Origin of the sequence: Streptosporangium fragile (assembly GCF_039534445.1) — a bacterium.
In the GTDB taxonomy this organism is placed as follows: domain Bacteria; phylum Actinomycetota; class Actinomycetes; order Streptosporangiales; family Streptosporangiaceae; genus Streptosporangium; species Streptosporangium fragile.
In genome coordinates, this window is the sequence record NZ_BAAAVI010000002.1 from 1 (window position 1) to 53,837 (window position 53,837).

A 53,837-nucleotide genomic window follows, 5' to 3' on the forward strand; every position below is an offset into this window, starting at 1 on the left:
CGCTGCTCGTGGCGGGGGCGTCCGCGGCCGCCGGGGCGGGCACGGGGGCGGGCACGGAGCCCACCGCCGGCGCGGGGCCCGCACCGGGGGCCACGCTCACCCGGGCCCCGGGGGCCGGTGCCCGCAGGTCGATCGGCATGGTCGGCGCCGGCGACGTGCCGTTCACGAGGGAGGCCAGGTGCACCTGCAGGTCCTGCGCGGACATGCGCTTCGCCGGGTCCTTGCGGAGCAGGCCGAAGATCACTGGGCCGAGCGCGCCGGCGAACCGCACCGGGGGCGGGTCCTCATGCGTGACGGCGCTGAGCGTCGCCAGCGGGTGGGCCCGCTCGAAGGGGGAGCGGCCCTCGACCGCCATGTAGAGCGTCACGCCCAGCGACCACAGGTCGGAGGCGAACTGCGCGGGCCCGCCCTTGGCCCGCTCCGGCGCGATGAACGCCGGGGTGCCGATGAGCGCACCGGTCCTGGTGACCGAGGCGTCGCCCTCCAGCACGGCGATGCCGAAGTCGGTGAGCACGGCCCGCCCGTCCCTGGCGAGCAGCACGTTGTCCGGCTTCACGTCCCGGTGCAGCACGCCGACCCGGTGCGCGGCGAGCAGCGCGCCGAGCACCTCCAGCCCGATCCGCGCCACCCGCGCCGGTGGCAGCGGCCCCTCTTCCCGGATCACGGCGCCGAGCGTGCGGGACTCGACCAGTTGCATGACGATCCAGGGGCGCCCGCGCTCCTCGACGACGTCGTAGACCGTGGCGACCCCCGGGTGCCCGACCCGCCCGGCGGCGCGCGCCTCCCTGAGCGTCCGGAGGGTGAAGACCTCGCGCTCCGGACCGGTCAGGTCCGGGGACGGGATGACCTCCTTGACCGCCACGTCCCGTCCCAGCACCTCGTCGCGCGCCCGCCAGACCGTTCCCATGCCTCCCCGGCCGATGCGGTCCAGCAGGCGGTAGCGGGCTCCGATCATCCCCTGAGAATCGGTCATGGGCTGCCGAGTACCCAGGATCCGCGCGGGCATTCGGACAGATTACGCAGACCGCCGTAATTGATCACGTTCAGCCATGAACTCATCCACGAATCGGGTGCTGTGCGCACCGGCGGCGAACTCCGGCCGGGCCAGCAGATCACGCAGCAGCGGGATCGTGGTGGCCACGCCCGGCCCCGCCACGGCGAACTCGGCGAGCGCACGGTCGGCCCTGGCGACGGCCTCCTCCCGGGTGGGCGCCCAGACGACCAGTTTCGCGATCATCGAATCGTAGTCCGGTGGTATCACGTCGCCCTGGGCGAACCCGGAGTCCACCCGCACACCGGGTCCGCCGGGCGGGCGGAAGACCGTCAGGCGGCCGGGGGCGGGACGGAACCCCGCGTCGGGGTCCTCGGCGTTCACCCGGCACTCGATGGCCGCGCCGGTGGAGCGGATCTGCTCCTGGGTGAACGGCAGGCGCTCGCCCATGGCCACGCGGATCTGCTCCCGGACCAGATCGACGCCGGTGAGCATCTCGGTCACCGGGTGCTCGACCTGGATGCGGGCGTTGATCTCCATGAAGGTCGCCTCCCCGGCCGGGTCGACCAGGAACTCCATCGTTCCCGCGCCGGTGTAGCCGACGTGCCGCGCGCCCGCCACGGCGTACTCGCCGAGACGTCTGCGCACCTCCGCGGAGAGCGCGGGGGAGGGAGCCTCCTCGACGAGCTTCTGGTTGCGCCGCTGCAGCGAGCAGTCCCGTTCTCCCAGGTGCACGACGGTCCCCGCGGAGTCCCCCAGCAGTTGCACCTCCACGTGGCGGGCCACGGGCACGAACCGCTCCAGGTAGACGTCGCCGTTGCCGAACATGCGGCGGGCGGACGCGGTGGTGCGCCGGTAGACCTCGCGCAGCTCCGCCCGGTCGCGTGCCACCTCGATGCCCCGCCCGCCGCCGCCGGCGGCGGCCTTCACGATGACCGGGTAGCCGATCTCGGCGGCGATCCGCTCGGCCTCGGCGGCCGAGGGGACGGCGCCGTCGCTGCCGGGCAGGACGGGCAGCCCGGCCTCGGCCATCAGGGAGCGCACCCGCGCCTTGTCGCCGACGCACTCCATGACCTCCGGGCGGGGGCCGATGAAGGTGATTCCGTGGTCCGCGCAGATCCTGGCGAAGTCGGCGTCCTCCGACAGGAAACCGTAACCGGGATGGATCGCCTCCGCCCCGGTCTGCAGGGCCGCCTCGATGACGGCGGGCACGTAGAGATAGCTGCGCCGAGCCGGAGCCGGGCCGATGTGGACGGCGTCGTCGGCGTAGGCCACGAAGCGGGCGTCCCGGTCGGCGGTGGAGTACACCGCGACGGTCCGGATGCCCATCTCGCGGCAGGTCCTGGCCACGCGCAGCGCGATCTCGCCCCGGTTGGCGATGAGTATCCTGCCGAAGCTCATGCGGCGTCCGTCCGTATCCGTACCAGAACCTGCCCGTACTCCACCGGCTCGCCGTTCCCGGCGATCACCTCGACGACCTCGCCCGCCCGTTCGGCGGTCACCGGGTTCATCAGTTTCATGGCCTCGACGATGCCGATCGTCTGCCCGGCGTCCACCCGGTCGCCCGGCTGCACGAACGGCGGGGCTCCCGGCTCGGGGGCGACGTAGAAGGTGCCCACCAGGGGAGCGGTCACCGCGTATGACGCCGGGTGCTCCCACGCCGCCGCGGACGGCCCGGGCTCCGCCGGCCCGGGATCGGGCGGTACGGCCCGTCCGGCCTGCGCCTCGGCGGGGGGCCGCGGGACCGGCACGGAGGGCTGGGGGGGAGCCCAGGTCACCTCCAGGGAGCACTCTCCCAGGCGCAGGGAGATGCCCGCGACCGGGCCGGGGATGGTCTTGACGAGGTTGCCTGCCTCCTCGCGCAGCAGCCTTATCGTCGCGTGCGCGTCCTCGGCGGGACTCTGCCTCTCGGTGATCCGCTCACTCACTGTCGACCACTCCCAGTCCGCGGAACCTCTCGTAGCGGTGTTTGCGCAACTCGTCGCCGCTGAGCCCGGACAGCTCGCGCAGCGACTCCAGCACGGCGGCCCTGAGCAGCTCCATCGCCGCCCGGGGGTCCTCCTGCGCGCCGCCGCGGGGTTCGGGCACGACGCCGTCGACGACGCCGAGCCGCAGCAGCTCCGGCGCGGTGATCCGCAGGGACTCCGCCAGCGCGGGACCGTGTGACGGATCGCCGTACAGGATCGTCGAGCAGCTCTCCGGACTGATCACCGAGTAGACGGCGTGGCGCAGCATCAGCACCCGGTTGGCCACCGCCAGGGCCAGCGCGCCACCGCTGCCGCCCTCGCCGACCACGGTGGCGACCACCGGGACCGACAGTTCCGACATCCCGGCCAGGCACTCGGCGATCGCCCAGGACTGCCCGCGTTCCTCGGCGCCGACGCCCGGAGCCGCGCCCTGGGTGTCGACGAGGGTCACCACCGGCAGGCCGAGCCGGTCGGCCAGCCGCATCAGCCGCAGCGCCTTGCGGTAGCCCTCGGGATGGGCGAGACCGAAGTTCCTGGCGACGAGCTCCTTGGTGTCGTGGCCCTTCTGATGGCCGATGATCATTACGGGCATCCCGCCCAGCAGGCCGGTACCGCCGACGATCGCCGGGTCGTCACCGTGCGTGCGGTCCCCGTGGAGCTCCACGAAATCCGAGCACAGGTGCCAGATGTAGTCCAGGGCGGTCGGGCGCCGGGTGTCGCGGGCCAGCCGGACGGTCTCCTGGGCGGTCGGCCCGCCGGACAGCTCGCCCGGATCGCGGATCACCACCGCGGGCCCGCCCGGGACCGGCGGCCCCGGAACGCGCCCGCCGCCGGCCGGGCCGGTCGTGGCACCGGTCATGGCCAGGAGCCGGGCGAGCAGGGGGCGCAGGCCGTCGCGGGGTTCGACCCGGTCGAGCATGCCACGGGCGGCGAGATACTCGGCGCTCTGGAATCCCGGGGGGAGCTTCTCCCGGGTCGCCGAGGCGATGACGCGCGGCCCGGCGAAGCCGACGAGCGCGCCGCGCTCGGCGATCAGCACGTCCCCGAGGGTGGCGAAGGAGGCGGTCACCCCGCCGAAGGTGGGGTCGGTCAGCACGCAGACGCTGAACACGCCCGCCCGGCGCAGCCGCCGCATCGCCTGGGCGGTCTTGCCCATCTGCATCAGCGACAGGCCGCCCTCCTGCATGCGTGCGCCACCGGAGGCGATGGCCAGGACCAGCGGGACACGCTCGCGCAGCGCCTGCTCGCAGGCGCGGGTGACGGCCTCGCCGACCGCCGAACCCATGCTGCCGCCGAGGAAGGAGAAGTCCATGACGGCGACGATCACGCGGTGGCCGCCGACCGTGGCGGTGCCGTGGAGGACGGCGTCGTCGAGGCCGGTGCGCGCGCGTGCCCGTGCCAGGCGCTCGGCATAGGGCAGGGAGTCGGCGAAGCCCAGCGGGTCGCCGCCGCGCACCTGCGGGACGGCGGCGCGGAAGGAGCCGTCGTCCACCAGGGTGCGCAGCCGCTCGCCGGCGTTCAGCCGGTGATGGTGGCCGCACTCGGGGCAGACACGCTGCGCGCGGGCCAGGCGGGGGACGTACACGATGGCCGAGCAGCCCGGGCAGCGGCTCCACTCGCCGGTCGCGGTGGCCGGTGCCGGAGGGGAGATCGTCACAGGACACGCTCCCCGGGGGTCCAGTGGTAGAACCGCTGGGCCATCGCGTCGGCGGGGCTGCGCCAGGTGTCCGGGTCGTACGGCGTGACGTACGGGGCGAGCTCCCGGCTCAGCCGCCGGAAGTCCTCCCGCTCGCGGGCGACGGCCATCGCCTCGGTGGCGGAGCCCTCGAACTCCACGTGATGGACGTAGAGGTCCCGGTAGCGGAACAGGTCGCGGCGCGTCACCCCGAGCACGCGGGGAAGCTCGCCGGCGTCGGACTCCCCGAAGAGACGGGAGACCTCGCCGGAACCGCCGGGGCTGAGGCGGGCGACGATCAGGATCTGGTCGGGCACGGGCACTCCTCGGGGTCGAGCGGTCGGTCCGTCTCACCGTAGGAACCCGGTCCGGCCGGTGTCGCCCGCCGCCGGCGTGAATCCGCGGCTCCTCCGGGAAGGGGATGACCTCCTTCCCGGAGGGGGCCGGGTCAGCCCCGGGGAGTGGAGGCGACCAGTCCGTTCTCGTACGCGAAGATCACGATCTGGACCCGGTCGCGCACCCCGAGCTTCTGGTAGAGGTGCTGGACGTGCGATTTGACCGTGCTGTCGCCGAGCACGAGCGCGCGCGCGATCTCGTCGTTGCTGTAACCCCGTACGAGCAGGCGGAACACCTCGCGCTCCCGCTCGGTGAGCTGGTCCAGCGCGGGGGTGGGCGCGGCCGAGAGCACCGGGCGCCGGGCGAACTCGTCGATGAGTTTGCGCGTCACCGAGGGCGACAGCAGGGCGTCGCCCTCGGCGACCTCGCGCACGGCGTCCACCAGGCGGTCGGTGGGGGTGTGCTTGAGGATGAAACCGCTGGCCCCGCTGCGCAGCGCCTCGAAGACATGCTCGTCCTGGTCGTAGATGGTCAGGATGACGACCTTCGCGGGGTAGCCGGCGCCCAGCCGGCAGATCTCCCTGGTGGCGGTGATGCCGTCCATGCGCGGCATGTTGATGTCCATCAGCACGACGTCGGGGCGGAGCGTCTTGACCGCCTGCACCGCCTGTATCCCGTTCCTGGCCTCCCCGGCCACGACGATGTCCGGCACTCCGTCGAAGGTGGCGTGCAGACCGCTGCGGATCAGTGGCTGGTCGTCGACGATCAGGACGCGGATCTTCCGCATGGCTCGTCCTCTCTGAAGACGGGAAGGGTCACGGGAATGACGGCCCGGGTGACGAACCCACCCCCGGCCAGCGGTTCCGACTCCAGGTGGCCGCCCTGCTCCGCGACGCGCTCGGACAGGCCCGGCAACCCCGTCCCGCCCTGCCTGCCGGGGAAGGGCGCCGGCACGGCCACGGTCATCACGCCGGACGAACGCGTCTCGTTGACCACCGAGACACTCAGCTCGTCGCCGAAGCAGACTTCCAGGTGGACCGGTCCGGTGTTGTGCTTGAGCGCGTTCGTCAGGGCCTCCTGGGCGACGCGGAACGCCGTCCGGGCGATCTCGGGCGGGACCTGGTGTTCGGCGGCGATGTTGCGCAGCCGCAGCACCAGGTCGGGAAGGGGAAGGCGCCCGGCGAGCTCGGTCAGCTTGGCCGAGAGCGGTACGCCGTCGTCGCGCTGCGGCTCCTCCCACCGGGGGAGTTCGGGCCGGCCCCGCGGGGGAGACGACTCGTGCCGCAGGGTGGCCAGGGTTTCTCGCAGGTCGGCCAGGGTCGCCTGGGCCGTCTCCTCGATGATCTCGGCCACGTGGTGCGCCGTCGCCGGGGAGTCGGGCAGCCGCCGGGCCTGGAGGGCGATGACGGTCAGGCCGTGGCCCACGCCGTCGTGCAGGTTGCGGGCGATCCTGCGCCGTTCGCGGAGCACCGCGGCGATCTCGCTCCTGACCAGCCTGGTCCGGATGCGGCGGCGGGTGCCGAGCGCGAACGACACGGTGGACAGGGTCGCCGCCACCGCGGAGCACAGCAGGTCGGTCCAGCCCAGCTCGGAGACGAGATAGCCGAAGAAGGCGCTCACCGGACCCACCCCGTCAGGGACCGCTGAGACCGGCTAATCGAGAAACGTGAGAGGTGCTTACCTTTTTGGGTTATTTTGCCCCGTAGTTCCCCCATGAAAGATAATCGTAGTCAGAAAAGGTGGCTATATCAAGAAAATTATATGGGGCGTCACAGGTTTCATTAAGGTGTCATTCTTTGGCCGGGCGGAGCGCCCGCCGACCCCGGGGGCCTCCCTCCATGCGGGGAGTCAGGGAATCCGACATCTTCGTGTCAGCCAGTACAGCGCGGATGTGCGCCGGTCAAGCGATCTATGGGTTTTCACAGGGAAAGCTAAGGGGTCCCTAAGGCGTGCGGCCGGAATCGCATTATCCATGGCGGGCCGATATCTGCGCGGAATGTTTTTGAATCATGACATACGAAATTCATTTAATAGGGTTTTCAATCAAAAAATAGAGCAAATGGTTGCTTGGTGCGGTGGGTGTTTCCCGGTGTTTCCCGGTGTTTCCCGGTGTTCTCCAGTACGGGGTCCGGCGGGCGCGGCTCCTCCGCTGAGGAACCGCCGGCCCCCACCGGCGGCGGAGACGGCCCCACCGCCGGGGGAGCGGCAGATTCGGCCGCGTGGCGGAAGACAGCCCGGTCCTTCGCGAACAGGCTGATCCCAGCAGGCGGCGGACGGCCGCCCCGGACCGAAGGGAGTCCGATGCAGCGCTACGCGATCACCTTCCAGATCAAGCCCGGCACGGAGACGGCGGTGAGGGAACTGCTGTCGAGCTACGCGCCCCCCGAGTGGGAGACCCCCGACGGGACGCGGCTGCTGAGCACGTCGATCTTCATGAAGGGCACCACGGTCATCCGCGTCATCGAGATCGACGGCAGCCTGCCGAGCGTGATGGCGCACCTGTCCGGGCAGCCGAGCATCCGGAAACTGGAACGCGAGCTGGACGCCTACCTCACGGTCCCGCGTGACATGAGCGACCCGGAGGGCGCACGGGCCTTCTTCCTGTCGGCGCTGATGGACCACGTGACCACCCGCGTCGCGGAGCCGGTCCAATGAGCGCCCCCGTCTTCCTGATCACCGGAGCCACCGGCCGGCTCGCCGAACCCGTGATCGGACTGCTCGGCGGCCGGGGCGACCGGCTGCTGCTCACCGGCCGCGACAAGGGCCGCCTCGCCGAGCTGGAACGGCGGCACGGCGCCGCCGGGCGGATCGAGGCACTGGTCACGGACGTCTCCGACCCCGAGGGAGCCCGGCTGGCCGCCGAGGAGGCGGTCAGGCGCTTCGGCCGGCTCGACGGGCTCGTCCACCTGGTCGGCGGCTTCCGGGCCGGACCGCTGTTCCTGATGGACACCGGGGCCTACGAGCAGATGCTGCGCGACAACTTCCTGTCGGCCGTCACCGCCACCCAGGCGGTCCTGCCGCACCTGACCGAAGGCGCGCGGCTGGTCTACTTCAGCACCCCGCTCGCCGACGAGCCGCTGCCCGCGCTGTCGGCCTACGCCGCCGCGAAGGCGGCCCTGGTCGCCTGGGTCCGCTCCATCGCGCACGAGGTGAAGCGGAGCGGCATCCACGCCAACACGGTCGTCATGACCATGGCGGACACGCCGGACAAGCGCCGGGAACGCCCGCAGATGAACTTCGACCACACCGTCACCCCGGAACTGGTCGCCAGGGTCGTGGGGTTCCTGACCAGCGAGGCCGCGGACGGCCTGTACGGCAGTTGCGTGCCGGTGCTGGGCCGGTTCGAGTTCACGTCCGAGCTCGGCGGGCCCCCGCCCGGTGTGGGAGGCCCCCGATGAGGGCACGGATCGTCTTCCTGATCAGGGTGCCCGCCGAGCGGCGGGAAGACTTCCTGGCGGCCTACGAGAAGATCCGGTACCAGGTGTCCGGAGGCGTCCCCGGGCACCTGAAGGACCAGGTCTGCCAGTCGGCCACCGACCCCGAGCAGTGGCTGATCACCAGCGAGTGGCGCCGACTGGCCGACTTCCTCGCGTGGGAGGCGACCGAGGAGCATCGCGAACTCGTCAGGCCGATGCGCGAGTGCGTGACCGAGGCCCGCTCGCTGCGCTTCCTGATCCACCGGGAGACGGAGGCGGAGAGGGGGCGGGGAACGGAGGCGGAGACGGTCGCGGCCGGCGCCCGCGCGCGGAGGCCCGGGTGAGGGTGATCGTCGTCGGGGGCGGCATCGGCGGGTTGAGCGCGGCGCTGGCGCTGCGGGCCGCGGGGGCCGAGGTCACCGTGTACGAGCGCGCCCCCGGGCCGCACGCCGCCCAGGCCGGACACGGGCTGGTGCTCTGGCACAACGCCGTGCTGGCACTGCGCGCGCTCGGGCTGGAGCCCGAGGTCCGGAAGATCGGTCACGAGCTCCACCGGCACCTGTTCCGGGACATGCGCGGCCGCCGGATCGCGGAGTGGTCCATGGCGCGCATGGCGGGGCGGTTCGACGCGCCGGTCTACAGCGTCAGCCGCCCCGCGCTGCACGCCCTCCTCGCCGGCCGGGTGGGGGACGACCTGGTACTCGACTCCCGGTGCACCGGCTTCACCGCGACCGGCGACGGGGTCGTCGTCCGGTTCGCCGGGGGCCGCGAGGAACGGGCGGACCTGCTCGTCGGGGCGGACGGGCTGCGCTCGACCGTGCGGGCCGCGCTGCTCCCCGGGGACCCGCCGCCCCGCTACGCCGGGTTCACCGCCTTCCAGGGGGTGATCCGGCTGCCGGGCTCCGGGGTACCGGAGCACACCTTCCTCAGCACCTGGGGCCGGGGCCGGTGGTTCGTCTGCTACCGGCTCGCCGACGACCACGTCTACTGGGACGGGGTGCTCGGCGACCGGGTCGCCCCGCGGCTCGGCGCGACCCCTCTCGGCCTGCTGGCCGCGGAGTTCGGCGGCTGGCCCGACCCGGTTCCCGATCTCATCGCGGCCACCGGGGCGGACGACGTCACCCCGGTGCACGTCTTCGACCGCCCCCCGCTGCGGCGCTGGGGCCACGGCCCGGTGACGCTGCTGGGGGACGCGGCCCACCCCATGACGTTCAACCTCGGCCAGGGCGCGGGGCAGGCGATCGAGGACGCCCTCGTGCTGGGCGAGGAACTCGCCGGCGGCGACGTGCCGGCGGCCCTGACCGCCTACGAGGCCCGGCGGGTGACCCGCACCGCCCGGATGGTCCGGCGGTCACGGGCCAACGGCGAGCTCACCCGCTGGCGGCACCCGATCGCCTGCGCGGCGCGTGACGCGTTCATGCGCCTGACCTTCGACCGGCTGGTCTACCGCAAGACCTACCAGCTCACCATGGCCATCGATTTCGCCCGTGAAACCGGTGAGAGGAGTGAGACGTGACCAGAGCCACGGGAGGCCCCGGCCTCCCCACCGGCGTGAGCCGTACCGCGGTGGTGATCGCCCAGGCCCGGGAGGCCGAGAGCGCACGGCCCGACCGGCTCTTCGACGACCCGCTGGCGGGTCCGCTCGCCGACGCCGCCGGGCGGATCACCGGGATCAGCGAGGCGGGCCGCCGGGCCGGCGAGCACTTCGTCCTGCGCACCCGCTTCTTCGACGACCGGCTGCGCGAGGCCGCCGGGGCCGGCCTGCGGCAGGTGGTCCTGCTCGCCGCGGGCCTGGACACCCGGGCGTTCCGGCTGGAGTGGCCCGAGGGCACCCGCCTGTTCGAGGTCGACCTGCCGGACCTGATCTCCTTCAAGGAGAAGGCACTGGCCGACCAGGGCGCCCGGGCCGCCTGCGACCGCGTGGCCGTCCCCGCCGACCTGCGCGAGGACTGGCCGTCGGCGCTGCTGGCCGCGGGACTCGACCCGGGCGAGCCGATCGCCTGGCTGATCGAGGGCGTCCTGATGTACCTCACGCCCGAGGACGGCGGGCGCATCCTCAGCCGGGTCTCCGAACTGTCGCCCCCCGGAAGCAGGCTCGCCGTCGAGCACGTCAACCGGGCCTACGTCGAGCTGCCGCAACTGCGGCCCGCCATGAACAAGCTCGCCTCCACCCGGGCCGCCTGGCGGTCCGTCGTGGAGGACCCGGTGGCCTGGCTCGCCGGGTACGGCTGGCGGGCCGGGGTGACCCACCAGGCCGAGCTCGCCCGGGGACTGGGCCGTCCCGTCCCCGCCATGGCGGACCCGCAGGCGGTCGGCTCGGCCCGGATCTGGCTGGTCGACGCCCGCCGGGACACCGGCCGACCGGCGCCCGCCGAGACCTCCCGGCCGGCGCGCATCGAGACACCGACCGACGACAGGAGCCGATGACGATGGCATTCACCGACGAGACCGTGCGCGAACTGCTGCTCTCCGTGGGCCTGGACCCCGCGGCCGGAGACGACGTCCTGGAGCGCAGCTTCGCCGAACTGGACCTCGACTCGCTGGCCCGGGTGGAGATCGCCACCCGCATCCAGGACCGGTTCGGCGTGGACGTGGAGGAGCGGCTGACGGCCGACGCCACGCCGTCCCTGATGAAGAAGCTCGTGACCGAGCGGCTGCCGGCGACCGGCGCCTGAGGAGGCGAACGCACACCATGATCGGACACACCGACAACACGATCGAGATCGACGCGCCCATCGGATTCGTCTGGGACCAGACGAACGACGTCCGGGCCTGGCCGGAGCTGTTCTCCGAGTACGCCAAGGTGGAGGTCCTCACCGAGTCGGACGACTCGGTGACCTTCCGGCTCACCATGCACCCCGACGAGCAGGACCGCGTCTGGTCCTGGGTGTCGGAGCGCACCTGGGACCGCGACACCTGGACGGTCCGGGCCCGCCGGGTGGAGACCGGGCCGTTCGAGTTCATGAACATCACCTGGGTCTACGAGGAGCTCGGGCCCGACCGCACCCGCATGCGCTGGGTGCAGGACTTCCACATGAAGCCCGGCGCCCCGGTCGACACCCCCGGGATGACCGACCGGATCAACGCCAACTCCGCGATCCAGATGTCACTGATCAAGGAGAAGGTGGAGCGGCGCCGCCGCCGCGCCGTGGGCTTCCACGACGTGCCGTCCAACACCAGGCGCGGCGGTGACCTGCGCACCCTGGTCTCCCCGGCGACCTGCGGTTCCTCGTCGGGCTTCTGCGGAGCCGTGCGGCTGGCGCCCGGCGAGGGCGTCTCGGAGCACTACCACCCCTACTCCGAGGAGTACCTGTTCGTCGCGACCGGGACGCTCAGGGTGGACCTCGACGGGGAGCCCCTCACCGTCGGCGCCGAGCACGCGCTGCTGATCCCCCGCAACGTCAGGCACCGCCTCACCAACATCGGCGGGGACGACGCGCTGGCGGTCTTCCAGCTCAGCCCGCTCGCCCCGCGGCCCGAACTCGGGCACGTGGACACCGAGCCCTACCCGGAGAAGGTGGGCACGTGAGACGCGTCGTCGTCACCGGCATCGGAGTGATCGCCCCGGGCGGGGTGGGTCGCGAGGAGTTCTGGAACCGGATCGTGGACGGCAAACCGGCCGTCCGCCGGATCACCGCCTTCGACCCCTCCCCGTTCCGCTCCCAGATCGCGGCCGAGGTCGATTTCGACCCGGCCGCCCACGGGCTCACCCCGCGCGAGGTCCGGCGCATGGACCGCTTCACGCAGCTGGCCGTCGCCTGTGCCGACGAGGCCCTGGCCGACTCCGGCCTGGACCTCGGCGCGGCCGACCCCGAGCGGGCCGGGGTCAGCCTCGGCTCGGCGGTGGGGGCCACCATCACCCTGGAGGAGGAGTACGTGGTCGCCAGCGACCGCGGCAGGGACTGGGCGGTGGACCACCGCCATCTCAAGCCCTTCCTCTACCAGGCGCTGGTGCCCTCCAGCGCGGCAGCTGAGCTGGCGGTCCGGTTCGGCGTCAACGGCCCGGCCGCCGTCGTCTCGACGGGCTGCACCTCCGGCATCGACGCGATCGGCCGGGCCTACCGGCTCATCCAGGACGGCGAGGCGGACATGATGATCGCGGGGGCGTCGGACGCGCCGATCTCCCCGATCACCGTGGCGTGCTTCGACGCCATCCGCGCGACCAGCCCGAGCAACGACGAGCCCGAGACGGCCTCGCGGCCCTTCGACGCGGGCCGCAAGGGCTTCGTCCTCGGCGAGGGCGCGGCGGTGCTGGTGGTGGAGGAGCTGGAGCACGCCCGCAGGCGCGGCGCCCGCGTCTACTGCGAGGTCACCGGCTACGCCGCGCGGGCCAACGGCTTCCACATGACCGGGCTGCGGCCCGACGGGTTCGAGCTGGGCGAGGCCATCGGCCGCGCGCTGGAGGAGGCCGCGCTCAACCCCCAGGACATCGGGTACATCAGCGCCCACGGGTCGGGGACCAAACAGAACGACCGGCACGAGACGGCCGCCTACAAACGGAGTCTGGGCGACCACGCCCACCGGGTGCCGATCAGCTCGATCAAGTCGGTGATCGGCCACTCGCTCGGCGCGATCGGCTCGATCGAGATGGCGGCCTGCGCCATGGTCCTGCAGCGGGGCGTGGTCCCGCCCACGGCCAACCTGACCGTCCCCGACCCCGACTGCGACCTGGACTACACGCCCCTGGTCGCACGCGAGGTGACCGCCGGGCACGCGCTCTCGGCGGGCAGCGGCTTCGGCGGGTTCCAGTCCGCGATGATCTTCTCCGCGCTCGGGGCGGACCGATGAGCGACCGCAGAGCAGTGATCACCGGGATCGGCGTGGTCGCCCCGACGGGGATCGGCGTGGTCGAGCACTGGGCGGGATCCCTGTCCGGGCGGGGCCGGATCGGCCCGGTGACGTCGTTCGACGCCACCGGGGCGCCGATCAGGCTGGCGGGGGAGGTCACCGGCTTCGACGAGCACGAGTTCGTGGACAGCAAACTGCTGGTGCAGACCGACCGGTGGACCTGGTTCGCCCTCGCCGCCACCCGGCTCGCCCTGGCCGACGCCGCGCTGGACCCCGCCAGGGAGGACCCGTTCGACCTGTCGGTGGTGACCGCCGGCGCCTCCGGCGGGAACGCGTTCGGGCAGCGGGAGATCCAGGCGCTGTGGAGCAAGGGCCCCCGGGCGGTGAGCGCCTACCAGTCCATCGGCTGGTTCTACGCCGCGAGCAGCGGCCAGCTGTCCATCAAGCACCAGCTCAAGGGCGCCTGCGGGGTGCTGGTGGCGGACGCCGCCGGGGCGATCGACGCGCTGGCCGAGGCGAGCCGGTTGGTCCGCCGGGGCACCGAGGTCGTCGTGACCGGGGGCACCGAGGCACCGCTCTCGCCGTACGCGCTGGCGTGCCAGGCCGCTGAGGCGACGGTCAGCCGCGAGACCGACCCGGACCGGGCCTACCGGCCCTTCGCCCCCGACGCGGGCGGTTACGTCCCCGGTGAGGGGGGTGCGATCCTCATCGTGGAGGACCGGCACAGCGCCCTCGGCCGGTGTGCTCCGACGGTCTACGCCGAGATCGCCGGGACCGCCTCCACCCACGACGCCCACCACGTGACCGACCCGGCGCCCGGCCACCGCCAGTACGCCCGGGCCATGCGCGAGGCGATCGCCCGCGCCGGGCTCGGCCCGGACGACATCGGCGTGGTCTTCGCCGACGGCGCCGGAGACCCGGTCCGGGACGCCCAGGAGGTGGCGGCGCTGCGGGAGGTGTTCGGGGGCCGCCCGGTGCCGGTGACGGTGCCCAAGACGATGACCGGCCGCCTGTGCTCCGGCGGCGCGGCCCTCGACCTCGCGTGGGCGGCCCTGTCCCTGACCGGCGGGGTGATCCCGCCGACCGTCAACACCGTCGCCCCCCGGGGCATGGACCTGGTCACCGAGCCCAGGGCCGTGGCCGGGCTCTCGGCCGCCCTGGTCGTGGCCCGCGGCTCCGGCGGTTTCAACTCCGCGGCGGTGCTGACCGCCGTCTGACGGATCCCGGAAACACACGGATCCCGGAAACACACGAGAAGGCCACCGCCTCCCGGGGAGGCGGTGGCCTTCGCACTGCCGGGCGGACCCTAGACCGGTTCGGGCACCCGGACGGGGTCGGGGTCGTCCCTCCTCAGCGGCGAGGGCTCGACCCGCAGGAGCCGCGCGGCCCAGGCCGGCAGCCACCAGTTCCACCGGCCCATCATCGCGACCACGGCCGGGACCAGGACGCCCCGGATGAGGGTGGCGTCCAGGAAGATGCCCAGGGCGAGGCCGCTGGCGAACACCTTCACGTCCAGTTCCGGGGTCATGGCCAGCGCCGCGAAGGAGATGAACAGGATCAGCGCCGCCGAGGTGACCAGCCGCCCGGTACGGCCCACGCCCTCGATCACCGCGTGGTCGGTGTTGCCGGACCTGTCGTACTCCTCGCGCATCCTGGCCAGGATGAACACCTCGTAGTCCATGCTCAGGCCGTACAGGAAGGCGAAGATGGTGAGCGGCACGAACTCGCCGATCGAGCCGGTCGGCTGGATGTCCAGCAGTTCCCTGGTGCCCCAGCCGAACTGCCACAGCACCACCATCGCGCCGATCACCGCGCCCAGCGAGAGCAGGTTGAGGACGATCGCCTTCAGCGGCAGCAGCAGCGAGCGGAACGCCCGCGCCAGCATGACGAACGTGACCAGGGCGATCAGGCCGAGCATCCAGGGGAACGCCGCGTAGGTGTGCTCCTGGAAGTCCATGCTCTGCGCCGCGTTGCCGCCGACCCGCGCGGTGGCCGGTGCCGCCTCGCGCACCCGGGCGATGGTCGCCTCGCCCGCCGCGGTGCCGTTCTCCGCGGTCGGGAGCACGGTGACGACGGCGGTGCCCTGGCGCCGCCAGGACGGCTCGTCCGGGGCGAGCACGGCGGACACGCCTGCCACGGACCTCAGCCGCTCGGCGGTCCGGTCGGGGTCGCCGGTCACCAGGACGTCGAACGGGGTGATCGAACCGGCCGGGATGCCCGCCCGGTGCAGCGCGGCCAGCCCTTCGTGGCCGGGACCGGTGGTCAGCAGGTTCCTGCTCTCCGGCAGGCCGAGGTTGACGCCCAGGGCGGTCACCGTCAGCGTCACCAGCAGCCCGCCGGTGAGCAGGGCGGCGGGCCAGCGCAGCCGTACCACGCCGCGGGCCCACGCCGACCAGGCCCGCCCGGCCCGCGCCTCGCGCTGGAAGGGCGGCTCGTCCCCGCCTTTGCGGGCGCGCTTGCGGTCGAGCCGCTGCCCCGTCAGGGCGAGCAGCACCGGCAGCACGGTCAGCGTCGTGGTCACGCTCACCGCCGCGATGATCATTCCGGCGAGACCGAGGCTGCGCAGGAACGGCACCGGCAGCACCACCATGGTCACCAGGCCGATCGCGACCGCCACGCCGCTGAACAGCACCGCCCGTCCGGCGCCCGCCATGGCCCGGTGCACGGCCTCGTCGCCGCGGTGCCCGCCCGCCTGCTCCTCCCGCCAGCGGGCCACCAGCAGCAGCGAGTAGTCGACCGCGATGCCCAGGCCCAGCAGGGGCATCGTGGTGAGGGCCACGTCGTGCACGGTCATCACCAGCGTCAGCAGCAGGATCACGATGAACGCCAGGAAGATGGACAGGACCGAGATGAGGATCGGCACGAAGGCCAGCGCCGAGCGGAACACCAGCAGCAGGACGAGCACCGCGGCGACCACGCCGATGCCGATCTTGGTGGGGACGTCCACGCCGCCCGCGTCCACGCTCGGCGCGAGTGTGTCCAGCCCGGTGACGTGAACGCTCGTGCCCGGCGGCAGCGCCGGGGCCATCGCCGCGGTGATGATCGGGCTCTCGTTCGGCGTCTCCCCGAGGCCGCCGCCGGGCGGGCTGCCGTCGGAGTAGGTGCCGGGGAAGACCAGCCCGAACGTGGTCCGGCCGTCGGCGCCGATCAGCCGGGGGTCGCCGGTGCTCGCGTAGGAGACCACGCGGGCCTCGGGCAGCTTGGCGGAGACGGCGGCGAAGGCGCGGCCGACGGCCTCTTTCTGGTCCTCGGCCCGCATTCCCTCAGGAAATACGACGACCGGGACGAACGGCCGCTGATAGCCGCCATTCCCGTAAATCCTGACGATCTCCTGGTTAGCGTCGAAAGCGGGCATTCCCGGGTGGGCGTACACCTCGGAGAGCCGCTGAATCGCGATCGGCGTCGCGCCCATGCCCACCAGGAATCCCAGCACGGCCAGCAGGGCGACCAGCCCCTTGCGTCGCAGTACGAAAACCGAAATTCTCTCCATGCCCTTCAGTGCAGCAAAGCGATCTTCGGTGGCTGTGTGTCCGCTCTTAGAGCGGTATGTGAATCGTTCTTCACAGAGTTTTCTATGGTCTTTTCAAGATCTTCTGAGCGAGACTTGTCGCGTGATCCGCATACTGGTCGTAGATGATGAGCCCTATCTCGCCGATCTCGTCGCAACCGCCCTGCGCTACGAGGGTTTCGAGACGGCGATCGCCGGAACGGGGGCCGCGGCGGTGTCGCTGGCCGAGACCTTCGGCCCCGACCTGATCGTGCTGGACGTGATGCTGCCCGACGTGCTCGGCACGGAGGTCTGCCACCGGATCAGGGCGACGGGGTCGGAGGTGCCGGTGGTCTTCCTCACCGCGCTCGACGCCACCGAGGACAAGATCGGCGGACTGACCGTGGGAGGCGACGACTACGTCACCAAGCCGTTCAGCCTGGAGGAGCTGATCGCCCGGATCCGGGCCGTGCTGCGGCGCACCCAGCGGGCGAGCACGGAGAGCGGCAGGGTGACCTTCGCCGACCTGGTCATCGAGGAGGACGCCTACGAGGTGTGGCGGGGCGGCCGGCGCGTGGACCTCACCCCGACGGAGTTCAAGCTGCTGCGCTTCCTGGCGGCCAACGCGGGCAAGGTCGTCTCCAAACGGCAGATCCTCGACTACGTGTGGGAGTACGACTTCGGCGGCAACGACGGGGTCGTGCAGACCTACATCAGCTACCTGCGCCGCAAGGTCGACGCGTTCCCCCCACCGCTCATCCACACCGTGCCCCGGGTGGGATACGTCCTGCGCCTGCCGAGGGAAGACTGATGTCGCTGCGGACCCGCCTCGTGCTGACCGTCGTGGGCCTGGTCGCCCTGGCACTCGGGGTGGCGGCGGGGGCGACGTTCGGCGCGCTGCAAGACTGGCGCGGGCACGGCAGCGCCCGGCTGCTCGCCCTGACCACGCCGCAGCAACTGGTGGCCGCCTCCGACGAGCTGACCGAGCGCGTCGCCTGGGTCATGATCGGCTCTTCGGCGGCCGCGCTCGTCTGCCTGACCCTGCTCGCCGCCCACCTGATCCGCCGCGGGCTGCGCCCGCTGGACCGGATCGTCGAGACCGCCGCGGCCATCGGCGAGGGCAACCTCGACCGCCGCATCGAGGCGGCGCCGGCCACCAGCGAGGTGGGCCGCCTCGGCCACGCGCTCAACCAGATGCTCGCCCAGATCGAGGAGGCGTTCCGGGAGCGGGAGGCGTCGGAAGACCGGCTGCGCCGTTTCGTCGCCGACGCGTCCCACGAACTGCGCACCCCGATCGCCTCCATCCGCGGCTACGCCGAGCTGTTCCGGCGCGGCGCGGCCACCCGGCCCGAGGACCTGGCCAAGGCCATGAGCAGGATCGAGGCCGAGGCCACCCGGATGGGCTCCCTGGTCGACGAGATGCTGCTGCTGGCCCGCCTGGACACGGGCCGCCCCCTGGAGCGCGCCCCGGTGGAGCTGACCGCGCTCGCCGCCGACGCGGTGGCCGACATCCTCGCCATCGAGCCGCTCCGGCCGCTCTCGCTGGAGTACGACGGCCCGGTGGAGGTGTCGGGCGACGCCGCCCGGATCCGCCAGGTCGTCGGCAACCTGCTGGCCAACGTGCTCAGCCACACCCCGGAGGGGACCCCGGCGGTCGTCCGGATCCGGGCGGACGGCGAGCACGCCGTGATCGAGGTCGCCGACGAGGGGCCGGGCCTCACCGACGAGCAGAGCGCCCTGGTCTTCGAGCGTTTCTACCGGGCCGACCACACCCACAACGGCGTGCGGCGCCAGGCGGGCGCGGGCCTCGGGCTGTCCATCGTCGCCGCCGTCGCCGCCGCGCACGGCGGCGACGCCGCGGTGACCTCCCGTCCCGGCGCCGGCGCCACCTTCCGGGTACGGCTCCCACGGCGGCGACCGGCGGCCCCGGCCCGGGAGGTGGCGTAACGCGGCGGTGCCGGTGTCCCGGCCGAGGACGCGGCGGCGACCGGCGGCCTCAGCCCAGGAGGTGACGCAGCGCGGCGGTGACGACCGCCGCCACCGCCAGGACCACCAGGAACGGGGCGCGCAGCAGCAGCGCCACGACGGCCGCGCCCAGCCCCGCGGTCCGCGGCCAGTCGACGTGGAGCGCCTGCCCGTGCGCGAACGACTGCACCGCGATCAGCGCCGCGAGCAGGGCCACCGGCACCAGCGCCGCGAAGCGCTGCACCCCCGGGTGGTCGAGGATCCGGCGCGGCGCCGAGAGCCCGGCCAGCTTCAGGACGTAGCACGCCGCGCAGGTGACGGCGACGGCCCACCAGATCGTCACCGGGGCCTCCTCAGGAGCACGGCGAGCACGGCCACGGCCGCCAGCAGCACGGGCACGCCCGGCGGGGTGAACGGGGTCGCGGCCAGCGCGATCACCGCGCCGCCGCCCGCGATCAGCCGCAGCGTCCGTGTCTCCGGGTCGCCGCCGGTGAGCCGGGGCCACAGGATGGCCAGGAAGGTCGCGGGGCCGACCGCGTCCAGCCCGAACACGGCGGGGTCGGCCACCCGGGAGGTGCCCAGCGCCCCGAGCAGCGTGGTGGCGTTCCAGGTCAGATAGAGGCTGGCGAACGTGACGAAGAACCCGGTCCTGGCCGACCGCTCGTCCGGCTGGGCCAGGGCGACCGCGGCCGTCTCGTCGATCACACCGTGCGCGACCGGCAGCCTGGACCAGCCCCGCACGCCCAGCAGCCCGGCCAGGCGCAGGCCGTACAGGCCGTTGCGGGCGCCCAGCAGTATCGCGCCCGCGGTGCCCGCGACCAGGTTGCCGCCGCCCGCGACGACGCCGACCAGGGCGAACTGGGAGGCGCCGGTGAAGGCGAACAGGCTCAGCGCGCACGCCTGCGCGACGGTCAGCCCGGCGGTGACCGCCGCCGCGCCGAAGGCCAGCCCGGCCAGGCCCACCGCGATCCCCACGCCCAATCCGTCCCTGATCGCTGAGGAACGAGTGGTTGTTTCCATGGGCAACGAGCTTATGTTCGGCTTTCCCACCCCGGTGCTGCGCGTTCGTCTCCACCGGTACGCGAAGAAGGGCACGCCCTTCGCGTGACACGCCCGATCGGCGGGTCCCGCATGGCGCGGGCCGCCCCGGTCAGAACCGGAAGGTCCTGACGAACCTGTCGAAGAACGAGCGGTCCCACTCGGAGTCGGGGCTCTCCCAGTAGATCGCGTACGGCTTGTCCGCGCGGGTGCGGAAGCCGCGGTCCAGCACGTGCGTGCGGACCCCGTTCTTGAGGTAGGTGAACTCCCAGTCCGCGGCGGGCACGCCCTGGTAGGTCAGCTCGGTCAGGCCGACCCGTTCGTAGCCGGGCCAGACGCCCTCTGCGGTCCCGGCCTGCTCCACCTTCTCCCAGTGTCTGAGCGGGTCCTTCTCGGGGTCCTCGGTCGACTCGATCCACAGGAAGGCGCTGGACCCGGGGGCCCGGAACTCCACCCGGTTGCGGCCGTCGAAGCGCTTGACCTGCCAGCCGCGGGGCACCGCGACGGAGAAGCCCATCGGGTCGCGGTGCAGCCGCCAGCCGGCGGGGATCGTCCGGCTCGGCCGGGAGGACGGGGTGGCGGTCGCCTCGGGGGTCGCCTCCGGGGTCGCCTCGGGGGTGCCGGCGGAACTCGTCCGGCCACTGCCCGCCGCCGTCGTGCGGTCCGCGCCCGGTGCCGAGGTACCCGTGTCGCGTACGGCCAGCCACCCGCCCACCCCGACCGCCACGACCAGCGCGGGCACCCCGACCAGGAGCGCCAGCCGTCCCGCCCGGGACCGTCCCGCGGGCCGGTGCCCGTCCCCGGCGTCGGCGGGCAGCGCCCGCTGCGACCAGTCGCCCTGGTACGGGAGCTCGGAACCGTACGGCGCGTGCTCGGGCTGCGTCTGCGCGATCGGGTACGGCGCCTGCGGCTGGGCGCCCCAGCGACCCGGGTACCCGGCGTGGGGCGGCTGCTCCCCGCCGAAGGGCGGCTGCGCGCCGTACGGGGCGGGGGAGCCGTATGCCGGGCCGCCCTGGTGGGCGGTGTCGCCCTGGTATCCGTATGCCGGGCCGCTCTGGTGGGCGGTGTCGCCTGGCTGCGGGCCGTGGGAGGAGCCGTACGGGCCGCCCTGGTGCGCCGGGTCCACCGGGTGGAAGCCGTGGGGGCCGTTCCGGTACGCGTCACCCGGCTGCGAGCCGTGGAGATGACCGTCGCCGGGGCCGTACGGGCCGCTCTGGTGCGCCGGGTCGCCGGGATGGAAGGGCAGCGTGGAGTGGTGCGGGGGCCCCTGGACCGCGGGGCCGGGGAGTCCGGGCGGGATCCCGGGCCCGCGGGCGTGGCCCCGTCCGGCCCGGTCCGGGGCCGTCCCGCCCGAGGACGCCTGGCCCAGCAGGGCCTCGGCCTGCTCCGCGGACATCCGCGCGGCCGGGTCCTTGGCCATCAGGCCCATGATCACGGTGGCCAGCGGGCCGGTGTGGGACATCGGGCTCGGCTGGCCGTTGAGGACGGCCATCATGGCCGCGGCGGCCGTGGGGCGCTCGTACGGCGGCCGGCCCTCCAACGCCGCGTACAGCGTCGCCCCCAGGGCCCACAGGTCGGACTCGGGGGTGGCGGGCCGGCCGTGCAGCCGCTCCGGGGGCAGGAACGCGGGGGTGCCGACCATCGCGCCCGTGCGGGTGATGCCGGGATCCTGCGCCATGGAGGCGATGCCGAAGTCGGTCAGCACCACCCGGCCGTCGTCGGCCAGCAGCACGTTCTCCGGCTTGACGTCGCGGTGCAGCACCCCGGCGGCGTGCGCCGCCCGCAGCGCGCCCAGCACGTGCAGCCCCACCGCCGCCACCCGTTCGGGAGGGAGCGGCCCGTCCTCGCGGACGATCGCGCCCAGTGACCGCGACCGGACCAGCTGCATGACGATCCAGGGGCGCCCGTCCTCCTCGACCACGTCGTGGACGACGATCACGGCGGGGTGGTCGAGCCGCCCGGCGGTCCTGGCCTCGCGGATCGTGCGCTGGTTCAGGTCGGCGCGCGCCGCCTCGCCGACCCCGTGGTAGCGGACCTCCTTGACCGCGACGACCCGGTCGAGAAGCTCGTCGTGGGCCCGCCAGACCACGCCCATGCCGCCCTCGCCGATGGCTTCCACCAGCCGGTAGCGGCCCGCCACCTTCTTCTCGGACATTCCCCCGCCTCCCCTTCCAGGCTCACGAATCGTAGCCGGTAGGGACACCGTTCACTTTTTCGACGAGAAGGTCGCGGCGAACCCCTCGAAGTAGTGCAGGTTCTTCTTCCAGTCCTTGGCCGGGGTGTGCCAGTAGATGGCGTATCCGCGCCCGCCCTTGGTCACGAACCCCCGGTTGCGCACGCGGGCCTTGCCCGAACTCGTGTTCCAGGTGAAGTCCCAGTCGGAGGCCTTCACCATGTAGTCGACATTAACGATCTTGATCCGCTTGTAGCCGGGGAACCTGCTCCGGACGTTCGGCTCGAAGTCCAGCCAGTCCTTCTTCGGGTCGGGGCCCGCGCGGTCGACGTACTCGATCATCACGTAGCTCGACCGGTCCGGCCCGCGGAACCAGACCTGCTGGCCGGGCCGCTTCTCCACGTTCCAGCCCTTGGGCAGGCCGATGGAGAACCCGTTGGGGTCCTTGTGCATCCGCCAGCCGTCGGGCAGGGCGGACTTCTTCTCCGTCTTCGTGGGGCTCGGCGTGGGGGGCGCCGAGGAGGCGGAGGGGGACGCCGGGGGCTCCGGCGAGCTCTCCGGGGTGCCCCGGCCCGGATCCCCCGACTCGCCCGGCGCGCTCGACACCCCCGACGAGCTGGGCCGGGCCTGCGGGTCCTTCTCGCTCTCGCCGCTGCGCAGGCCGAGCCACCCGGCGACGCCGCCGACGATCAGCACCGCGGGCAGGAGCACCAGCAGGCCCCGCTTGATCGGGCTCGACGGGGGCTTCGGCTCCCGTGAGGTGACCGTGGGAACGCCGGCGTCGTAGTCCCCGTAGGAGAGGGGTGCCGGCTCCGGCCGCGCGGCGGGCACGGGTTCGGCGCGGGCCGCGGAGACGGGCTCCGGCGCGGGGGTGGGCCGCGGCTCACGTGCCGCCGGGGTGCGGCCCACCGGGGGGAAGGGGTTGGGCCGCGACGACGGCGCGGGTTTCTTCCGGGGCGGCGGGGCGGACCCGCCACCGGACCCGGAGCTCGCCACGGACCCGGGGCCCGCCACGGACCCGGGGCCCGCCACGGACCCGGGGCCCGCCACGGACCCGGAACTCGCCGCGGGCTCGGCCGGCGTCCCGGCCGTGGGCGCGCCGGGCGCGGACCGGTCCACGCCGGTCCCGGCCTTGCCACCCGGGCGGCCGGTCCCGCCCGCGGGGCCGGGGACGGGCCTGGCCTTGGTGGTCGGCCGCTCCGCCTCGCTCTCGGGGTCCGCCCCGCGAACGGGGGCGGCCCCCGGCGCGGGAGCCGGGGCCGCATCGCCTTCCGCGTCCTTGTCCGGATCCTTCCCGGCCGGTGCGGCCGGGGCCTCCGCGGCGGTCTCCCGCGGCTCCTCGTGGCGTGCCGGTCCGGGCGCGGCCCCGTCCGAGGCCGCCGGGGCACCGGATACCGCGGACTCGGCGTCGGGCGCGGGCGTCGCGGCGCCGGACGCCGGCACCCCCGAGCCCGCGGAGCCGGCGGCGGGGGACTCGGCGGAGGCGGCGGGAGCCTTCGGAGCCGGAGCCGGAGCCGGAGCCGCGGGTGCCGCGCTCCCGGGCGCCGCGGGCACGCCGCCCAGCTTCGCGCCCGTCTCCGGGACCTCCCCGGGCCGGAACCGGGCCCCCGGGTCGGTCTCGTCCGCCGGGCGCACGACCGGCATGACGGCCGTCCTGGCGGGCCTGGCCCGCTCGGGCCTGCTCTCCTCCTCGACCGCCCTGCGCAGCAGCCGCTCGGCCTGCGAGTAGGTCAGGCGCTCGGTGGGGTCTTTGCGGAGCAACCCTTCGAGGACCGGGGTCAGCCGCCCCGCGTGGACCGGGGGCGCGGGCTCGTCGTTCAGGATGGCGTGCATGGTCGGCAGGGCCCCGCCGCGGTCGTGCGGGGGCTTGCCCTCCACGGCGGCGTACAGGGTGGCGCCGAGCGACCACAGGTCCGACTCGCGCTGGGCGCTCCCGCCCTTGATCCGTTCCGGCGGGATGAACGCGGGGGTGCCGGCGATGCCGGTCATGGTCAGCGCGGTCTCGGCCTCCAGCGTCGCGATGCCGAAGTCGGTCAGCACCACCCGGCCGTCGTCGGCCAGCAGCACGTTCTCCGGCTTGACGTCGCGGTGCAGCACCCCCTGGGCGTGCGCGGCCCGCAGCGCGTCCACCAGCTGGAGACCGATCTCCGCCACCCGCTTGGGCGGCAGCGGCCCCTCCTGCCGCAGGACCTTGCCGAGCGAGCGGGACTCCACCAGCTGCATGACGATCCAGGGGCGCCCGTCCTCCTCGACCACGTCGTGGACGACGACCACGTTCGGGTGCGTCAACCGCCCCGCCGCGCGTGCCTCGCGCTTGGTGCGCCGGTTGAAGTCGTCCTGGGTGTCCTCGCCGAGCATGTCCGCGTAGCGGACCTCTTTGATCGCGACCTCGCGGTCCAGGAACTCGTCATGGGCCCGCCACACGATGCCCATGCCACCCCGGCCGATGGCTTCGAGCAGGTGGTAGCGGGAGGCGATACGGCGCCCCTCGGGCTGTGCTTCGGCCATCAACCGGCTTACCTCCTTCTAAACCCCCGCATACTCTCATAGCCCAGTAAAGTGATCGACTCACGTGAGCCCGAGATGTCCACATGATGGGACGCGGTGTCCGGCAGGTGGCGGATGCCGAGGACATGACCTAAGGTTGAGCGCATGACTTGCTATTTCACGTTTACCGAGCCGGCTCCGGAGGGCCGGTCGTGACAGCGTGATCTAGCGACCAACCGGAGCCGGCACGAGGCGGAGACACCCAGTCTCTGCCTTTTCTGTTTCTGACGAACCGCCGGCTCGCGGGACGCGCGCCGGCCGACCATGGGAGCCGACATGTCGACCGCACATCTGGAGCGCGAGGCCGTACGCGTGGGCACGCTCACGGTGGGCGCCGGCCCGGCCGTGGTGATCGGCGGGCCGGGCGCGGACGCCCGCTGGCTCAGCCTGCGCGAGCACCACGGGCGGGTCCGCGCCGGCGAGGCGCTGGCCGAGGTCCGCGCCCAGTGGGCGGGACCGCTCCTGGTGGAGCCCTTCTCGGCGGCCGACCTGCCGGAGATCGCCGCGTCCGCCGACGGCGTGGTGATCGGCGCCGCCTGGATGCAGGACTTCCAGTTGGTGCGCGCCGTGGCCGGGCTCGGTCTCCCGGTGCTCGTGCGGCGCGCCCCCGCCGCGACGCTGGAGGAGTGGCTGGCCATCGCCGACTACTGCGTGGCCGAGGGCAACGACCGGGTCGTGCTGTGCGAGAGCGGCAGCCGTACACACCTGGGCGGCACGACCCTCGACCTGTCCCTGATGCGGGCCGCCCGCGAGCGGTCGGGCCGCCCCGTCCTGGCCGACCTCGGTGCCGACCCCGCCCTGGCCGCGGCCGCGGTCGCCGCGGGCGCGGACGGGCTGCTGCTGGCCCCCGGGTCCACCGAGGAGGAGGCGCTCGCCGCCCACGAGGCCGTCAGGGTCGTCGGAGCCGTCACCCGCCGGGAGACCCCCGGCTCCGTCGCGGCCGCCCGCGGCGCCATCGACCGCGTCGACGCCGCCCTCGCCGTCCTCCTGGAGCGCCGCGCCGAGCTCGCCGGCACCATCCAGCGCCTCAAGCCCGTCGGCGGCTTCGCCGGTCGCGACATGGACCGCGAACGCCGCCTGGTCGCCGAGATGGCCCGCCGCGCCCCCACCCTCGGCGAGGCCCGCCTGGCCCCCATCATGAACGCCGTCATCGAGGCCGGCCTGCACCTCGCCGAGGAACGCCGGGCCGCCGCCCGCGACTGAACGCGTCCCCCCGCGTCACCGGGCGGCCTCCGGTGGCCGGGTGCCGTATTCGATATACGTCCTGTCCGGTATGGGTAGGTCCCCTCCTGACACCGGGGTGTGGTACGCCGTCCCGGGGCCCCGTGCGCGCCGGTCGACCCGAAGCGCATGAGTCACTTTTGAAACTCGTATTTAGGTACGCTTCCTTCGCCGACGGCGTGACCAGGGGAGGACGGGGCCACATGTCAGACTCGTTTGTGCATCTGCACGTTCACACGGAGTACTCCATGCTCGACGGAGCCGCCCGTCTGAAGCAGATGTTCAAGCAGGTCGGTGACCTGGGCATGCCCGCCATCGCGATCACCGACCACGGCAACATGCACGGCGCCTACGACTTCTACAAGCAGGCGACCGGTGCGGGGATCAAGCCGATCATCGGCATCGAGGCCTACGTCGCCCCCGCCTCCCGCCACCAGAAGAAGCCGGTCCTGTGGGGTGAGCCGCACCAGCGCAAGGACGACGTCTCGGCGGGTGGCTACTACACCCACATGACCATCTGGGCCAGGAACGAGCGCGGCCTGAAGAACCTGATGAAGCTCTCCTCGCGCGCCTACACCGAGGGCTTCGTCCGCAAGTGGGCCCGGATGGACGCCGACATCCTCGCCGAGCACTCCGAGGGCCTGATGGCCACGACCGGCTGCCCGTCCGGCGAGGTGCAGACCCGCCTGCGCCTGGGGCAGTACGACGAGGCGGTCGCCGCCGCGGCGAAGTTCCAGGAGATCTTCGGCAAGGACAACTACTACTTGGAGATCATGGACCACGGGCTCGACATCGAGCGCCGGGTCCGCGACGGCCTGACCCGCATCTCCAAGGAGCTGGGCATCCCGCCGCTGGTCACCAACGACTCCCACTACACCTACGAGTCGGACGCCACCTCCCACGACGCCCTCCTGTGCATCCAGACCGGCAAGCAGCTGTCCGACCCCGACCGCTTCCGCTTCGACGGCAGCGGCTACTACATCAAGACCGCCGACGAGATGCGCGCGATCGACTCGTCGGACCTGTGGGCCGAGGGCTGCCGCAACACCCTGCTGGTCGCCGAGAAGGTCGACCCGACCGGCATGTTCACCTTCAAGAACCTGATGCCGACCTTCCCGGTGCCCGACGGCATGACCGAGGAGGAGTTCTTCCGGCAGCAGGTCTGGGAGGGCATGAAGCGCCGCTTCCCCAACGGCTTCGACGAGGAGCACCGGGTCTGGGCCGAGAAGGAGCTCGGCGTCATCATCCAGATGGGGTTCCCGTCCTACTTCCTCGTGGTCGCCGACTTCATCATGTGGGCCAAGCGCAACGGCATCCGCGTGGGCCCCGGCCGTGGTTCCGCGGCGGGCTCGCTGGTGGCGTACGCGCTGGGCATCACCGACCTCGACCCGATCCCGCACGGCCTGATCTTCGAGCGCTTCCTCAACCCCGAGCGCGTCTCCATGCCCGACGTCGACATCGACTTCGACGAGCGCAGGCGCGGCGACGTGATCCGCTACGTCACGGAGAAGTGGGGCTCCGACAAGGTCGCGATGATCGCCACCTTCGGCACCATCAAGGCGAAGGCGGCCATCAAGGACGCGGCCCGCGTCCTGGGCTACCCGTACGCGCTGGGCGACAAGGTCTCCAAGGCGTTCCCGCCGGCGGTGATGGGCAAGGACATCCCGCTCTCGGGCATCTTCGACAAGGACCACCCGCGCTACAACGAGGCCGGCGAGCTGCGCAAGCTGTACGAGGAGGACGTCGACGTCAAGGCGGCGATCGACCTCGGCCGGGGCCTGGAGGGCCTGATCCGGCAGACCGGCGTGCACGCCGCGGGCGTCATCATGTCGTCGGAGGTGCTGACCGACTACATCCCGATCATGCGCCGCGACTCCGATGGCGCGATCATCACGCAGTTCGACTACCCGACCTGCGAGACGCTGGGCCTGCTGAAGATGGACTTCCTGGGCCTGCGCAACCTCACGATCATCGACGACTGCCTGAAGGCGATCAAGGCCAACACCGACCGGGACATCGAACTGCTCGACCTGCCGCTCGACGACACCAAGACCTACGAGCTGCTGGCCCGCGGCGACACGCTCGGCATCTTCCAGCTGGACGGCGGCGGCATGCGCTCGCTGCTGCGCCTGATGCGCCCCGACAACTTCGAGGACATCTCCGCGGCGCTCGCGCTCTACCGGCCGGGCCCGATGGGCGCCAACTCGCACACCAACTACGCGATGCGCAAGAACGGCCAGCAGGAGATCACCCCGATCCACCCCGAGCTGGAGGAGCCGCTCAAGGAGATCCTCGACACGACCTACGGCCTGATCGTCTACCAGGAGCAGGTCATGGCCATCGCGCAGAAGGTCGCGGGCTACTCCCTGGGCGGCGCCGACCTGCTCCGCCGCGCGATGGGCAAGAAGAAGAAGTCGGAGCTGGACAAGCAGTACGAGTTCTTCGAAGGGGGCATGAAGAAGAACGGCTACTCGGCCGCCGCGATCAAGGCCCTCTGGGACATCCTGCTGCCCTTCTCCGACTACGCCTTCAACAAGGCCCACACCGCCGGGTACGGCCTGGTCTCCTACTGGACCGCCTACCTCAAGGCCAACTACCCGGCCGAGTACATGGCCGCCCTGCTCACCTCGGTCAAGGACGACAAGGACAAGTCCGCGCTCTACCTGAACGAGTGCCGCCGCATGGGCATCAAGGTCCTCCCGCCGGACGTCAACGACTCGGACTTCGACTTCACCCCGCGCGGCACCGACATCCGCTTCGGCCTGTCGGCGATCCGCAACGTCGGCGGCAACGTGGTCGACGGGATCATCGCGGCCCGGAAGGAGAAGGGCCGCTTCGCCGACTTCAAGGACTTCCTGCGCAAGGTCCCGGCGATCGTCTGCAACAAGCGCGTCATCGAGTCCCTGATCAAGGCCGGCGCGTTCGACTCGTTCGGCCATGTCCGCAAGGGCCTGGTGATGGTGCACGAGCAGGCCGTCGACGCGGTCATCGACATCAAGAAGAACGAGGCGATCGGCCAGGACTCCCTGTTCGGCGCGGTCGAGGGCAGTGAGGACCAGACCTTCGACGTGCAGATCCCGCCGGGGGAGTGGGACAAGACCACCCTGCTGGCCTTCGAGCGGGAGATGCTCGGCCTCTACGTCTCCGACCATCCGCTCTTCGGCGTGGAGCACATCCTCGCCTCCGGGGCCGACTGCTCGGTCGCCGCGCTCCAGGACGACAGCCGTCCCGACGGCCAGATCATCACCGTCGGCGGCATCCTGAGCGGCCTGCAGCGCAAGGTCACCAAGAAGGGCGACACCTGGGTTCTCACCCAGTTGGAGGACCTGGAGGGCTCCATCGAGGTGATGATCTTCCCCTCGACGTACCAGCTCTGCGCGACCATCCTGGCCGAGGACGCCATCGTCTTCGTCAAGGGCCGCCTGGACAAGCGCGAGGACGTCGGGAAGATCATCGCCATGGAGGTCACGGCCCCCGACCTGACCCGCGAGGCCGGTGGCCCGCTCTCGGTCAGCCTCGCCCTGACCCGCTGCACCCCGCCGGTGGTCGGCCGCCTCAAGGAGGTGCTGACCGCCCACCCCGGCACCACCGAGGTGCACCTGCAGGTCCACAACGGTCCCAAGACCACCATCGTCCGCCTGGACGACCGCCTGCGCGTCTCCCCGTCCCCGGCGCTGATGGGCGACCTGAAGCAGCTGCTGGGCCCGGCCTGTCTGGGGGCGTAACGGACGCTAACAGGTTAGGAAACTTTCCTAACCTGTATTGACGACGCGTCGAGCCGCTTGTCACCATGCCGGTGAGCGGCTTGGCGCGGCGCCCCGTGGGGCGTGACGCGCTCAGTGAGAGATGTGCTGTCCCGGCCGCACCCTCGCACGGCGCCGGACGGCGCCGTGATCTCCGTCCCTCACCCCCAGGAGACAGCGCGTGCGTTCGACGATGCCTCAGCCAGCCCTCTTACGCCTCCTCCCCGTCCTCGCCGTGATCACCGTCCTCGTCGCCGGCTTCCTCGTCGCCACCGGCCGCGCCGAGGCTGCCGAGACCCTGCTCTCCCAGGGCAGGCCCGCCTCCTCCTCGTCCAAGGAAGCCCAGTCCTACAGCTCGGGCAAGGCGGTCGACGGCGACCTCACCTCGACCCGCTGGGCCTCCCAGGAGGGCAGCGACCCGCAGTGGATCCGCGTCGACCTCGGCTCGGTCCGGCAGATCTCCCGCGTCAAGCTGTTCTGGGAGGCCGCGTACGGCAGGGCCTACCAGATCCAGGTGTCCGACGACGCGTCCACCTGGACGACCGTCCACTCCACGGACAGCGGCGACGGCGGCGAGGACGACCTGACGGGCCTGTCGGGCTCCGGGCGCTACGTCCGCATGTACGGCACCGCCCGGGGCACGGAGTACGGCTACTCCCTGTGGGAGTTCCAGGTCTACGGGGGTCAGGGCGGCGGGCCCGGCCCGACACCCACCGTCACCCCCACCGTGCCCCCGGGCGACCGCTTCACGGTGGTGGCGGCCGGTGACATCGCCGACCAGTGCACCGCGAGCTCCAGCTCATGCGCCCACCCCAAGACCGCCGCGCGGGTCGAGGCCATCAACCCCGAGTTCGTCATCACCATGGGTGACAACCAGTACGACGACGCCCGGCTGTCGGACTACCGGAACTACTACGACAAGACGTGGGGGAGGTTCAAGAACAAGACCCGCCCCGTCCCCGGCAACCACGAGACCTACGACCCGGCCGGCACCTACGCCGGCTACAAGGGCTACTTCGGCTCCATCGCCACCCCGCAGGGCAGGACCTACTACAGCTACGACCGCGGCAACTGGCACTTCATCGCGCTCGACTCCAACTACTTCGACGACTCGGCCCAGATCGACTGGCTCAAGGCCGACCTGGCCGCGACCACCAAGGGCTGCATCGCCGCCTACTTCCACCACCCGCTGTTCAGCTCCGGCGGGCACGGCAACGACCCGGTGAGCAAGCCCGTCTGGAAGATCCTCCGCGCCGCCGGAACCGACCTGGTGCTCAACGGCCACGACCACCACTACGAGCGGTTCGCGCCGCAGAACGCCGAGGGACAGGCCGACCCCGGCGGGATCGTCGAGGTCATCGGCGGCATGGGCGGCATGACCCCCTACGACATCGAGAACGTCCAGCCCAACAGCCAGAAGCGGATCAGCGGCACCTTCGGCGTGCTCAAGCTGGACTTCGCGCCCACCTCGTACTCCTGGCAGCTGATCGGGACGGACGGCGCCGTCAAGGACACCAGCCCGACCTACACCTGCCACTAGATGTACATCGCGGCAAACCGGACCGCGGACGGCGTTCGTCCGCGGTCGCGGCTCTCCTGGACGGTTCCGGGGAACGTGCTGGCGCTCGGGGCGGTCAGCCTGGTCACCGACGTCTCCTCGGAGATGGTCACGGCCGTGCTCCCGCTCTACGTGACGCTCTCCCTCGGGCTCAGCATGCTGCAGTTCGGCGCGCTCGACGGGCTCTCCTTCGGGATGACCGCGCTGGTCCGCCTCGCCGGCGGGCAGCTCGCCGACCGGTGGCAGCGGCGCAAGCTGGTCGCCGGAGCCGGGTACGGGCTGTCGGCCCTGTGCAAGCTGGGCCTCCTCGCGGCCGGCGGGTCACCCGCCGCGCTGGGCGGGGTGGTCGCCGCCGACCGGGCGGGCAAGGGACTGCGCACCGCCCCGCGCGACGCGCTGATCTCGCTGAGCACGCCGCCGGACCGGCTCGGCCACGCTTTCGGCGTGCACCGCGCGATGGACACCTGCGGCGCGCTGCTCGGCCCGCTGGTCGCCTTCGCCGTGCTCGCGGGCACCGGGGGAGCGTACGACGCGGTGTTCGTGGTCAGCTTCTGCGTCGCACTGCTCGGTGTGCTGCTGCTGGTCATGTACGTCCGCGATCGCCGCGACCCGCTGCCCCCCGGGCCCCCGGCGTCGGTGCGGGCGGTGTCCGGGCTGCTGCGTGACGCGCCGTTCCGGCGGCTCTGCGTGGCGGCGGCGGCCTTCGGGCTGGTCACGGTCAGCGACGCGTTCGTCTACCTGCTGCTGCAGAAGGGCGGCCGGATCGACCCGGCGTACTTCCCGCTGCTGCCTCTCGGGACGGCCGCCGTCTACCTGCTGCTCGCCGTGCCCGTGGGGCGGCTCGCCGACCGGCTGGGCCGGATCCAGGTTTTCCTGGCCGGGCACCTCGCGCTGGTCGCCGCCTACCTCGTGCTGCTCGGCCCCGGCTGGCTGCCCGTCGTGCTCGCCCTGCACGGGGCGTTCTACGCCGCCGCCGACGGGGTGCTCATGGCGGTGGCCGGGCCGATGCTCCCCGAGCACCTGCGGACCAGCGGCCTGGCCCTGCTCCAGACCGGGCAGGCGACCGCCCGCATGCTCTCCTCGATCCTGTTCGGCGCGGTCTGGACGGTGTGGGGCGGCGCCCAGGGGCTCGTCGTCATGGCCGTGGGGCTCACCGCGTGCGTGCTCGCCGCCTGGTCCGCCGTACGGGCGGGCGCGCTGCGACCGGGTGCCGCCCCCGGTGATCTCCCTGCAGGCCCCGGCGCCGCCCCCGCCGGCGCACCGGGGCCGGTATCCCCCGGACCCGGAGAGAGGAGCGAGCCGTGACCCCCGCCCGGCGCCTGGCGGTGCTGATCCTGGCCGTCACGGTGCTCGGCGGCACGGCCGCCGGCTACACCGCCTGGGCCGGGATGCGCGCCCCCGCCCGGGCCGGGAAGGACACCCCGGCCCGGGCGGGGAAGGACGCCGGCGCCGTCCGCCCCGGGCGGTTGGTGTTCCGCACCGAGGCCGGACGGATCGCCGGGGTGCCGCTGACGGACACCTCGGCCGAGCCCACGGTGAGCGGCCTGACCTGCAACCGGTTCTCCACGGCGGCCGGCACCTCGATCTGCCTGGCCGCAAGGCCGGGACCGGTGGCCATGACGGACGCCGTGATCTACGACCGCTCGATGCGGGAGACCCGCCGGATCGACCTGGCCGGCATCCCCAACCGGGCCAGGGTGTCGGGCAGCGGCCGGATGGCGTCCTGGACGGTGTTCGTCACCGGCGACTCCTACAACGCGGGCGGTTTCTCCACCTGGACCGGCATCCTCGACACGCGGACCGGCTACCTCGTGACCAACATGGAGGACATCCCGCTGACCCTGGGCGGCCGCCGTCACCACGCGGTCGACGTGAACTACTGGGGCGTCACCTTCGCCCCCGACGACAACCGGTTCTACGCGACCGTGTCGACGAAGGGGAAGACCTACCTCGTCGAGGGTGACTACGGCGCGTGGCGGGCCCGGACGATCCGGGAGAACGCCGAATGTCCCTCGCTGTCCCCCGACGGCACCCGCCTGGTCTTCAAGAAACGTGTCTCCGGCGACGCCGACCGGCCGTGGCGGCTCCACCTGCTCGACCTCGCCACCATGCGGGAGACGCCGCTGGCCGAGACGGAGAGCGTCGACGACCAGGCGGTCTGGCTCGACGAGCGCACGGTGGCCTACGCCAGGGAGGGGAACGTCTGGTCGGTGCCCGCCGACGGCTCGGGAACCCCCGTGCTCCTGGTGCGCGGGGCCTCCTCCCCGGTGGCCGTGCGGTGACGGCCGTCAGGCCGGACGGATGACGGCCGTCACCCGGGTCCGAGGCGGAAGCCGTTCCGGCGGACCACACGCCGATCCTCCCGGAAGAGGAGGGCAGACCGCCCCCGGCTTGCGACGATCATCATGTCGTGTTTCCGACCTGAGGAGCTGACGGGCGATGGATCTCGCAAGGTTCTCCCACACCGGACGGGTGATCGTCGGGTTCGGGCTGCGCGCGCTGCTCGTGGCGGGGGCGTCCGCGCCCGCCGCGGCGGGCGCGGCCGAACCCGATCCCGGGCCGGCCGCCGCGGCCGGGCTCGACCGCGGGGCGCTCCGGAGCGGCCTCGACGGGATCCGCGACGCCGGCATGTACGGCGCCTACTCCGCCGCCCGGGACGGCGAGGCCCGTTGGGCCGGGGCGGCGGGGGTCGCCGACGTGCGGACCCGGCGCCCCGTCCACCCGCGGATGCTCCACCGGGTGGGCAGCATCACCAAGACCTTCACGGCCGTGGCGATCCTCCAGCAGGTCGAGCGGGGCCGCGTCGAGCTCGACGCGCCCGTCGCCCGCCACCTGCCCGGACTCCTCCCCGCGGACCTGGGCGAGAAGGTGACGGTGCGGATGCTGCTCAACCACACCAGCGGCATCGGCGACTACATCGCGGGCGCCTTCCCCTCGCTCGTGCAGGGCTCCCCGGCCAGCCTCGACGCCAACCGGTTCCGCACGTTCCGCCCGTGGGAGCTGGTGGACCTCGGCCTGCGGGCGCCGCGCACGGGCGAGCCGGGCCAGGCGTGGTCGTACTCCAACACCAACTACGTGATCGCCGGCCTGCTCCTGGAGAAGGTGACCGGTGAGGCGGCCGAGCCGTACATCACCCGGCACGTGATCCGCAAGGCCGGGCTGCGCGACACCTCCTTCCCGCGCACGCCGTTCGTCCCGGGCCCGCACTCCAAGGCGTACGAGGCGATGTACGGGTACATCGACCCGCCGCGTGACTACAGCGTCTACGACATGTCGTGGGCGGGGACGGCGGGGGCCGTCGTCTCGACCATGGACGACCTCAACCGGTTCTACCGCGCCCTGCTGGGCGGCAGGCTCCTGGCCCCCGCCCAGCTCGACCAGATGATGACGACGGTGCCGGTCACCGATCCGCAGGGGAACGTCGTGATGAACTACGGCCTGGGCCTCTACGCCCAGGACCTGCCCTGCGGCCGGGTCTGGGGGCACGACGGAGGCGTGTTCGGCATGGGCACGGTCTCCCTGTCCAGCGCCGACGGCGGGCGCCAGATCTCCCTCGGGTTCAACCTCATGAAGTACCAGGAGCTCGACGAGCAGGGCAACCTCCGCACGCACGCCATCGACCTCGCGATGGCCGGGCACCTGGTGCAGGCGCTGTGCGGCCCGGCCGGCGCGGCGGCGAGGGGCGTCCCGGCCCTGGTCCCCCTGCCGACCCAGCGGGTGCCGGTCGGGAAGTAGCCGCGGGGGCGCCGCCCGGCACGGACCCCGCGGGCCGGGCCGCCTCCCCGGCGCCGGGGCGGCGGCCGGTCAGCGGAAGCGGTCGTGGCGGTGGCGGGAGCGGTCGTGGTGGTGGAAGCGGTCGTGGCGGTGGCGGAAGCGCCAGAACGAGCCCCAGCGTCTGAGCTTCTTGCGGAACCTGCGCTCCTCGGCGTCGCGTTTCTCCGCGGCGAGAGCCTCGGCCATGCCGGGGGTGTAACCGCCACCGAAGCGGAACATGTCGGGGCGGCGGAACGGGGTCGGGGGCGTGTCCCGCAGGGCGGCGGACATCGACGCCACCCAGATGGGGCCGGGCAGGGACGCGCCCTGGACCGCGCCGTAGTAGGAGCCGCCGATGACCACGTCGCGCAGCGGGTAACGGTAGGAGCCGCGGATGTCGCCCACGCTGACCGCGGCGGCCAGGTCGGGGGTGTAACCGGCGAACCAGGCCGAGGTGTAGCCGTTGTTGGTGCCGGTCTTGCCCGCCGCGGGGCGGCCGAGGCCCTGGCCGGCCATGGTGCCCTTGGTGAACACCCCCGACAGCAGGTGGTTGACCGCGTCGGCCACGTCGCGCTCGATGGCCTGCGAACAGCTGGGCGGGACGGGGACGACCCTGCCGTCCCGCTCGACGATCTCGACGATGGCCACCGGCCGGCAGTAGCGTCCCCGCGCCCCGAACGCGGCGAACGCCGCCGCCACGGTCACCGGATCCATCTCGTTCACGCCGAGGGTGAAGGTCGGGACCTCGCGCAGCGGGGCGCCGTCGGCGCGGACGATGCCGAGGGCCCTGGCGGTCCTGACGACCGGGCACAGACCCACGTGCTGCTCCAGCATCATGTAGAAGATGTTCACCGACTTCCAGGTGCCGGTGGACAGGCTCTGCGGGCCGCCCTTGCCCTCACCGCTCGCGTTGAAGATCTCGGTGCCGGGGTCGTCGACCCGGCGTCCGCTGCAGTCGGTGAAGCCGTGCCGGGGCACGAACCGGCCGGGCGTCATGAACCCCTGGTCGAACCGCCAGCCCCGGCTGAGCGCCGTCGCCAGGGTGAACACCTTGAACGTCGACCCCGCCTGGAAACCCTGGCCGCCACCGTGCGCGGTGTCGGCCACCAGGTTGTAGGCGGTCCTGGGGCCGGTCCCGGAGTCGCCCTCGTTACGGCCGTACTCCTTGCTGGCGGCCATCGCCCGGATGCGCCCGGTGCCCGGCTCGATCATGGCCTCGGCGGCGACCTCGGTGTCCTCGGCGTCCACCCGCGCCGCGATGGCGTGCTCGGCGGCCCGCTGGATCTCCGGATCGAGGGTGGTGCGCAGCACGATGCCGCCCCTGGCCAGGCGGCGCTCCCGCTCCGCCCGGCTGTGCCCGAAGGCCGGGTTGGTCAGCAGCTCCCGGTGCACGTAGACGCAGAAGTACGGGTAGCGGCTGCCGCCGCAGCCGCCCGGCTCCGGCCGCATGTTCAGGCTCAGCGGGCTCCGCCGGGCGGCGTCGGCCTCGGCCCGGGTGACGAGCGACAGCTGGGCCATCCGCTCCAGGACGATGTCCCGGCGCTCGCGCAGGCGCTGGCGGCGCTGCCTGTCCAGCGACGGGTCCGTGGCGTACGGGGTGCGGACCGCGCCGGCGAGCGTCGCCGCCTGCGTCAGGGTGAGCCGGGCGGCCGGGACCGAGAAGAACCGCTGGGCGGCGGCCTCCACCCCGAACGCCCCGGCCCCGAAGTAGGCGATGTTGAGGTACCGCTCCAGGATCTCGTCCTTGGTGTACTTCTCCTCCAGGGCCAGCGCGTACCGCAGCTCGGTGATCTTCCGCTTGAGGCTCGGCGCGCGGGCCTGGGCCCGCTCGGCGTCGCTCTCGGCGTTCTCCACCAGGATGTTCTTGACGAGCTGCTGGGTGAGCGAGGAGCCGCCCTGCCGGACCGCGCCGGCCCTGGCGTTGGTCACCAGGGCCCGCAGCGTGCCCTTGACGTCCAGGCCCGCGTGCTCGTAGAAGCGGGAGTCCTCGATCGCCACGATCGCGGAGCGCATGATCGGGGCGACCCGGTCCAGCGTCACGATCGTCCGGTTCTGCGAGTAGAACTGGGCGAACTTCCTGCCGTTCTTGTCCAGGAGCACGGTGCGCTGGGGGAGCGGGTTCTCCCGCGGGCTCGGCGGCAGGTCGGTGAAGGTGCTCGCGACGTTGCCGACGACGATCCCCCCGGTGCCCACGGCGGGCAGGGCGGCCGCGGCCGCCAGCAGCCCGCCGAGCACGCCGCAGGCCGCCAGGCCGCGCAGGCACGCGGCGGGGCTGCGTCTCGCCTGTGGTCGCGATGTCACGCATAGTAAGGTGCAACCGGATGATCAGTCACAAACACCCGATTGCCAATCCTTACTCGTCCTGCACCTTTTCTCTACTGATCTTCAGGCCGAGGGAGGCGAACTGCTCGAACGGCCGGTGGTAGCCCCGCTCGATGTGGTGCACCCCGCGCAGCGTGGAGGTGCCTTCCGCGGCGGCCGCGGCCAGCACCGCGGAGAACCCGGCCCGGATGTCGGGCAGCGTCACGTCGGCCCCGCTCAGCTTGGACACGCCGCGCACGACCGCCGAGTGCTTGGCGTTGGTGTCGTGGTAGCGGCAGGCCGGACCGCCGAGGCACACGTCGAAGACCTCGATCTCGCAGCCCATCTTCTGCAGCGCCGGCACGTAGACCAGGCGGTTCTCGAAGACCGTCTCGTGCAGCACCGACATGCCCTGAGCCTGGGTGAACAGCACCATCAGGGGCGTCTGCCAGTCGGTCATGAACCCCGGGTGCGTGTCGGTCTGCACCGCGGCGGCCCGCAGGCCGTGCGGCGCGGACGCCGACAGGTACTCGTCGGTGATGTCGACCTCGGCGCCCATCCTGGCCAGGGTGGTGATCGCGGTGACCAGCCGGTCCTGCGGGCAGCCGTGCACCCGCACCTGTCCCCCGGTGATCAGGCCGGCCGCCAGGTAGGAGAACGCCTCGATCCGGTCGCCGGCCAGCCGGGTGGACGCGCCGTGCAGGCGCTCCACGCCCTCGATCACGATGCGGCGGTCCGGGCTGAGCTCGATGCGCCCGCCCATGCGCTGCAGGAACAGGGCGAGCTCCACCACCTCCGGTTCCATCGCCGCGCCCTTGAGCACGGTCTTCCCCTCGGCGAGCACGGCCGACATCAGGACGGTCTCGGTGGCGCCGACGCTGGGGTAGGGCAGCTCGATCCGGGTGCCGCGCAGGCGCTTGGCCTTGGCGTAGACACCGGTGTCGCTCACCTCGACCTCGGCGCCCATCGCCCGCAGCGCCTCGACGTGGAAGTCGACGGGCCGCCGGCCGATCGGGTCGCCGCCGACCAGCGGCACGAACGCCTCGCCCGCCAGGTGGAGCAGCGGGCCCAGCATCAGGATCGGGATCCGGTTGAGACCGGTGAACGCCGCCGGGACGTGCGGGTTGATCTGCTCGCCGGGGGAGACGACGATCTCCCCGGAGGTGATCTCCACGTCGATGCCCAGCGCCCGCAGCATCTGCGCGGTGATCCCGACCTCGCCGACGTCGGGGGCGTTGTGGATCGTGCTCTCTCCGGTGCCGAGCATCGCGGCGACCATATGCTTGGAGACGCCGTTCTTGGAACCGCGGACCTCGACGTCGCCGCGGAGCGGCCCGGAGGGCTCGATCAGCCATACCTCTTCGTTCACCCCGCAAGAGTAACGGGATTCGGGCGAAACCTCGGGTGGCGCCCGGCGGCCCGATGGGTAACATCGGGCACATCAGCACAGAGGGTGAGGGGACCATATTGCGCAACGCGCGTGACTTAGCGATCACCGTGCTGGTCTTGGTCCTCACCGGAGCCGTCGCCGGGATCCTGTGGTCCCTCGCCGCGCCGCGCCCGCCGTACGTGATGACCGAGAAGGGCCCGGTGCTGGCCGACCCCTCCACGCAGGCGCTGATCGCGGCCGACGGCTGGTTCGCGATCATCACCGGCGCCCTCGGGCTGGCCTGCGGGGCCGTCGGCTACAGCGTGTCGCGCCGGGGCCGCCCGCTCCCGACGGTGCTGGGCCTGGCGACCGGCGGCCTGCTCGGCGCGCATCTCGCCCGGCTGGTGGGCCAGGCGGTCAACCTCGGCGCGGTGAGCGTCACCGCCGCCGGGCAGTCGGCGTCGCTGATCCCCGGCCCGCTCGAGGTGACCGCCCAGGGCGTGCTGTACGCGTGGCCGACGCTGGCCGTCGGCGTCTTCTTCGCCCTGGAGGGCATCGCCGGCTACCGCGACTCGCCGCTGCGCCGGCCGTTCGGCGGTGACGACCCCTACGGGCCGCTGTCGTCGTACGACATCAGCGACCGGTAGGCGCCCGGTTCCGTGCCCGGGGCGGTCAGGGCAGGTCCGGGGGCCTGCGGGAGCCGTGCCCGGTGGCCCGCTCGAAGGCGTGGGCCAGCCGCAGGACCCGCATGTCGGCGAAGGGGGGGCCGATGATCTGCAGGCCCACCGGCAGCCCGTCCGCGGTGAACCCGCAGGGCACCGAGGCGGCGGGGGCGTGCAGCACGCTGACCCAGTAGGCCGAGCGCATCCACGCCAGGTAGTCCGGCAGCGCCTGCCCGTTGATCTCCGAGACGTACGGCTGCTCCACCGGGAACGGCGGCACCTGGCTGACCGGGGCGATGAGGAAGTCGTAGGTGCCGAAGAACTCGTGCATCCGCCGGTACAGGCCGCTGCGCAGCCGCTCGGCGCGGGCCAGGTCGGCGCCGGTCACCTCGCGGCCCCGCTCGACGTTCCAGCGCACGTTCGCCCCCAGCCGCTCCTGCGGCAGGTCCCCGTAGGACAGCGCGTAGTACCACGCCCGGTAGATCCGGAAGGCGTCCTCGGCGTCCGACAGGTCCAGCTCGACCCGTTCGACCCGCGCGCCCAGCCCGGCGAGCACCGCGGGGGCCTCCGCGGTGACCTTCGCCGTCTCGGCGTCGACGGGCAGCCCACCCAGGTCGGGGCTCCACGCGATGCGCAGCCCGGCCGGGTCGAGATCCAGCGGTTCGGCGAAGACGGCGCCGCTCTCGGCGATCGAGAGCGGGGAGGCGGCGTCGAAGCCGGAGATCACACTCATCAGCAGCGCCAGGTCCCGCGCGTTCCGGGCCATCGGCCCCGGGACGCCGAGCGTGAACCAGGCCGCCGTGGGCGACGGCGAGGGCACCCGGCCCGGGGTCGGCCGCAGCCCGGCCACGTTGCAGAAGGAGGCCGGGTTGCGCAGCGAGCCGCCCATGTCGGAGCCGTCGGCCAGGGGCACCATCCCGGTCGCCAGCGCGGTGGCGGCCCCGCCGCTGCTGCCCCCGGCGGACCGGGACAGGTCGTAGGGGTTGCGGGTGACGCCGAAGATCTCGTTCACGGTGTGCGAGCCGGTGCCGAACTCCGGGGTGTTGGTCTTGCCGACCATGATCGCCCCGGCCTCGCGCATCCGCCGTACGATCGGCGCGTCGGCGGTGGGCACGTGGTCGGCGAAGAGCGGCGAGCCGTACGTGGTGCGGACTCCCGCGGTGTCGGCGAGGTCCTTGCAGGCGACCGGCAGCCCGTGCAGCGGCCCCCGCCACCGGCCCCGCGCCAGGTCGCGGTCGGCCTCCGCGGCCTCGGCGAGGGCGCGCTCGGCCACCAGGGTGACGATCGCGTTGACCGCCGGGTTGACCTCCTCGATCCGGCGCAGGTGCGCCCGGAGCAGCTCGACCGCGCTGACCTGCCGCGTGCGCAGCAGTTCGAGCATCTCGGTGGCGGTCAGGTAGTGCATCTGTCCCCCGATCAGGTACGGCCCGCACCGGCGGCTGCCTGCGGATACGGCCTGAACCGAGTCTTGCCGACGGTCGGGGGCGGGCGCGTCGTCAACCTTCGACAGGATTGCCGCGGCGAACCGGCCTGCCTTGCTCGGGGCCGGGGCCGTCCCGGCGCACCCGGAGCCGGGGGCCTCAGCCCGCCTTGCCGATCGGGGCGGTGACCGCCTGGGTGAGCCGTACCAGCTCCGCCGGCGCGGTCTCGATCTGCAGGCCCCGCCGCCCGGCGGAGAAGTAGATCGTCTCGAAGTCCAGCGCCGAGGCGTCGATCACGGTGGGCAGGCGCTTGCGCTGCCCCAGCGGGCTGATGCCGCCCACCACGTAGCCGGTGACCCGCTCCACCTTGGCCGCGTCGGCCATCGCCGCCCGCTTGCTCTTCAGCGCCGCGGCGAACGCCTTGAGGTCCAGCTTCCCGGCGACCGGCACGACCGCGACGGCCAGGCCGCTCTCGACCTCGGCCACGAGGGTCTTGAAGATCCGCTCGTACGGCACGCCGAGCGCGTCGGCGGCCTCCTCACCGTAGGCCTGGGCGTTGGCGTCGTGCTCGTAGGGGTGGAGGGTGAACTCCACCTTGGCCTGGGTCAGTGCCACCGTCGCGGGTGTCCCCTGGCCTCCCTTGCTCTTGCTCTTGCTCACGGGGGAATCGTAGCGGTTGCTTAAAATCTACATAGTAAAGGCATTGTCCGCATAGTGGACAGGACGTTACCGCTTGCCTGACCTCCGTAGACTGGTCAGGTGATTTCCCGTACCGACCTGCGAGGGGCCCTCCCCGAGGACCTCCGCGACGTGCTGCCCCGTGCCGACCTCGACGTCGAAGCCGCCCTGGAGAAGGTCCGGCCCATCTGCGAGGACGTGCATCATCGTGGGGTCGCCGCGGTGCGGGAGCTGACGGCCAGGTTCGACGGGGTCGAGCTGGAGTCGACCCGCGTGCCCGCCGACGCGATCGGCAGGGCCCTGGCGGAGCTCGATCCCAGGGTCAGGGCGGCCCTGGAGGAGTCGATCCGCCGTGCCCGCCTCGTCCACCGCGACCAGCGGCGCACCGACGTCACCACCCGGGTCGTGCCCGGCGGCACCGTCACCGAGCGGTGGGTCCCGGTCGAGCGCGTGGGGCTGTACGTCCCCGGCGGCCGGGCGGTCTACCCCTCCAGCGTGGTCATGAACGTCGTGCCCGCCCAGGAGGCCGGCGTGCCCTCGCTCGCGGTCACCTCGCCCGCGCAGCGCGAGTTCGGCGGGCTGCCGCACCCGGCCATCCTGGCCGCGTGCGCGCTCCTCGGGGTGGACGAGGTCTACGCGGTCGGCGGCGCCCAGGCGGTGGCGATGTTCGCCTACGGCACCGAGGAGTGCCCGCCGGTCACCATGGTCACCGGACCCGGCAACATCTGGGTGGCCGCGGCCAAGCGCCTGCTCAAGGGCCGCATCGGCATCGACTCCGAGGCCGGTCCCACCGAGATCGCGATCCTCGCCGACGCCACGGCCGACCCGGTGCACGTCGCCGCCGACCTGATCAGCCAGGCCGAGCACGACACGATCGCCGCCGCGGTGCTCGTCACCGACTCCGAGGAGCTGGCCGACGCCGTCGAGCGGGAGCTGCCCCGCCAGGTCGCCGCGACCAAGCACAGTGAGCGCATCGCCGAGGCCCTGTCCGGGCGCCAGTCCGGCATCCTGCTGGTGGACGACATGGAGGCCGGGCTGCGCGTGGTGGACGCCTACGCCGCCGAGCACCTGGAGATCCACACCGCCGGGGCGCACGAGCTGGCCGCCCGGGTCCGCAACGCCGGAGCGATCTTCGTCGGCACGTACGCGCCGGTCTCCCTGGGCGACTACTTGGCCGGCTCCAACCACGTGCTGCCGACCGGCGGCTGCGCCTGCCACTCCTCGGGGCTGTCAGTGCAGACGTTCCTGCGCGGCATCCACGTCGTCGACTACACCCGCGAGGCTCTCGCCGCCGCCGCCGCCCACGTGTGCGTGCTGGCCGACGCCGAGGACCTGCCCGCGCACGGTGCGGCGATCCGCGCGCGATTCGACTGGGAGGTGCCTTCGTGAGGACCTGCCCGCCCGTGTTCGCCGGGAGCGTGGCGATCCGCGCGCGACTCGACCAGGAGACCCCTTCGTGAAGCTCGACGACCTGCCGATCCGCGACGACCTCAGGGGCCGCACGCCGTACGGCGCCCCCCAGATCGACGTCCCGGTCAGGCTGAACACCAACGAGAACCCTTACGGTCCCTCCGCCTCCCTGGTCGACGACCTGGCCGAGGCCGTGCGGCGGAGCGCGGGTGAGCTCAACCGCTACCCCGACCGCGACGCCCTGGCGCTCCGCCGGGAGCTGGCCGCCTACCTGGGGCACGGGCTCGCTCCGGAGCAGGTGTGGGCCGCCAACGGCTCCAACGAGGTGCTCCAGCAGATCCTGCAGGCCTTCGGCGGGCCCGGCCGCACCGCGATGGGCTTCGAGCCGTCCTACTCGATGCACCCGATCATCGCCACCGGCGCCTCGACCGAGTGGATCGCCGGGGCCCGCGAGGAGGACTTCGGTATCGACCCGGCCAAGGCGGTCGCGGCGATCGGGGAGCACCGGCCCGACGTCGTCTTCCTGACCTCGCCGAACAACCCGACCGGCACCGCGCTCGACCCGGAGGTGATCGCCCGGATCGTCGAGGCCGCGCCGGGCATGGTCGTGGTGGACGAGGCGTACTTCGAGTTCGCCCGCACCGGCACCCCGTCGGCGCTGACCCTGCTGCCGGACAACCCCCGGCTGATCGTGACGCGGACCATGTCCAAGGCGTTCGCGATGGCCGGCACCCGGCTGGGCTACCTGGCCGCCCACCCGGCGGTGGTCGAGGCGCTGCTCCTGGTCCGCCTGCCGTACCACCTGTCCTCGCTCACCCAGGCGGCGGCGCTGGCCGCGCTCGCCCACCGCGACGAGCTGCTCGGCACGGTCGACGCGCTGCGGGCCGAGCGGGACGCCACCGTGGCGTGGCTGCGGGCCAAGGGGCTGGCGGTCGCCGACTCCGACGCCAACTTCGTGCTGTTCGGCCACTTCGAGGACCGGCACGCGGTCTGGCAGGGCCTGCTGGAGCACGGGGTGCTGATCCGCGAGGTGGGACCGCCGGGGTGGCTGAGAGTGTCCATCGGAACGGCTGAGGAGATGGCGGCCTTCCGCGCCGCCCTGGAGGAGACCCTGTGAGCATCACCGCCGGAGCCGAGTTCGCGCCGCGCCGCGGCCGTGTCGAGCGCGTCACCAAGGAGACCTCGGTGCTGGTCGAGGTCGACCTCGACGGCACCGGGAACGTGGAGGTCTCCACCGGTGTCGGTTTCTTCGACCACATGCTGAACCAGCTCGGCAAGCACGGCCTGTTCGACCTGACCGTGAAGACCGAGGGTGACCTGCACATCGACTCCCACCACACGATCGAGGACACCGCGCTCGCGCTGGGTGCCGCGTTCCGCGAGGCCCTGGGCGACAAGTCGGGCATCCGGCGGTTCGGCAACGCGTCGTGCCCGCTGGACGAGTCGCTGGCGGAGGTCACGGTCGACCTGTCCGGCCGCCCGTACCTGGTCCACAGCGAGCCCGAGGGCATGGCCCCGATGATCGGCCCGGAGTACGACACCACGATGACCAGGCACATCCTGGAGTCGTTCGTCGCCCAGGCCGCGATCTGCCTGCATGTGCGCGTCCCGTACGGCCGCAACGCCCACCACATCGTGGAGGCCCAGTTCAAGGCGCTGGCCAGGGCGCTGCGCGCGGCGTCCGAGCGTGACCCGCGGGCCGCGGGCGTGCCCAGTACGAAGGGCGTGCTGTGACCGAAGGGCGTGCCCGGTGCCACGGGCGTGCCCTGACCGGGTGGGCCGCCGCGGGCGGCCCGCCCCTGCCGCCGGGGGAGGAGGAAGCGTGACCGACAACTGGACGGCCGTCGCGATGGCCTTCGTCGCCCTCTTCCTCGTCGGCGGAATTGTCTCGTTCCTCAAACAGGGCCTGAAGAAGGGCGCGCTGCTGCTCGCCGCCCTCGCGGCCCTGGCGACCACGGCGGCGGTGCTCTGGTGGTGAAGGTAACCGTTCTCGACTACGGCTCGGGCAATCTGCGCTCGGCCGAACGCGCGCTGGCCCGGGTCGGCGCGGACGTCACGGTGACGGCCGACTACGAGGCGGCGATGGAGGCCGACGGCCTCGTCGTCCCCGGAGTGGGCGCGTTCGCCGCGTGCATGCGCGGGCTGCGCGAGGTGCGCGGCGAACGCATGATCGACCGGCGGCTGGCGGCCGGCCGCCCGGTCCTGGGCATCTGCGTCGGCATGCAGATCCTCTTCCAGACGGGCGTCGAGCACGGCGTCACCACGGAGGGTTGCGGCGAGTGGCCGGGCACGGTGGAGCGCCTGGAGGCGCCGGTCCTGCCCCACATGGGGTGGAACACGGTCAGGGCACCCGCCGAGAGCGTGCTGTTCGCCGGGATCGACGCCGACACGCGCTTCTACTTCGTGCACTCCTACGGGGTCCGCACCTGGGAACTGGACCCCGACGCCGGGTCCGGCTTCGCCGCGCCGCTGGTCACCTGGTCGGAGCACGGTGTGCCGTTCGTCGCGGCGGTGGAGAACGGCCCGCTCTCGGCCACCCAGTTCCACCCCGAGAAGTCGGGCGACGCCGGGGCGCAGCTGCTGTCGAACTGGCTCGGAACCCTGAAGTGACCCGTTGGGTGATGTTGATCCCTTGAACGACGTGATCCCTTGAGCAAGGAACGGGCCAGGCGCAGAGCCGAGCGCGAGGCCGAGCGGGCGCGCCAGGCGGCCCTGCGCGCCGAGCGGGAGGCGAAACTGGCGCGCCGGCGCGCGCTGGTCGGCCGGGTGACCGCCCTGCTGCCGCGCCGGCCCGTGCGGATCGTCACCCAGGGCGGGATCATCGCCCGCCGCCGCCGGGCGCAGAACGGGGCCGTGGCGCTCCTGTTCGCGGTCACCCAGGTGATCGTCTGGCTGCTGTGGTCCTCATGGATGGCACGGTTCGGGGCGTTCGTGCTGTCGTTGCTGTTCGTACCGCTTTTCGTCACCCTCGTCTTCGACCGGAGGTCGTGAAACAGATGTCGCTTGAGCTGCTCCCCGCCGTGGACGTCGCCGACGGCCAGGCGGTCCGCCTGGTCCAGGGCGAGGCCGGCACCGAGACGTCGTACGGAGACCCGCTGTCCGCGGCGCTGGCCTGGCAGGAGGCCGGTGCCGAGTGGATCCACCTGGTCGACCTCGACGCCGCCTTCGGCCGCGGCAGCAACCGCGACCTGCTGGCCGCGGTGGTGGGCGCGCTCGACGTGAAGGTGGAGATGTCCGGTGGCATCCGCGACGACGCCTCGCTGGAGGCGGCGCTGGCCACCGGCTGCCGCCGGGTGAACATCGGCACCGCGGCGCTGGAGAACCCCGCCTGGTGCGCCAAGATCATTGCCGAGTACGGCGACCGGATCGCGATCGGCCTCGACGTCCGCGGCACCACCCTGGCCGCCCGCGGCTGGACCGAGGACGGCGGCGACCTGTGGGAGGTCCTGGCCCGGCTGGAGGCCGACGGCTGCCCCCGCTACGTCGTCACCGACGTGACCAAGGACGGCACGCTGCGCGGTCCCAACCTCGACCTGCTGCGCGAGATCTGCGCCCGCACCGACAAGCCGGTGGTCGCCAGCGGCGGTGTCTCCTCCCTGGACGACCTGCGGGCCCTGGCCGAGCTGGTCCCGATCGGCGTCGAGGGGGCGATTGTGGGCAAGGCGCTGTACGCGGGGGCCTTCACGCTGGAGGACGCCCTGGCCGCGGTGAAGTCGTAGACGCAGGTGAAACTCGCGAAGGCGGAGTAGGCCCGCGAAAGCGGGACGAAGCTCGCGGAGGCGGGGGCGGCGGGAAGCGACGCGGCGGTCCGCCCCACGCGCACCGGGGCGCACGGGAAGCGGACCGGGGACGCGGGGCGGGCCTGATCGCCCCGGCCGCCGGCCGAGGAATAGGTCAGGGCGTACCGGGAGTTCAAGGTATGCGCGGAATGAGGGAAGTGCAGTGAGTGTCGCGGTACGAGTGATCCCCTGTCTGGACGTGGACGCGGGGCGCGTGGTCAAGGGCGTCAACTTCGAGAACCTGCGCGACGCGGGAGACCCGGTCGAACTGGCCCGCCGCTACGACGCGGAGGGGGCCGACGAGCTGACGTTCCTCGACATCACCGCCTCCAGCTCCGACCGGTCCACGACGTACGACATGGTCCGCCGGACGGCCGAGCAGGTGTTCATCCCGCTGACCGTGGGCGGGGGAGTGCGTTCGGTCGAGGACGTCGACCGGCTGCTGCGCGCGGGCGCCGACAAGGTGGGCCTGAACACCGCGGCGATCGCCCGTCCCGAACTGCTGACGGAGGCGTCGCGGCGCTACGGCGCGCAGTGCATCGTGCTCTCGGTGGACGCCCGCCGGGTGGTCGACGGCCCGCCGACCCCGTCGGGTTTCGAGGTGACGACCCACGGCGGCCGTCGCGGCACCGGCATCGACGCGGTCGAGTGGGCCCGCCGGGGCGAGGAGCTGGGGGCGGGGGAGATCCTGCTCAACTCCATGGACGGCGACGGCACCCGCGACGGCTACGACCTGGAGATGATCCGCGCGGTGCGGGCCGTCGTCTCGGTCCCGGTCATCGCCAGCGGCGGCGCGGGCGCGCTGGCCGACTTCCCGCCGGCCGTCGAGGCGGGGGCCGACGCGGTGCTGGCCGCGTCGGTGTTCCACTTCGGCCAGCTCAAGATCGCAGAGGTCAAGGACACCCTCCGCCAGGCGGGCCACCCGGTCCGCTGACCGCGTCGCCGATCGGGGGCGTGGGGGCGCGGACGTGGCCGGCCGCCCCGGCGCTCAGGCGAGCGTTCCGGGGTCGATGGTCAGGACGACGCAGCCGTCCTCAAGCTCGAAGCGGCGGCCGATGTCGCCGAAGCCGTGGTTCATGAACTCGTCCGCACCCCAGTAACGCGGAGCCCACAGGGGTGCTCCGCAGGGTTCGGACTCATGCGCGGCGGTCATGCTCACCACGTTATGGGGGTTCCCGGATGTCTGACAGCGTGATCGGCCGAGCCGGTCCGCGTGTTCGCCGGGGAGGGAGCTCCTGGACCAGGTATATCTGAGCCATCGGCTCGGCCGGATGCCGAGGGTGAGAGCGGACAGCTCATGCGGGAAGTGACTCAACTGACGACGGGAAGTGTGCGGAGTTGTTCGTCCAGGTCGCGGACGTGTTTGTTGTCCTCCCAGGGGCGGAGGCGGGCGCGGGTCTGACGGACGGATCGGATGAGCCTGGTGGAGCTGTGGCCGACGGCGATCCGGGCTGCCTCACGGATCATCGCGGCGGCCTCGGGGATCTCCCGCTTCTGGATCAGCGCGGTGGCGCATTCGAGCTGCAGGATGCCCCGTTCCCGAGTGAGGCCGGGGGCCATCGTCGAGAGCCGATGCTTCACCTCGGATATCGCCCTGTCGGGCTGTTTGAGCTCGAGGAAGCAGAATAATCCGTAGGAGGGAACACACTCCGGAGTGAGCCAGAAGAGGTGCTGAAAATCGGACTCGCTTCGTCCTCTGGCCGCCAGGCCGGCGGCGCGATCGAGCAGGTGAAGAGCGCTCTCGTCGTGCTTGGCCTTGGAGACCGCTCGGGCAACCTGGATACAGGTTGCCGCCTGCTGTAGTTGGCTGCCGCTTTCTCTGGCCCATCCCTCGGCGGCGAAAGCATGGTCAAGCGCCACGCTGTGCCTTTTCTGATGCAGCGCCATGTAGGCGAGCAGTCCATGCAGATGAGCAATGAAGGCCGGAGTTTGTAGCTCGTGAGCCGCTGCCAGTCCTTCGTGGTATCGGCGAGTGGCACCCGCATAGTCGGTCAGGTCGAAGTGGCTCCAACCTGTCATGAGAGACAGGCTCCAGTAGAGGCGGAGCAGCCGTTTGCGGAGGACCGGGGTGAGGGAGGCCTGCTTGAGCAGGTTGTCGACCAGGGTACGTTTGGCCTCGGCTATCGGGAGAACATGCCGGGGGCCAGAGGTCTCATCCATCTCCCACAGGCGGGCCATAAGGCGTTCCAGTAGGTCAATGGTGCGATTGTCGATCGGAGCACGCTGCCGGGAGACTGCGGCCAGGCGTTCCCGGTCGGACGGGGTGAGCTGGCGGAGCAAGCCCAGGGCGGGGGTGCCGCCGAGGAGCAGGGCCAGTTCGAAGAGCAGTTCGCGGCGTTTCACGTCAGCCTCCTCGGCGTTCAGTGCACGCAGCAGTTCGGCGCAGTGTGCGGGGTCAGGGGGTAAGGCCCGCGCGGGAACCGGCTGCGGCTTCATGCTGTCACGGGCGTCCGGAGCGGGGACCAGACCCCACGCGGGGAGGGCTTCGTCACCGGCGGTCAGCGGGGTCGCCGGTTCCGGGGTAGGAGGCGCTCCGACGCGGGCGACCGGTGTTTGGTGGGGGTCGAGGTGGCGGTGGTCGGCCCGGTCGAGCAGGTCGCGATGGGCGGTGTTGTAGGAGGCGTAGGCCTCGTCGGTCAGCAGGCGCCGGGCGGTGGTCTGGTAGAGGCGGGCGAGGATGGCGACGGTCCGGGCCGGAGGCCGGCGGCCGGTGGCGGGCCAGGATTCGTAGTCGTACAGCCGGGCCTCACGCAGGGAGGCGGTGCCCGCCGGGTCGAGGTCGTTGTGGGCGGCGACCACGTCGGCCGCCGTGCGGCCGTGCGCGTAGCGGTACAGGCGGAGCGGGCTGACGTCGTGGTCCAGGGCGAGGACGTCGGCGATCTGGTCGAAGGTGAACGACCGGGCGCGTAGCGCCTTGCCGCGTCGCCGGCAGTCGAGCAGGACTCGGTAACCCTCGCCTGGCATGGCGCCTCCTTGAATCCGGTGCGAACAAATCGTATTCACATGGCTACCCAGAGCGATAGAACTATCGGGAAATGGGGAGATGGACGCGATCCAGCCAGCGTCTGCGCAGGTCAGCCGGGTATTTGCGGGGGTGATGCGGCGCCGGTGGACTGGGGGTTACGAGGCGGGGCGGTTCGGCCACCCTTCTGGGAGTGGTTTCCCGAACTCCGAACAGGAGGCGATGTGGGCGTTACCCGGAACGATGTGCCCCCGGCGCTGATCGAGGCGATGGTGGGGCTCCGCCCCGGCGGTATGACCTACCGGCGGACCTTCCCCGGTCGCCCGGACCAGATCCCGCCGGCCCGCCGCTTCATCCGCTTCCTTCTGGAAGACTCACCCTGCCGGGACGACGCCGAGCAGATCGTCGCAGAGCTGGCGGCCAACGCCGTCGCCCACACGAGCAGCGGACGGCCGCACGGCACCTTCATCGTCGAGCTGACCCGCAAAATCACGGCCATCCGGATCACCGTCTACGACTGCGGGTGGGGCGTCACCCCCAGGTTCGCCCCGCGCCGGGACGTCGACCCGCTCGCCGAGCACGGCCGGGGCCTGGCCGTGGTCGCGGCCCTGGCCTCCAAGGTCGGTTTCCGCGGCACGCAGGCGCTGGGCCACGCGGTCTGGGCCGAGCTGCCTGTGATCTGAACACCGCTGGGGACTGCTGAGTCGGGCGCGATATGTCACTGTCTGGTGGCGGTACCCGGCTTTCGCGTCCTTGGCGCTGCATTTAGCGCCGATGACGGTGTGGGCCCGGTCTCCTTCGCGCCAGCGGATGTCCGTCTTCATCAGGAGTCTGTCGCCGAAGGCCAGGTAGGTCTTCTTCCTTTTTCCCTGAGCGTCGCAGACTCCGCCATGCGGAGTGAGCAGGCGGCCCAGGTCACCGAAGACTTCATCGGGAAGGGCCGGACGCGGCCGGCGACCGGCGCAGTGATCCACAAGCGCCTCACAAGCGGCTTCCGCCAGGCTCTCCGGGAAGGCGGCGATGGGGGAGGGCGGGATGCGGGCTCTGCGGAGCGCTGTCGGGTGCCTGCTGGCGGCCTGCATGTGCGGGCTGGTGGTGGTGGGAGGCAGCCTCTATCTCCTGCCCGGCCTCGCGGCGGAGCTGGAAAGGGAGAGGAAGAGCGGCGACGGGACGAGCTTCTACACCGAGTTCGCGCTGGACAAGGCCCAGACGCTTCTGTGGTCCCATGCCGTGGTCGGGGCGATCACGCTGGCCCTGGCGGTCCTGCTGTGGCGGTGGGGCGGGACGCGGGGAACGCGGACCGTCATGGCGGTGGGCCTCGTACCGTACACGGTGTTCTGCCTCTACCTGTGGTGGCCGGCGGTTTTCCGGGCCGGCGAAGTCCTGGAGCGGTACTCGCACCTGGCCACCTGGCTGGCGATCGCGGTCTGGCTCCTCTACGTCGCGGCGATGATCCTGCTGTTCTTCACCGGAACGAACGTCCGCCGGGCCGACTAGATGATCGATTACAGGGGGGTGGTCATGGGCCGGTCGCTACGATCACGGCTTGGGGGCTCCGGAGAGCGCGGCATGACGGGCGGCTCGGTGGATCTGGGGCGCCGGGGGGTGCTCCTGCTCGGTGCGACGGCGGTGCTCGCGGCGTGCGCGTCGACTGGGCGGGGCGCGGACGGCGACAGGGCCCGTGAGCGGGGCGCGGGCGGCGACAGGGTCCGCACGGACCTGGAGCCGCTGGAACGCCGGTTCGCCCTGCTCGGCCGGCTGTCCGACGCGCACTGGCTCGGCACCGCCCTGGGCGGCGATTCCAGACTGTCCGTTCCGGGCCCCACCGACGTCCGGCTGGTGGGTGTCGCCCGGCTGGAGGCAGGTGCCGTCGCGGCCCTCGTGGGAGAGCCGCGGTGGGATTTCAAGCCCGAGACGCCGGGCCCACCTCCCGAGCCGCTCGCCGAGTTCGTGCCCGCGGGCGCCGGGTGGGTCCGGAGCGAGTCCTTCGACGGTGAGGTGACGAGCGAGGGAGACTCCGGGGTCTTCTACCTCGATCCGAAGACGGACAGCGTCTACTTCGACGCCGTCGACCAGTGAGAACCGAGCAGGGGGCTCTGGCTCACGTTCCGGATGCCGTTGGTGATCTTTGGTGGCCGGGGCGAGGGGATCGGTGAGGGGACGGGGGCGGGGACATGATCACGCGGACCTCAGAAGACCCGGAAGTGGTGGAACAGCTCGTAGGCGTCGTCCTGGGCGGCGAAGGCCCTGGCCTCGGAGCGTTTGACGGCCAGGTAGGCGGAGCTGCGGAGGGGACCGAGGGCGTTCATGAGGACGTCGTCGGCCTCCAGGGCGTCCAGGGCCTCGTCCAGGGAGCGCGGGAGGCGGGGGACGCTCCCCTCCGGGAGCGTGGCGGGGTCGACGCCGACCGCCTCGCCGGGGTCGAGCCTGCGGCGGAGACCGTCCAGACCGGCGTGGATGACGGCGCCGAGCGACAGGTAGGGGTTGGCCGAGGAGTCGGAGGGCTTGATCTCCAGGTTGGCGGAGGCCGCGGCGTCCTGCCCCACGGGGGAGCAGATCCGCACCGCCGCCTCCCGGTTGTCCGGGCCGTAGCAGACGTAGGCGCTCGACCACGACTTCGGCGCCAGGCGCCGGAAGCTGTTCGCCGAGCCGCAGGTCAGCGCGGTCAGTGCCGGAAGGTGGGCGATGAGGCCGCCGATGAAGTGGTAGGCCGTGGTGGACAGGCCGTGGCGGTCCGTGAGGTCGCCGAAGGCGTTGACGCGGAGGTCGGGGTCCCAGAGGGAGATGTGGAGGTGGGCGCCGTTGCCCGCCTGGTCGGCGAGGGGCTTGGGGGCCAGGGACGCCCACATGGACATGCGGAGGGCGACACCCCGGACCGTCTCGCGGTAGATCACGTGGTTGTCGGCGGCGCGCATGGCGGGGGCGGGGCGGATCGACAGTTCCTGCTGCCCGTGGCCGAGTTCGGGATGGTAGTGCTCGACCCGCAGGCCCTGGCTCTCCAGGGCGCGGACCAGGGCCATCGTGTAGTCGTGGGTCTGGTTGAAACCGGTGGTCGCGTAGCACGGGCTGTCGTCCACGGGGACCAGGCGGTCCACGCCGCTCTCGTGGTCGGGGACGCGGTGGCCGAGGGTGAACTCGGGTTCGTAGGCGGCGACGAGTGCGTGGCCCTCGTCGCGCAGCGCGGCGACGGCCTCGCGCAGGAAGGTGCGCGGGCAGGCGGGCCAGGGGGAGCCGTCGATCCGGCGCAGGTCCGACAGCATGGCCGCCGCGCCGGGGGCGTAGGGCAGGGGGACGAACGTGGCGGGGTCGGGGACGAGCCGGACCTCGCCGACCGGGCCGAGATGCTCGACCTCCTGAAGCTCGTCGAGCATGTTCATCGCCATCATCGCCACGGTGTGTCCGATGCCGGTGCTGAGCCGTTCCGCCAGCCGGGAACGCGAGGCGGCCTTGCCCCGGATCACGCCGCCGTGGTCGACGTAAAGGAAACGGATCAGCTCGACGCCCTCCACGTTGGCACGCTCGACGACGTGCCGCGCGGTGGGGCCGAGCGCGTGATCTGCGGTGATGTCGTGACGGTCTGCCATGTTCCCTGGGTAACACGTCCGCGGGAACAGTGGAAGCACATCGCGTGACGGCTTGGTGCCCCGTGGTGTCCGCCCCCGGCCGCGAAGAGCGGCCGGACGTGGGACCCGGCCGTGACGACCTCCGCCCGGGGGCCGGAGGTGTCGTACGAGGGAATGAGGGTAGAGCGTCGTGGCGGTGCGGGGGCTCGTGGCCGGGACGCCGCGCGGGGTGTTTCGCGATCCGCGAGAGGCGCGCCCGGACGGTCTCCGGGGACGGCTCAGCGGCGCGATGACGGGGGGTGTCGCGCTCCCGCGGCGATCGCCGTCGATCGGCCGGGGGCGCCGAGGTGATGTGTCAGGGCGGGACGGGCGTCCGCCGGGCGGTCAGGCGAGCACGCGTGTCACGAACAAGGCCAACTGGTCCGCTCCTCTGATGATCCCGTCGAAGACTCCGTTGACCGCACTCGCCGCCTCGGCGGGCTTGGTGAACAGATAGAAGACCACGAACGCTACCCCGAGGTAGGTGAGGACCTTCTTGACCTGCATGGGGGCCTCCTGGCAGTTCCAATCCCAGCCGTATATACCCGAATTTTATCGATCTTTGGCATCTGCGGCCCGGGGGGCTCCCGGATTTTGGTGATCATATCCGGCTCGTGGCGGCGACCCGCGGCCGGGTTGGGGGGTTGGCGTGGCTCACATCCGCCATCGTGCGGCCACGGGAGGCTCCTGTCCAATGCTCACTGCCACATATACCGGTAGGGCTAGTAGCGGCGCCGTTCGGATTCGTGTGCCGCCGGAGCGACGGCTCCTGCCTGTCGGTGCCCGGTGGCGTCCCCCGGCGCGATGACCGGCTCGTTACCGTCGGCCGGCCGTTCCCCGGCGACGACGGCCTCGTGCCGGCCAACGAAGGCCCACCGCGTCTGCGGCTCCGTCCTCCGGGGGCCGGCCCGGCAGGCGAATCGGCAGCCGGACCGCGTCGGTCGTCGGTCCGGGCTGGTCGCCGGCGAGAGCGGGCCGGCGGCGGTGGATCGAAG

At 72.4% G+C, this 53,837-nt stretch carries 49 protein-coding genes; 29 read left to right on the forward strand and 20 right to left on the reverse strand.

Features of this window, described 5'->3' with window-relative positions; translation table 11 throughout:
• From ABD841_RS01720 to ABD841_RS01750, 7 genes are all read right to left on the reverse strand, one after another.
• The coding region (locus ABD841_RS01720; protein ID WP_344967058.1) for a serine/threonine-protein kinase at positions 1-973 on the reverse strand (973 nt) is incomplete at its 3' end.
• 42 nt (positions 974-1,015) lie between these two features.
• Positions 1,016-2,392: an acetyl-CoA carboxylase biotin carboxylase subunit gene (gene accC / locus ABD841_RS01725; RefSeq protein WP_344967060.1), complete on the reverse strand. Its 1,377-nt coding sequence runs from the start codon at positions 2,390-2,392 to the stop codon at positions 1,016-1,018.
• Positions 2,389-2,919, reverse strand: a complete 531-nt coding sequence (locus tag ABD841_RS01730; RefSeq protein WP_344967063.1) for an acetyl-CoA carboxylase biotin carboxyl carrier protein — start codon at positions 2,917-2,919, stop codon at positions 2,389-2,391. Before ABD841_RS01730 ends, accC begins: the two co-directional genes overlap by 4 nt.
• On the reverse strand, positions 2,912-4,615 hold the full coding sequence (locus ABD841_RS01735; protein ID WP_344967065.1) for an acetyl-CoA carboxylase carboxyltransferase subunit alpha: 1,704 nt from the start codon (positions 4,613-4,615) through the stop codon (positions 2,912-2,914). The genes ABD841_RS01730 and ABD841_RS01735 overlap by 8 nt, the downstream gene beginning before the upstream one ends.
• Positions 4,612-4,950 (reverse strand): TcmI family type II polyketide cyclase, encoded by a 339-nt coding sequence (locus ABD841_RS01740; protein ID WP_344967067.1) that lies wholly within the window; start codon positions 4,948-4,950, stop codon positions 4,612-4,614. The genes ABD841_RS01735 and ABD841_RS01740 overlap by 4 nt, the downstream gene beginning before the upstream one ends.
• Before the next feature lie 131 nt (positions 4,951-5,081).
• Positions 5,082-5,756 (reverse strand): response regulator, encoded by a 675-nt coding sequence (locus tag ABD841_RS01745; protein WP_344967069.1) that lies wholly within the window; start codon positions 5,754-5,756, stop codon positions 5,082-5,084.
• A complete protein-coding gene (locus ABD841_RS01750) occupies positions 5,735-6,589 on the reverse strand; it encodes a sensor histidine kinase (protein WP_344967071.1) in 855 nt (284 codons plus the stop codon). The genes ABD841_RS01745 and ABD841_RS01750 overlap by 22 nt, the downstream gene beginning before the upstream one ends.
• 681 nt (positions 6,590-7,270) lie before the next feature.
• Between ABD841_RS01750 and ABD841_RS01755 the strand changes: the two genes are divergently transcribed.
• Genes ABD841_RS01755 through ABD841_RS01795 form a run of 9 tightly spaced genes read left to right on the forward strand, consistent with a single transcriptional unit; the run spans position 7,271 to position 14,390 of the window.
• On the forward strand, positions 7,271-7,624 hold the full coding sequence (locus ABD841_RS01755; protein ID WP_344967073.1) for a SchA/CurD-like domain-containing protein: 354 nt from the start codon (positions 7,271-7,273) through the stop codon (positions 7,622-7,624).
• Positions 7,621-8,367, forward strand: a complete 747-nt coding sequence (locus ABD841_RS01760; RefSeq protein WP_344967075.1) for an SDR family oxidoreductase — start codon at positions 7,621-7,623, stop codon at positions 8,365-8,367. Before ABD841_RS01755 ends, ABD841_RS01760 begins: the two co-directional genes overlap by 4 nt.
• Positions 8,364-8,729 carry an antibiotic biosynthesis monooxygenase family protein gene (locus ABD841_RS01765; protein WP_344967077.1) on the forward strand — a complete coding sequence of 122 codons (366 nt, stop codon included), beginning with the start codon at positions 8,364-8,366 and terminating at the stop codon, positions 8,727-8,729. The genes ABD841_RS01760 and ABD841_RS01765 overlap by 4 nt, the downstream gene beginning before the upstream one ends.
• Complete coding sequence (locus ABD841_RS01770; RefSeq protein ID WP_344967079.1) at positions 8,726-9,901, forward strand: FAD-dependent oxidoreductase; 1,176 nt, start codon at positions 8,726-8,728, stop codon at positions 9,899-9,901. The genes ABD841_RS01765 and ABD841_RS01770 overlap by 4 nt, the downstream gene beginning before the upstream one ends.
• The gene (locus tag ABD841_RS01775; protein WP_344967081.1) at positions 9,898-10,812 is read left to right on the forward strand and encodes an SAM-dependent methyltransferase; all 915 of its coding nucleotides are present in this window, start codon (positions 9,898-9,900) and stop codon (positions 10,810-10,812) included. The genes ABD841_RS01770 and ABD841_RS01775 overlap by 4 nt, the downstream gene beginning before the upstream one ends.
• Complete coding sequence (locus tag ABD841_RS01780; RefSeq protein ID WP_344967083.1) at positions 10,809-11,060, forward strand: acyl carrier protein; 252 nt, start codon at positions 10,809-10,811, stop codon at positions 11,058-11,060. The genes ABD841_RS01775 and ABD841_RS01780 overlap by 4 nt, the downstream gene beginning before the upstream one ends.
• A gap of 17 nt (positions 11,061-11,077) precedes the next feature.
• Positions 11,078-11,914 (forward strand): cupin domain-containing protein, encoded by an 837-nt coding sequence (locus ABD841_RS01785; protein ID WP_344967085.1) that lies wholly within the window; start codon positions 11,078-11,080, stop codon positions 11,912-11,914.
• Entirely contained in the window at positions 11,911-13,173 is a 1,263-nt protein-coding gene (locus ABD841_RS01790) for a beta-ketoacyl-[acyl-carrier-protein] synthase family protein (RefSeq protein ID WP_344967087.1), read from the forward strand. Before ABD841_RS01785 ends, ABD841_RS01790 begins: the two co-directional genes overlap by 4 nt.
• On the forward strand, positions 13,170-14,390 hold the full coding sequence (locus ABD841_RS01795; RefSeq protein WP_344967089.1) for a beta-ketoacyl synthase N-terminal-like domain-containing protein: 1,221 nt from the start codon (positions 13,170-13,172) through the stop codon (positions 14,388-14,390). The genes ABD841_RS01790 and ABD841_RS01795 overlap by 4 nt, the downstream gene beginning before the upstream one ends.
• Positions 14,391-14,479: 89 nt before the next feature.
• Here the strand turns inward: ABD841_RS01795 and ABD841_RS01800 are convergent, their stop codons facing one another.
• Positions 14,480-16,663, reverse strand: coding sequence for an MMPL family transporter (locus tag ABD841_RS01800; protein ID WP_344967091.1), 2,184 nt, complete (start codon positions 16,661-16,663; stop codon positions 14,480-14,482).
• 121 nt (positions 16,664-16,784) lie between these two features.
• On the opposite strand from ABD841_RS01800, the gene ABD841_RS01805 reads away from it, so the two are divergent.
• Both ABD841_RS01805 and ABD841_RS01810 read left to right on the forward strand, forming a co-directional pair.
• Entirely contained in the window at positions 16,785-17,471 is a 687-nt protein-coding gene (locus ABD841_RS01805) for a response regulator transcription factor (RefSeq protein ID WP_344967093.1), read from the forward strand.
• The gene (locus tag ABD841_RS01810) at positions 17,471-18,607 is read left to right on the forward strand and encodes a sensor histidine kinase (protein WP_344967095.1); all 1,137 of its coding nucleotides are present in this window, start codon (positions 17,471-17,473) and stop codon (positions 18,605-18,607) included. Before ABD841_RS01805 ends, ABD841_RS01810 begins: the two co-directional genes overlap by 1 nt.
• Before the next feature lie 49 nt (positions 18,608-18,656).
• On the opposite strand, the gene ABD841_RS01815 is transcribed toward ABD841_RS01810, so the two are convergent.
• The 4 genes from ABD841_RS01815 to ABD841_RS01830 all read right to left on the reverse strand — a co-directional run bounded on the left by ABD841_RS01815 (position 18,657) and on the right by ABD841_RS01830 (position 24,344).
• Positions 18,657-18,968, reverse strand: coding sequence for an AzlD domain-containing protein (locus ABD841_RS01815; protein ID WP_344967097.1), 312 nt, complete (start codon positions 18,966-18,968; stop codon positions 18,657-18,659).
• Positions 18,965-19,645 (reverse strand): AzlC family ABC transporter permease, encoded by a 681-nt coding sequence (locus ABD841_RS01820; protein ID WP_344967099.1) that lies wholly within the window; start codon positions 19,643-19,645, stop codon positions 18,965-18,967. Before ABD841_RS01820 ends, ABD841_RS01815 begins: the two co-directional genes overlap by 4 nt.
• A 130-nt stretch (positions 19,646-19,775) precedes the next feature.
• A complete protein-coding gene (locus ABD841_RS01825) occupies positions 19,776-21,818 on the reverse strand; it encodes a serine/threonine-protein kinase (protein ID WP_344967101.1) in 2,043 nt (680 codons plus the stop codon).
• A 51-nt stretch (positions 21,819-21,869) separates the two neighbouring features.
• On the reverse strand, positions 21,870-24,344 hold the full coding sequence (locus tag ABD841_RS01830; protein ID WP_344967103.1) for a serine/threonine-protein kinase: 2,475 nt from the start codon (positions 24,342-24,344) through the stop codon (positions 21,870-21,872).
• A gap of 315 nt (positions 24,345-24,659) precedes the next feature.
• Between ABD841_RS01830 and ABD841_RS01835 the strand changes: the two genes are divergently transcribed.
• The 6 genes from ABD841_RS01835 to ABD841_RS01860 all read left to right on the forward strand — a co-directional run bounded on the left by ABD841_RS01835 (position 24,660) and on the right by ABD841_RS01860 (position 34,640).
• On the forward strand, positions 24,660-25,586 hold the full coding sequence (locus ABD841_RS01835; RefSeq protein WP_344967106.1) for a chorismate mutase: 927 nt from the start codon (positions 24,660-24,662) through the stop codon (positions 25,584-25,586).
• Positions 25,587-25,807: 221 nt separating this feature from the next.
• Positions 25,808-29,329 (forward strand): DNA polymerase III subunit alpha, encoded by a 3,522-nt coding sequence (dnaE, locus tag ABD841_RS01840; RefSeq protein WP_344967108.1) that lies wholly within the window; start codon positions 25,808-25,810, stop codon positions 29,327-29,329.
• 199 nt (positions 29,330-29,528) lie between these two features.
• Complete coding sequence (locus tag ABD841_RS01845) at positions 29,529-30,887, forward strand: galactose-binding domain-containing protein (protein ID WP_344967110.1); 1,359 nt, start codon at positions 29,529-29,531, stop codon at positions 30,885-30,887.
• Positions 30,888-32,210, forward strand: a complete 1,323-nt coding sequence (locus ABD841_RS01850; RefSeq protein WP_344967112.1) for an MFS transporter — start codon at positions 30,888-30,890, stop codon at positions 32,208-32,210. It abuts the gene before it with no gap.
• Positions 32,207-33,187, forward strand: a complete 981-nt coding sequence (locus ABD841_RS01855) for a TolB family protein (protein ID WP_344967114.1) — start codon at positions 32,207-32,209, stop codon at positions 33,185-33,187. Before ABD841_RS01850 ends, ABD841_RS01855 begins: the two co-directional genes overlap by 4 nt.
• A gap of 157 nt (positions 33,188-33,344) precedes the next feature.
• Complete coding sequence (locus tag ABD841_RS01860) at positions 33,345-34,640, forward strand: serine hydrolase domain-containing protein (RefSeq protein ID WP_344967116.1); 1,296 nt, start codon at positions 33,345-33,347, stop codon at positions 34,638-34,640.
• A 69-nt stretch (positions 34,641-34,709) separates the two neighbouring features.
• Here ABD841_RS01860 and ABD841_RS01865 read toward each other — a convergent pair whose 3' ends face one another.
• Both ABD841_RS01865 and murA read right to left on the reverse strand, forming a co-directional pair.
• On the reverse strand, positions 34,710-36,959 hold the full coding sequence (locus tag ABD841_RS01865) for a transglycosylase domain-containing protein (RefSeq protein WP_344967118.1): 2,250 nt from the start codon (positions 36,957-36,959) through the stop codon (positions 34,710-34,712).
• A gap of 52 nt (positions 36,960-37,011) precedes the next feature.
• Positions 37,012-38,328 (reverse strand): UDP-N-acetylglucosamine 1-carboxyvinyltransferase, encoded by a 1,317-nt coding sequence (gene murA, locus ABD841_RS01870; protein WP_344967120.1) that lies wholly within the window; start codon positions 38,326-38,328, stop codon positions 37,012-37,014.
• Positions 38,329-38,456: 128 nt separating this feature from the next.
• Here murA and ABD841_RS01875 point away from each other — a divergent pair, with 128 nt between their 5' ends.
• Positions 38,457-38,975 (forward strand): hypothetical protein, encoded by a 519-nt coding sequence (locus ABD841_RS01875; RefSeq protein WP_344967122.1) that lies wholly within the window; start codon positions 38,457-38,459, stop codon positions 38,973-38,975.
• Positions 38,976-39,000: 25 nt separating this feature from the next.
• Here ABD841_RS01875 and ABD841_RS01880 read toward each other — a convergent pair whose 3' ends face one another.
• Both ABD841_RS01880 and ybaK read right to left on the reverse strand, forming a co-directional pair.
• The gene (locus tag ABD841_RS01880) at positions 39,001-40,395 is read right to left on the reverse strand and encodes an amidase (RefSeq protein ID WP_344967124.1); all 1,395 of its coding nucleotides are present in this window, start codon (positions 40,393-40,395) and stop codon (positions 39,001-39,003) included.
• Between the two features lie 175 nt (positions 40,396-40,570).
• A complete protein-coding gene (gene ybaK, locus ABD841_RS01885) occupies positions 40,571-41,071 on the reverse strand; it encodes a Cys-tRNA(Pro) deacylase (RefSeq protein WP_344967126.1) in 501 nt (166 codons plus the stop codon).
• A gap of 99 nt (positions 41,072-41,170) precedes the next feature.
• Here ybaK and hisD point away from each other — a divergent pair, with 99 nt between their 5' ends.
• From hisD to hisF, 8 genes are all read left to right on the forward strand, one after another.
• Positions 41,171-42,478: a histidinol dehydrogenase gene (hisD, locus tag ABD841_RS01890; protein ID WP_344967128.1), complete on the forward strand. Its 1,308-nt coding sequence runs from the start codon at positions 41,171-41,173 to the stop codon at positions 42,476-42,478.
• Between the two features lie 67 nt (positions 42,479-42,545).
• Positions 42,546-43,616 carry a histidinol-phosphate transaminase gene (locus ABD841_RS01895; protein ID WP_344967130.1) on the forward strand — a complete coding sequence of 357 codons (1,071 nt, stop codon included), beginning with the start codon at positions 42,546-42,548 and terminating at the stop codon, positions 43,614-43,616.
• On the forward strand, positions 43,613-44,233 hold the full coding sequence (hisB, locus tag ABD841_RS01900) for an imidazoleglycerol-phosphate dehydratase HisB (protein WP_425581931.1): 621 nt from the start codon (positions 43,613-43,615) through the stop codon (positions 44,231-44,233). The genes ABD841_RS01895 and hisB overlap by 4 nt, the downstream gene beginning before the upstream one ends.
• A gap of 88 nt (positions 44,234-44,321) precedes the next feature.
• Complete coding sequence (locus tag ABD841_RS01905) at positions 44,322-44,477, forward strand: hypothetical protein (protein ID WP_189236620.1); 156 nt, start codon at positions 44,322-44,324, stop codon at positions 44,475-44,477.
• A complete protein-coding gene (gene hisH, locus ABD841_RS01910; protein WP_344967464.1) occupies positions 44,468-45,109 on the forward strand; it encodes an imidazole glycerol phosphate synthase subunit HisH in 642 nt (213 codons plus the stop codon). Before ABD841_RS01905 ends, hisH begins: the two co-directional genes overlap by 10 nt.
• A gap of 39 nt (positions 45,110-45,148) precedes the next feature.
• Positions 45,149-45,490, forward strand: a complete 342-nt coding sequence (locus ABD841_RS01915; RefSeq protein WP_344967136.1) for a hypothetical protein — start codon at positions 45,149-45,151, stop codon at positions 45,488-45,490.
• Between the two features lie 5 nt (positions 45,491-45,495).
• On the forward strand, positions 45,496-46,218 hold the full coding sequence (gene priA / locus ABD841_RS01920; RefSeq protein ID WP_344967138.1) for a bifunctional 1-(5-phosphoribosyl)-5-((5-phosphoribosylamino)methylideneamino)imidazole-4-carboxamide isomerase/phosphoribosylanthranilate isomerase PriA: 723 nt from the start codon (positions 45,496-45,498) through the stop codon (positions 46,216-46,218).
• 223 nt (positions 46,219-46,441) lie between these two features.
• Positions 46,442-47,212, forward strand: a complete 771-nt coding sequence (hisF, locus tag ABD841_RS01925) for an imidazole glycerol phosphate synthase subunit HisF (protein ID WP_344967140.1) — start codon at positions 46,442-46,444, stop codon at positions 47,210-47,212.
• Between the two features lie 54 nt (positions 47,213-47,266).
• On the opposite strand, the gene ABD841_RS01930 is transcribed toward hisF, so the two are convergent.
• Both ABD841_RS01930 and ABD841_RS01935 read right to left on the reverse strand, forming a co-directional pair.
• Positions 47,267-47,431: a hypothetical protein gene (locus tag ABD841_RS01930; RefSeq protein ID WP_344967143.1), complete on the reverse strand. Its 165-nt coding sequence runs from the start codon at positions 47,429-47,431 to the stop codon at positions 47,267-47,269.
• Between the two features lie 158 nt (positions 47,432-47,589).
• Positions 47,590-49,242 (reverse strand): NsdA family TPR-like regulatory protein, encoded by a 1,653-nt coding sequence (locus ABD841_RS01935; RefSeq protein WP_344967145.1) that lies wholly within the window; start codon positions 49,240-49,242, stop codon positions 47,590-47,592.
• A 222-nt stretch (positions 49,243-49,464) separates the two neighbouring features.
• Here ABD841_RS01935 and ABD841_RS01940 point away from each other — a divergent pair, with 222 nt between their 5' ends.
• The 3 genes from ABD841_RS01940 to ABD841_RS01950 all read left to right on the forward strand — a co-directional run bounded on the left by ABD841_RS01940 (position 49,465) and on the right by ABD841_RS01950 (position 51,319).
• The gene (locus tag ABD841_RS01940) at positions 49,465-49,923 is read left to right on the forward strand and encodes an ATP-binding protein (RefSeq protein WP_344967147.1); all 459 of its coding nucleotides are present in this window, start codon (positions 49,465-49,467) and stop codon (positions 49,921-49,923) included.
• Positions 49,924-50,275: 352 nt separating this feature from the next.
• Entirely contained in the window at positions 50,276-50,737 is a 462-nt protein-coding gene (locus tag ABD841_RS01945; RefSeq protein ID WP_344967149.1) for a hypothetical protein, read from the forward strand.
• 72 nt (positions 50,738-50,809) lie between these two features.
• Positions 50,810-51,319, forward strand: coding sequence for a hypothetical protein (locus ABD841_RS01950; RefSeq protein ID WP_344967151.1), 510 nt, complete (start codon positions 50,810-50,812; stop codon positions 51,317-51,319).
• A gap of 110 nt (positions 51,320-51,429) precedes the next feature.
• On the opposite strand, the gene ABD841_RS01955 is transcribed toward ABD841_RS01950, so the two are convergent.
• Together ABD841_RS01955 and ABD841_RS01960 are read right to left on the reverse strand one after the other, a co-directional pair.
• On the reverse strand, positions 51,430-52,824 hold the full coding sequence (locus ABD841_RS01955; RefSeq protein ID WP_344967153.1) for a glutamine synthetase family protein: 1,395 nt from the start codon (positions 52,822-52,824) through the stop codon (positions 51,430-51,432).
• Between the two features lie 363 nt (positions 52,825-53,187).
• Positions 53,188-53,349, reverse strand: a complete 162-nt coding sequence (locus ABD841_RS01960; RefSeq protein ID WP_344967155.1) for a hypothetical protein — start codon at positions 53,347-53,349, stop codon at positions 53,188-53,190.
• Positions 53,350-53,837: the final 488 nt, after the last annotated feature.

Excerpts from the sequence above, each read along its gene's own strand:
- accC (WP_344967060.1), bottom strand. The coding sequence starts at position 2,392 with ATGAGCTTCGGCAGGATACTCATCGCCAACCGGGGCGAGATCGCGCTG.
- ABD841_RS01745 (WP_344967069.1), bottom strand. The coding sequence starts at position 5,756 with ATGCGGAAGATCCGCGTCCTGATCGTCGACGACCAGCCACTGATCCGC.
- ABD841_RS01755 (WP_344967073.1), top strand. The coding sequence starts at position 7,271 with ATGCAGCGCTACGCGATCACCTTCCAGATCAAGCCCGGCACGGAGACG.
- ABD841_RS01760 (WP_344967075.1), top strand. The coding sequence starts at position 7,621 with ATGAGCGCCCCCGTCTTCCTGATCACCGGAGCCACCGGCCGGCTCGCC.
- ABD841_RS01765 (WP_344967077.1), top strand. The coding sequence starts at position 8,364 with ATGAGGGCACGGATCGTCTTCCTGATCAGGGTGCCCGCCGAGCGGCGG.
- ABD841_RS01780 (WP_344967083.1), top strand. The coding sequence starts at position 10,809 with ATGACGATGGCATTCACCGACGAGACCGTGCGCGAACTGCTGCTCTCC.
- ABD841_RS01785 (WP_344967085.1), top strand. The coding sequence starts at position 11,078 with ATGATCGGACACACCGACAACACGATCGAGATCGACGCGCCCATCGGA.
- ABD841_RS01795 (WP_344967089.1), top strand. The coding sequence starts at position 13,170 with ATGAGCGACCGCAGAGCAGTGATCACCGGGATCGGCGTGGTCGCCCCG.
- ABD841_RS01800 (WP_344967091.1), bottom strand. The coding sequence starts at position 16,663 with ATGGAGAGAATTTCGGTTTTCGTACTGCGACGCAAGGGGCTGGTCGCC.
- ABD841_RS01810 (WP_344967095.1), top strand. The coding sequence starts at position 17,471 with ATGTCGCTGCGGACCCGCCTCGTGCTGACCGTCGTGGGCCTGGTCGCC.
- ABD841_RS01820 (WP_344967099.1), bottom strand. The coding sequence starts at position 19,645 with ATGGAAACAACCACTCGTTCCTCAGCGATCAGGGACGGATTGGGCGTG.
- ABD841_RS01825 (WP_344967101.1), bottom strand. The coding sequence starts at position 21,818 with ATGTCCGAGAAGAAGGTGGCGGGCCGCTACCGGCTGGTGGAAGCCATC.
- ABD841_RS01830 (WP_344967103.1), bottom strand. The coding sequence starts at position 24,344 with ATGGCCGAAGCACAGCCCGAGGGGCGCCGTATCGCCTCCCGCTACCAC.
- ABD841_RS01835 (WP_344967106.1), top strand. The coding sequence starts at position 24,660 with ATGTCGACCGCACATCTGGAGCGCGAGGCCGTACGCGTGGGCACGCTC.
- dnaE (WP_344967108.1), top strand. The coding sequence starts at position 25,808 with ATGTCAGACTCGTTTGTGCATCTGCACGTTCACACGGAGTACTCCATG.
- ABD841_RS01850 (WP_344967112.1), top strand. The coding sequence starts at position 30,888 with ATGTACATCGCGGCAAACCGGACCGCGGACGGCGTTCGTCCGCGGTCG.
- ABD841_RS01860 (WP_344967116.1), top strand. The coding sequence starts at position 33,345 with ATGGATCTCGCAAGGTTCTCCCACACCGGACGGGTGATCGTCGGGTTC.
- ABD841_RS01880 (WP_344967124.1), bottom strand. The coding sequence starts at position 40,395 with ATGCACTACCTGACCGCCACCGAGATGCTCGAACTGCTGCGCACGCGG.
- priA (WP_344967138.1), top strand. The coding sequence starts at position 45,496 with ATGTCGCTTGAGCTGCTCCCCGCCGTGGACGTCGCCGACGGCCAGGCG.
- ABD841_RS01930 (WP_344967143.1), bottom strand. The coding sequence starts at position 47,431 with ATGACCGCCGCGCATGAGTCCGAACCCTGCGGAGCACCCCTGTGGGCT.
- ABD841_RS01935 (WP_344967145.1), bottom strand. The coding sequence starts at position 49,242 with ATGCCAGGCGAGGGTTACCGAGTCCTGCTCGACTGCCGGCGACGCGGC.
- ABD841_RS01945 (WP_344967149.1), top strand. The coding sequence starts at position 50,276 with ATGCGGGCTCTGCGGAGCGCTGTCGGGTGCCTGCTGGCGGCCTGCATG.
- ABD841_RS01950 (WP_344967151.1), top strand. The coding sequence starts at position 50,810 with ATGACGGGCGGCTCGGTGGATCTGGGGCGCCGGGGGGTGCTCCTGCTC.
- ABD841_RS01955 (WP_344967153.1), bottom strand. The coding sequence starts at position 52,824 with ATGGCAGACCGTCACGACATCACCGCAGATCACGCGCTCGGCCCCACC.
- ABD841_RS01960 (WP_344967155.1), bottom strand. The coding sequence starts at position 53,349 with ATGCAGGTCAAGAAGGTCCTCACCTACCTCGGGGTAGCGTTCGTGGTC.